General features: G+C 67.3%; 49 protein-coding genes and 2 tRNA genes (1 of these 51 running past the window's edge). 20 read left to right on the top strand and 31 right to left on the bottom strand.

The features are described 5' to 3' along the window. Positions 1-1020, top strand: the 3' portion of a protein-coding gene (locus Q7C18_RS12100; protein ID WP_311025600.1) for a glycosyltransferase 87 family protein. It extends 411 nt beyond the left edge of the window; the window shows 1020 of its 1431 coding nt (coding positions 412-1431); its start codon lies beyond the left edge, outside the window; its stop codon occupies positions 1018-1020. A gap of 92 nt (positions 1021-1112) precedes the next feature. On the opposite strand, the gene Q7C18_RS12095 is transcribed toward Q7C18_RS12100, so the two are convergent. Next, positions 1113-1991, bottom strand: a complete 879-nt coding sequence (locus Q7C18_RS12095) for an HAD family acid phosphatase (protein ID WP_311025599.1) — start codon at positions 1989-1991, stop codon at positions 1113-1115. 153 nt (positions 1992-2144) lie between these two features. Between Q7C18_RS12095 and Q7C18_RS12090 the strand changes: the two genes are divergently transcribed. Further along, positions 2145-3083 carry a LysR family transcriptional regulator gene (locus Q7C18_RS12090; RefSeq protein ID WP_311025598.1) on the top strand — a complete coding sequence of 313 codons (939 nt, stop codon included), beginning with the start codon at positions 2145-2147 and terminating at the stop codon, positions 3081-3083. Between the two features lie 18 nt (positions 3084-3101). Here the strand turns inward: Q7C18_RS12090 and Q7C18_RS12085 are convergent, their stop codons facing one another. From Q7C18_RS12085 to Q7C18_RS11980, 22 genes are all read right to left on the bottom strand, one after another. Continuing rightward, entirely contained in the window at positions 3102-4661 is a 1560-nt protein-coding gene (locus Q7C18_RS12085; RefSeq protein ID WP_311025597.1) for a GMC oxidoreductase, read from the bottom strand. Continuing rightward, a complete protein-coding gene (locus tag Q7C18_RS12080) occupies positions 4658-6187 on the bottom strand; it encodes an MFS transporter (RefSeq protein WP_311025596.1) in 1530 nt (509 codons plus the stop codon). The genes Q7C18_RS12085 and Q7C18_RS12080 overlap by 4 nt, the downstream gene beginning before the upstream one ends. Next, positions 6177-7685, bottom strand: a complete 1509-nt coding sequence (locus tag Q7C18_RS12075) for a DUF6379 domain-containing protein (RefSeq protein WP_311025595.1) — start codon at positions 7683-7685, stop codon at positions 6177-6179. The genes Q7C18_RS12080 and Q7C18_RS12075 overlap by 11 nt, the downstream gene beginning before the upstream one ends. A 38-nt stretch (positions 7686-7723) precedes the next feature. After that, on the bottom strand, positions 7724-8683 hold the full coding sequence (locus Q7C18_RS12070; RefSeq protein ID WP_311025594.1) for a fumarylacetoacetate hydrolase family protein: 960 nt from the start codon (positions 8681-8683) through the stop codon (positions 7724-7726). Next, positions 8680-9720, bottom strand: a complete 1041-nt coding sequence (locus tag Q7C18_RS12065; protein WP_311025593.1) for an amidohydrolase family protein — start codon at positions 9718-9720, stop codon at positions 8680-8682. Before Q7C18_RS12065 ends, Q7C18_RS12070 begins: the two co-directional genes overlap by 4 nt. Continuing rightward, a complete protein-coding gene (locus Q7C18_RS12060) occupies positions 9717-10850 on the bottom strand; it encodes an FAD-dependent monooxygenase (RefSeq protein ID WP_311025592.1) in 1134 nt (377 codons plus the stop codon). Before Q7C18_RS12060 ends, Q7C18_RS12065 begins: the two co-directional genes overlap by 4 nt. Positions 10851-10875: 25 nt before the next feature. Beyond that, positions 10876-11883 (bottom strand): cyclase family protein, encoded by a 1008-nt coding sequence (locus Q7C18_RS12055; RefSeq protein WP_311025591.1) that lies wholly within the window; start codon positions 11881-11883, stop codon positions 10876-10878. Beyond that, on the bottom strand, positions 11880-12863 hold the full coding sequence (locus Q7C18_RS12050; RefSeq protein ID WP_311025590.1) for a fumarylacetoacetate hydrolase family protein: 984 nt from the start codon (positions 12861-12863) through the stop codon (positions 11880-11882). Before Q7C18_RS12050 ends, Q7C18_RS12055 begins: the two co-directional genes overlap by 4 nt. A gap of 24 nt (positions 12864-12887) precedes the next feature. Continuing rightward, a complete protein-coding gene (locus Q7C18_RS12045) occupies positions 12888-13904 on the bottom strand; it encodes a VOC family protein (protein WP_311025589.1) in 1017 nt (338 codons plus the stop codon). A gap of 92 nt (positions 13905-13996) precedes the next feature. Further along, positions 13997-15019, bottom strand: a complete 1023-nt coding sequence (locus Q7C18_RS12040) for a sugar phosphate isomerase/epimerase family protein (RefSeq protein WP_311025588.1) — start codon at positions 15017-15019, stop codon at positions 13997-13999. 35 nt (positions 15020-15054) lie between these two features. Further along, the gene (locus Q7C18_RS12035) at positions 15055-16215 is read right to left on the bottom strand and encodes a Gfo/Idh/MocA family oxidoreductase (protein ID WP_311025587.1); all 1161 of its coding nucleotides are present in this window, start codon (positions 16213-16215) and stop codon (positions 15055-15057) included. After that, a complete protein-coding gene (locus tag Q7C18_RS12030) occupies positions 16212-16628 on the bottom strand; it encodes a DUF6379 domain-containing protein (RefSeq protein ID WP_311025586.1) in 417 nt (138 codons plus the stop codon). The genes Q7C18_RS12035 and Q7C18_RS12030 overlap by 4 nt, the downstream gene beginning before the upstream one ends. Positions 16629-16642: 14 nt before the next feature. Further along, positions 16643-17677: a sugar phosphate isomerase gene (locus Q7C18_RS12025; protein WP_311025585.1), complete on the bottom strand. Its 1035-nt coding sequence runs from the start codon at positions 17675-17677 to the stop codon at positions 16643-16645. Then, entirely contained in the window at positions 17674-18789 is a 1116-nt protein-coding gene (locus Q7C18_RS12020; protein ID WP_311025584.1) for a sugar phosphate isomerase/epimerase, read from the bottom strand. The genes Q7C18_RS12025 and Q7C18_RS12020 overlap by 4 nt, the downstream gene beginning before the upstream one ends. Continuing rightward, positions 18786-19181: a DUF6379 domain-containing protein gene (locus Q7C18_RS12015; protein WP_311025583.1), complete on the bottom strand. Its 396-nt coding sequence runs from the start codon at positions 19179-19181 to the stop codon at positions 18786-18788. The genes Q7C18_RS12020 and Q7C18_RS12015 overlap by 4 nt, the downstream gene beginning before the upstream one ends. Further along, positions 19171-20775: a GMC oxidoreductase gene (locus Q7C18_RS12010; RefSeq protein ID WP_311025582.1), complete on the bottom strand. Its 1605-nt coding sequence runs from the start codon at positions 20773-20775 to the stop codon at positions 19171-19173. Before Q7C18_RS12010 ends, Q7C18_RS12015 begins: the two co-directional genes overlap by 11 nt. Further along, on the bottom strand, positions 20772-21566 hold the full coding sequence (locus tag Q7C18_RS12005; RefSeq protein WP_311025581.1) for a TIM barrel protein: 795 nt from the start codon (positions 21564-21566) through the stop codon (positions 20772-20774). The genes Q7C18_RS12010 and Q7C18_RS12005 overlap by 4 nt, the downstream gene beginning before the upstream one ends. A gap of 59 nt (positions 21567-21625) precedes the next feature. Next, positions 21626-22465 carry a carbohydrate ABC transporter permease gene (locus Q7C18_RS12000; RefSeq protein ID WP_311025580.1) on the bottom strand — a complete coding sequence of 280 codons (840 nt, stop codon included), beginning with the start codon at positions 22463-22465 and terminating at the stop codon, positions 21626-21628. 3 nt (positions 22466-22468) lie between these two features. Then, complete coding sequence (locus Q7C18_RS11995) at positions 22469-23341, bottom strand: sugar ABC transporter permease (RefSeq protein ID WP_311025579.1); 873 nt, start codon at positions 23339-23341, stop codon at positions 22469-22471. A 156-nt stretch (positions 23342-23497) separates the two neighbouring features. Then, positions 23498-24784 (bottom strand): extracellular solute-binding protein, encoded by a 1287-nt coding sequence (locus tag Q7C18_RS11990; RefSeq protein WP_311025578.1) that lies wholly within the window; start codon positions 24782-24784, stop codon positions 23498-23500. 82 nt (positions 24785-24866) lie between these two features. Then, entirely contained in the window at positions 24867-25826 is a 960-nt protein-coding gene (locus Q7C18_RS11985) for a LysR substrate-binding domain-containing protein (protein ID WP_311025577.1), read from the bottom strand. An 83-nt stretch (positions 25827-25909) separates the two neighbouring features. Continuing rightward, entirely contained in the window at positions 25910-27334 is a 1425-nt protein-coding gene (locus tag Q7C18_RS11980) for a CCA tRNA nucleotidyltransferase (RefSeq protein ID WP_311025576.1), read from the bottom strand. 163 nt (positions 27335-27497) lie between these two features. On the opposite strand from Q7C18_RS11980, the gene Q7C18_RS11975 reads away from it, so the two are divergent. From Q7C18_RS11975 to trxA, 5 genes are all read left to right on the top strand, one after another. Next, a complete protein-coding gene (locus Q7C18_RS11975; protein ID WP_070161660.1) occupies positions 27498-27992 on the top strand; it encodes an NUDIX hydrolase in 495 nt (164 codons plus the stop codon). A gap of 9 nt (positions 27993-28001) precedes the next feature. Next, positions 28002-29741 (top strand): murein biosynthesis integral membrane protein MurJ, encoded by a 1740-nt coding sequence (murJ, locus tag Q7C18_RS11970; protein ID WP_311025575.1) that lies wholly within the window; start codon positions 28002-28004, stop codon positions 29739-29741. Between the two features lie 121 nt (positions 29742-29862). Beyond that, positions 29863-31839, top strand: coding sequence for a hypothetical protein (locus tag Q7C18_RS11965; protein WP_311025574.1), 1977 nt, complete (start codon positions 29863-29865; stop codon positions 31837-31839). Positions 31840-31991: 152 nt separating this feature from the next. Beyond that, the gene (trxB, locus tag Q7C18_RS11960) at positions 31992-32996 is read left to right on the top strand and encodes a thioredoxin-disulfide reductase (RefSeq protein WP_311025573.1); all 1005 of its coding nucleotides are present in this window, start codon (positions 31992-31994) and stop codon (positions 32994-32996) included. A 40-nt stretch (positions 32997-33036) separates the two neighbouring features. Then, entirely contained in the window at positions 33037-33363 is a 327-nt protein-coding gene (gene trxA / locus Q7C18_RS11955; protein WP_085437859.1) for a thioredoxin, read from the top strand. Between the two features lie 127 nt (positions 33364-33490). Here trxA and Q7C18_RS11950 read toward each other — a convergent pair whose 3' ends face one another. The 8 genes from Q7C18_RS11950 to rpmH all read right to left on the bottom strand — a co-directional run bounded on the left by Q7C18_RS11950 (position 33491) and on the right by rpmH (position 41096). Further along, entirely contained in the window at positions 33491-35032 is a 1542-nt protein-coding gene (locus tag Q7C18_RS11950; RefSeq protein ID WP_396954365.1) for a ParB/RepB/Spo0J family partition protein, read from the bottom strand. 1126 nt (positions 35033-36158) lie between these two features. Next, on the bottom strand, positions 36159-37052 hold the full coding sequence (locus Q7C18_RS11945; protein ID WP_396954367.1) for a ParA family protein: 894 nt from the start codon (positions 37050-37052) through the stop codon (positions 36159-36161). Positions 37053-37330: 278 nt separating this feature from the next. Next, positions 37331-38101, bottom strand: coding sequence for a 16S rRNA (guanine(527)-N(7))-methyltransferase RsmG (rsmG, locus tag Q7C18_RS11940; RefSeq protein WP_311025570.1), 771 nt, complete (start codon positions 38099-38101; stop codon positions 37331-37333). Between the two features lie 95 nt (positions 38102-38196). Continuing rightward, positions 38197-38838, bottom strand: a complete 642-nt coding sequence (locus Q7C18_RS11935; RefSeq protein WP_083277697.1) for a R3H domain-containing nucleic acid-binding protein — start codon at positions 38836-38838, stop codon at positions 38197-38199. Continuing rightward, positions 38838-39803, bottom strand: a complete 966-nt coding sequence (yidC, locus tag Q7C18_RS11930; protein WP_311025569.1) for a membrane protein insertase YidC — start codon at positions 39801-39803, stop codon at positions 38838-38840. The genes Q7C18_RS11935 and yidC overlap by 1 nt, the downstream gene beginning before the upstream one ends. Positions 39804-39833: 30 nt before the next feature. Next, complete coding sequence (yidD, locus tag Q7C18_RS11925; RefSeq protein ID WP_070161644.1) at positions 39834-40364, bottom strand: membrane protein insertion efficiency factor YidD; 531 nt, start codon at positions 40362-40364, stop codon at positions 39834-39836. After that, the gene (locus Q7C18_RS11920; protein ID WP_070161642.1) at positions 40354-40791 is read right to left on the bottom strand and encodes a ribonuclease P protein component; all 438 of its coding nucleotides are present in this window, start codon (positions 40789-40791) and stop codon (positions 40354-40356) included. Before Q7C18_RS11920 ends, yidD begins: the two co-directional genes overlap by 11 nt. Before the next feature lie 167 nt (positions 40792-40958). Next, a complete protein-coding gene (gene rpmH, locus Q7C18_RS11915; RefSeq protein WP_083277696.1) occupies positions 40959-41096 on the bottom strand; it encodes a 50S ribosomal protein L34 in 138 nt (45 codons plus the stop codon). 510 nt (positions 41097-41606) lie between these two features. Here rpmH and Q7C18_RS11910 point away from each other — a divergent pair. The 13 genes from Q7C18_RS11910 (at position 41607) to Q7C18_RS11850 (ending at position 57086) form a co-directional block, all read left to right on the top strand. Beyond that, positions 41607-42425, top strand: a complete 819-nt coding sequence (locus tag Q7C18_RS11910) for a TetR family transcriptional regulator (RefSeq protein WP_311025568.1) — start codon at positions 41607-41609, stop codon at positions 42423-42425. Between the two features lie 95 nt (positions 42426-42520). Next, positions 42521-43453, top strand: coding sequence for an ABC transporter ATP-binding protein (locus Q7C18_RS11905; protein WP_070162338.1), 933 nt, complete (start codon positions 42521-42523; stop codon positions 43451-43453). A gap of 6 nt (positions 43454-43459) precedes the next feature. Then, positions 43460-45121, top strand: coding sequence for a hypothetical protein (locus tag Q7C18_RS11900; RefSeq protein WP_311025567.1), 1662 nt, complete (start codon positions 43460-43462; stop codon positions 45119-45121). A 390-nt stretch (positions 45122-45511) separates the two neighbouring features. Next, positions 45512-47119, top strand: coding sequence for a chromosomal replication initiator protein DnaA (gene dnaA / locus Q7C18_RS11895; RefSeq protein ID WP_070162334.1), 1608 nt, complete (start codon positions 45512-45514; stop codon positions 47117-47119). A 737-nt stretch (positions 47120-47856) separates the two neighbouring features. Then, positions 47857-48984: a DNA polymerase III subunit beta gene (gene dnaN / locus Q7C18_RS11890; RefSeq protein ID WP_070162332.1), complete on the top strand. Its 1128-nt coding sequence runs from the start codon at positions 47857-47859 to the stop codon at positions 48982-48984. Positions 48985-48997: 13 nt separating this feature from the next. Then, on the top strand, positions 48998-50245 hold the full coding sequence (gene recF, locus Q7C18_RS11885) for a DNA replication/repair protein RecF (RefSeq protein ID WP_311025566.1): 1248 nt from the start codon (positions 48998-49000) through the stop codon (positions 50243-50245). Then, entirely contained in the window at positions 50242-50841 is a 600-nt protein-coding gene (locus tag Q7C18_RS11880) for a DUF721 domain-containing protein (protein ID WP_070162328.1), read from the top strand. The genes recF and Q7C18_RS11880 overlap by 4 nt, the downstream gene beginning before the upstream one ends. A 221-nt stretch (positions 50842-51062) precedes the next feature. After that, positions 51063-53267 (top strand): DNA topoisomerase (ATP-hydrolyzing) subunit B, encoded by a 2205-nt coding sequence (gene gyrB / locus Q7C18_RS11875; RefSeq protein WP_311025565.1) that lies wholly within the window; start codon positions 51063-51065, stop codon positions 53265-53267. 38 nt (positions 53268-53305) lie between these two features. Next, positions 53306-55966: a DNA gyrase subunit A gene (gyrA, locus tag Q7C18_RS11870; protein WP_070162324.1), complete on the top strand. Its 2661-nt coding sequence runs from the start codon at positions 53306-53308 to the stop codon at positions 55964-55966. After that, the gene (locus Q7C18_RS11865) at positions 55963-56613 is read left to right on the top strand and encodes a DUF3566 domain-containing protein (RefSeq protein WP_311025564.1); all 651 of its coding nucleotides are present in this window, start codon (positions 55963-55965) and stop codon (positions 56611-56613) included. Before gyrA ends, Q7C18_RS11865 begins: the two co-directional genes overlap by 4 nt. A 102-nt stretch (positions 56614-56715) precedes the next feature. Next, positions 56716-56789: transfer RNA gene (locus Q7C18_RS11860), tRNA-Ile, on the top strand. Positions 56790-56851: 62 nt separating this feature from the next. Next, entirely contained in the window at positions 56852-56965 is a 114-nt protein-coding gene (locus Q7C18_RS11855) for a DLW-39 family protein (protein ID WP_311025563.1), read from the top strand. A gap of 48 nt (positions 56966-57013) precedes the next feature. Then, positions 57014-57086: transfer RNA gene (locus Q7C18_RS11850), tRNA-Ala, on the top strand. Positions 57087-57671: the final 585 nt, after the last annotated feature.

Below are 57671 nucleotides of genomic sequence, written 5' to 3'. Positions count from 1 at the left end.
CACGGGGTGGACGCCGTGACGAGCACGCTGGCGCCGTCGCTGGTGTATTGGGAGGGCCGCCTGTCCCTGCTGTACTGGGACGTGACCTTCCTGGGTGCCGCCCTGGCCTGGTTCGTGCTGGTGCTGGCCGTGATGCGCGCGGCCGGGCGACGCCCCTGGGACGCGGCGATCGTGGCCACCTCCCCGGCGATCATCTACGGAGCGGGCATCAACTGGGACCTCTGGGCCACGGCCGCGCTGGTGCTGGCGCTGCTGGCGCACCAGCGCGGACAGCACCTGACCGCCGGCGCCCTGATCGGAGTGGGAGTCTCCTTCAAGCTGTTCCCCCTGTTCCTGCTGGGGGCGGTGTTCGTGCTCGCCGTGCGCCGCGACGGCCTGCCGTGGAGCGCGTTCGGGCGCACACTGGGCGCCGCCGTCCTCGCCTGGGTGACCCTGAACCTCCCGGCCATGCTCGTCAGCCCGGAGAACTGGTCCCAGTTCTGGGCGTTCTCCGCCGAGCGCGGCGCTGGGTACTCCTCCATCTGGCACATCTGGCAGGTGCTCGCCGAGGGTCAGGGCGGCAGCGGGCCGGCACCGGAGCTGATCTCCACTCTGAGCCTGGCGCTGTTCGTGGCTTGCTGCCTCGGCGTGCTGATCCTCGGCGCGAAGGCTCCCGTCCCGCCGCGGACCGTCCAGCTGCTCCTGCTGATCGTCGCGGCCTTCGCGCTGGTCAACAAGGTCTACTCGCCGCAGTTCATGATCTGGCTGATCCCGCTGATCGCCCTGGCCGCGCCTCGGTGGCGGGACGTGCTGATCTGGCAGGCCGCGGAGTTCCTGCACTTCTGGGCGGTGTGGATGTACCTGGCCGGCGTCGTCGGGGACCACCAGCCGCAGCACAGCATGGCCGACGGCGTCTATGTGCTGGCCGTGCTGGGCCACATGGCCGCGACCCTGTGGATCATGGCCGTGGTGGTGCGGGACATGTACCGGCCGGAGCGCGACGTCGTGCGGAACCCGCCGGTGCTGGATCAGCGGCGCTGACGGACGTCACGTCGCGGCCCGGCCACAACCCACGGGGCGATCCGGTCTCCGGCCGAGAGATGCCCCGGCCGGAGACCAGCGACGTCAGCCCCTCAGTGGTTGCCCTCTTCGTCGTAGGTGCCGAACTCCATCTCGGCGTCCCATTCGTCGAGCTCGGCCTCCTGCCAGGAGCCGTAGGTAGGGTTGGGCAGGACGAACCAGTCGTCGCCCCACCGGTCGGCATGCTCCTCGATGAGGTCGTGCTGCTCCTCCAGGTCGGCGCCGGCGTAGCCCTCATGGAAGTCATGCAGAGTGTCGCCGAGCTGCATGATCAGCTCGTACTCGGCCTCCACGGACTCCCGGCGCTCCTGCTTGGGCGGACCCAGCAGCAGGACCTGGTCCTCCTCCACCTGCGGGAACTCCAGCTCCTCCAGCATGGCGAGGGTGTCATCGAGGTTCTCCTCCGTGCGGTCGGAGAGGTAGACGATCGTCACGCCCAGCTCATCGGCACGCTCGAAGAACTCCAGGGCGCCGGGGATGACGCGGGCCGTGCCTTCGCGCTCCCAGTGGTCCCAGGTCTCCCAGTCGGTGTAGTCGTGGCACTGGGCCATGTCCCGAGCGAGCAGCTCGGAGTTGTCCACTGCCGTCTCGTCCAGGTCGGTGATGAGCGCCAGATCCTCGCCGTCGGCCTCGTCGACGAGCTCCTCCAGGCGCTGCTCCGCCAGGCGGTAGGTCTGCGCCTGCAGGGCCTTGGCCTCCGCGCTCTGCTGCTGCCAGCGCAGACCCATGGCATGTTCGAGGACCGCGCAGTCCTCATCCGTCTCCGCATCCTCGGCAGCCGCGTCGTCCGACGTCGCGCCGTCGTCGTCGGTGTCAGCGGCCTCAGCGGCGTCGTTGACGTCCTCGTCGACGTCCGCACCGTCCTCCCCGTCAGCACAGGCCGTGGTCGCCAGCAGTGCGAAGGCCCCCAGGCCAGCCAGTGTCTTCTTCATGAGTCGACTCCCCTCGTGCGGTATACCAAGTCCGTTCTCAGGTTCTCACAGGCATCCTCCGCGAGGAAGGCCCGAGACGCCTCCGACCAGCTCATCCGTGACACGTACCACTGTTACCATCGAACAGCACACAGCGGGGAGAGGTGACCGACCATGAGCGACTACCAGCAGGTCGCCCGCCTGGACCTGAACCTGCTGATCGCTCTCGACGCCCTCTTGACGGAGAAGAGCGTCACCCATGCGGCGCGGAGGCTTCATCTCAGTCAGCCAGCTCTGAGCGCCTCACTCGCCCGCCTCCGGCGACACTTCGGAGACGACATCCTGGCGCGCCAGGGAAACACCTACCGACTAACTCCTCTGGGAGAGCGTCTCACCGAACACACCACCACGGCACTCGAATCCGCACATCGCGTCTTCGACCTCACACCGCATTGGCGGCCAGAGCAGTCAACGCGCGAGTTCACCATCTTCGGGTCCGACTACGGCCTGGCCATGATGGGCGCCCTGCTGTCGAAACGCATGGCGGAGACGGCTCCCCGAGCGACAGTGCGCATGCGGCTTCACAATCCGACCGTGGTCGAAGATGCGGCACACCATCTGCGCACGGCGGACGGGATGATCCTGCCCCACGGCTTTCTCACAGAGCTCTCCCACGCTGACCTGTGGCAGGACGAGTGGGTGATCCTCGCCGCAGAGGACAACCCTCACCTGTCCGAGCCACTGACGATGGACATGCTGGCGGCCTGCCCGTGGGTCGTCACGTACCTGACCCGCTCCGCATTCACGGCCGCGGATCGCCAGATGCGTCATCTGGGTCTGGAGCCCAGGATCGAGGCCGTGGTGGAGAGCTTCCTGGCCCTGCCCAACTTCGTCCGCAGGACCCGACGGCTTGCCGTCCTGCACCGTGGCATCGCGCAACGCCTGCCTCTTCAGGGGCTCCGCCTGCACTCCGTGCCGTTCGACGTGCCAACGGTGCGCACCGCCCTGTGGTGGCATCCGGTCCATGACAATGACCGCGAGCACCGCTGGTTCCGGGAGCTGCTCTGCGAGGTTGCAGCGGAGATCCGCATCCCCGCCGGCTCCGCGCGGTGACGGGGGCCCTCTCGTCCGTCATCCTCTGAGCGAGTCCGCCAGACGGCGCGCCCCCCGGACTGCCAAGGCCACGCTCATCAGCGTGGGGTTCATGGTCGTCGCCGTCGGGATGACTCCGTTGCCTCCGACCACCAGGTTGTCGTAGCCCCAGACAACCGACCACGGGTCGGCGACGCTGGTCCCGTCATCCGTGGTCCCGAGCCGCGTCGTGCCCTGATAGTGGAGGCTCGACCCCGCAGGCATGAGCCGCGGAGCGGCGACCAGGTGTCCGAGAGCCGTCCCGGCTCTGCGGAGGCGCTCTGTCGCAGCGCTGATCTCCGCCTCCTCCGTCGCAGTGAGCTCGTATCGGATCGTCATGCGCGGGAAGCCGAGATAATCCTCGCGCTCATCGTCGAAGCTCACTCCGTCCTCAGGACGCGGGTGCTTGCGAAGTCCGAATCCCATGTTGACGAAACCCCAGGGACTGTCACGGTGAGGGGAGTCCTCTGGCAACGGGAACGGCGGCTGCTCCGAATACATGACCTGGGCGGAGTACGGATGGTCAGGCTCGGAGAACGGGATGCGCAGTGCCGCAGCCACCGGATCTGCATGGCGGGCCCGGCGGGCCAGCTCCGCGTCTCGGTCCTCCTCAGGGACGTACCGGCGCATGGTCTCGCCGTCCAGCGCCACGGTGCACACCACCACGGGGTGCTCGGTGAGGTAGCGTCCGAGCGCCTGGGGTCGGACGCCGGAGCGCCACAGGAGCTGCGGAGTGCGGAAGGCATCGGCCGCGACGACGACGGCGTCGGCCGGGATCTCCTCGACCTCGCCGGTGCGCAGGTCCTGGGCTACCACGCCGCGAGCGCGACCGTCACCGTGAAGGATCTCCCGCACGAGCGTGAGGTCCCGGAGCTGGAACCTCTCCGCGAGCGGGTCCGACGCATCGGTGAGGGGACCCAGGACGACGTCGGCACCGGCCCATCGCATGGTGCCGTCCTCCTGGGGGTCTCCCGCGACCGGGAGCTTGCCGACGCCGCGCCCCTCGGGAAGCTCATCGGCGAACTCACCCTCCAGGATGGTCTGGAGGGCCGCGGCGATGGGGGAGTCGTCGAACGGGTCCTCGTGCACATGCAGCAGCTCCTCAGCCGCTGCCAGGAGGTCCTCCCATTCGGCGTCGTCGATGAAGGTCACCTTCTCGCTGTCCGCCGGGCGCGGTGTGGCACAGGTCCAGTGAGCACCCTGGCCTCCGACGTTGGAGGAGGCCGCCGCGGCAGGGAACTGTGCCGCCTCCGCGCTTCCCTCTCCGCCGTAGTCCAGCAGGAAGGTGCCCTGCCGGGCGGTGAAGCTTCCCTCCACCACAGTGTCCTCGGGGATGCCGAGGGCCGCACGGTGGTCCCCGGCGAGCGGACCCTGTGACTTCGTCCGGGCCTCCGCCTTGGTCTCCGGATCGAGGAGGTTCCGCACACTCTCTCCCGGCACTTCGGTGAGCTGAGGTCCGGCTTCGAGCATGATCACCCGGACATCCGGGCCACTCTCGAGCAGGGTCCGCGCGTAGGCGGACCCGATGGGGCCGCTGCCGACGATACAGATGGTCTTCATGATGATGACTCCGCCTCCTGTGATGACGAGTTGTCGATGGTGTCGCCGGAGGCACTCAGGGCGTCCCGGGGAAGCGCCGCGGCGATGACGATGCCGAGGAGGTAGACCCCGGCCAGGGAGAGAAACACCGACGAGAGCACCTCGTCATAGGCCTGGGCGACCAAGGCCTGGTCAGCCCCGGTTGCGGAGGCGACGCGTTCCGGCGAGAGGCCCTGTTGCGTGATCCGGTCCGGCAGACGCGACACCACCCCGGAACCGATCATGCTGCCGACGAAGCCTCCCCCTGCCGCTGCGCAAAGCTGGCGGACCAGGTTGACCATGGCCGTCGAGGCTCCCACATCCTGCGCAGGCACGACGGACTGTGCGACGGCCACGAGGAGGTTCATGATGCAGCCAGTGCCCACCCCGACCGCTGCCATGGCGATCATGGGGGCCGCCAACGGCGCGGACGTCGGGATGAACGCCATGGCCAGTAGGCCGGACGCGGCGAGCGCCGAGCCCACGAGAGGGTATCGGCGATAGCGGCCCGACCGGGCCACAAGCCAGCCTGTCCCCAAAGAGGCCACCAGCATGCCGAAGACGGTCGCCATGGGCACCAGGCCCGATGTCGTCGGCGAGACCAGGTAGGCCATCTGGATGTACGTCGGCACATAGGCGACCACCGCGAAGAGGCCCACGCCGATGACGGCCGCGAGGCCGCCGGTGAGCAGGACACCACGATCGGTGAGGATCGAGAGCGGGACCAGCGGGTGTTCCAGGCGCCGCTCCCGGAGCACCCACGCCGCGCCGCCGAGCACCATGATCGTCGCGGCCACAGCCATCTGGGGCTGCCAGACGTCCTCGCCCCACCAGGTGATCAGCAGGATCAGGGAGACCGAGGACATCACGAAGAGAAGCACGCTCCACGGATCGATCCGCACTGTGCGGTCACCGCTGATCCGTGGGATGAAGGCCCAGGCACCGGCGACGGCGAGCGCCCCCAGCGGCACGTTGATCCAGAAGATCCACGGCCAACCCCAGGTCTCAGTGATCAGTCCGCCGAGCACGGGACCCACCACGATGGCCACGGGAAAGGCCAGACCCACGATGCTCAGGTGTTTGGCGCGCTGCCTCGGGGGAGCGACGGAGGCGATGATCGTCTGGGACATCAGCTGCATCGCTGCGGCGCCACACCCCTGCACGAGACGGGCCGCCACGATCTGCGGAAGGCTCTGAGCGTAGCCGCAGAGCAGGGAGGCCAGGATGAACACGACGAGCCCTGCGATGAAGACCCGGCGCACGCCGAGCCGATCTCCGACCCTGCCCAGGAAGGGCAGCAGCACCGCGGCTGCCATCGTGTACGAGACCACGATCCAGCTGAGATGCTGAACGGCCCCCAGTTCGCCGGCGATCGTGGACAGTGCCGTCGAGACGATCGTGTGATCGATCGCCCCCAGGAACGCGGCTCCCAGAAGCGTCGCGAGCACAGCGCGGAGCCTCCAGGACGTCAGATGCCCGACGCGCGCTTCGGCGGCGTCACCGCGCATGGACGCTCCTGCGAATCAGGTCATGCTGCCGACGGACGAGCTCCAGGGAGTCGACCTGCCCGAGATCTGCAAAGGCATGACCCTCCCACTCGGAGGAGAACCACCCGCGGAAGCCGCCGTCGGCGAAGATCCGCACCAGCCGCGGATAGTCGATCGCGGGCTCCTGTCCGTCCTCGTCGATGTCATAGAACTTGGCGTGGACATGCATGATCTGCGGCATGATCTCCTGCCAGGCCTCGACGTCGACGTGCCCCTGCATGTTGAAGGCGAGTCGGGCGAAGGGGCCCAGAGTGGCGGGGTCGATGCCCCGGGAACGCAGGTAGCCGAGAAACTCCTCCTGCCTGACCTGAATCGGCTCGTCGGTGGCCCAGATCTCCTGCAGGCGATCGAGCGCCGCGGAGTCCAGCCCCATCCTGCCCATCGTGCCCAGCAGCGTCGGCGCCATCCGGCGCATCGTGGACGAGAAGTCCGCGACGAAGCCCAGCAGCGGCGAGTCGAGCTCCTCGTACACCTCACGCACCCGCAGGATCGGCTCAGAATCAGGTCCATGCGGGGCATGGATCTCGTAGGCCATCTTCAGCTCGAGCTCCTCCGCGAGGGGCAGCAGCCGCCTGAGCAGCTCCGGCTTGGCGGACTGGATGCGCACCAGCGGGAATCCCAGCCGGTGCGCGCCGTCGAACAGCCGTCGGGTGAAGTCATACTCCTCGTCGAGAGTCATGTCTCGATCGTTTCGGCGTCCCATGTCCAGGTTCGCGCCGAACGAGGTCGCCGTGAACCCGTAGCGATCGAAGCTTCTGCGCCAGCGCTCGACGAAGCTCTCCGTGACATCGGGGTAGCTGCGCAGGGTCTGGGAGGCGACGATCTCGATGCCCGGCCCGATCCCCAGGTCCGCCACCCGCTGCAGAGTGGAGTCCAGGTCCAGCTGGCCGGCGACGAGCTCCGCGGTTGCGGAGTACAGGGTCAGTCCCAGTCCGAACGGGAGCTCGCCCGTCGCGGCAGGCTCCGCAGGACCTGACTGCTCGGCGCCCGCACGATCCGTGACAGAGAACGTCCCGTCACTCGGCGTGCCGGTCGAGGCCGAGTCACGCACGATCAGCTCCTGATCGACCGTCACGTGATTCGGCACGTAGGTACCAGGGCCCTCGGGCGTTCCCGGCGCGATCTGCATGTAGGGCAGGCGCAGGACCACGGAGAGCTCGATCCTGTGACTGGCCCCCACAGGGGAGGCCTCCTCCTGCTCGATCACCAGCAGCGGGTGATCACCCACGAACCACAGGACGTCCCACCGGTCGGGCAGCTCAGCGACCGGATGCCGCCCTCCCGCCAGCTCGAGGCTGAGCCTCTCCGGGGCGACGCGGTCTCCGTCCACGCTGACGTCGACGGACTGCACGGCGGAGAGCCACAGGCTGCGGTACCAGGGCAGCTGCAGGGCGATCGCCACCCCCTCCGGGTGGCTCCGGAGCGCAGAGTCGTTGATCAGGACGTCATGAGTGGCCATGGCCGTGTCTCCTCCGTGTCAGGTCGTTCCTTGGTGTCTCAGACCGATGCCGCAGATCGTGCGGATCGGATGGGTGGTGCCGGTCGGGCGGCCCCGACCACATTGGTGATCTCACCGACGCCTTCGATCCACATGGTCACGGTGTCCCCCTGGACCAGGGGCGGCGGGTCGGTCACGCCGCGGCGGCCCCACAGCTCGGCCAGACATCCGCCGTTGCCGACGGTTCCGGAGCCCAGGACGTCGCCGGGGCGCACCACCGAGTTCCGGGAGGCATAGGCGACCAGCTCCGGGAATGTCCATCCCATATGGGACGTCAGATCCTGGCCGACCAGCTCACCGTTGACATAGACCTCCGCCCGCAGCCCCATCCGCCCGTCCGGGCCGCAGCGCCGGTTCAGCTCATCCGCCGTGACGATCCACGGGCCGAGCGTGGTGCCGAAGTCTTTGCCCTTGCAGGGCCCCAGGCGCACGCGCATCTCTCTGCTCTGGAGGTCTCGGGCGGACCAGTCGTTCATGACCGTGTAGCCGAAGATGTGGTCTTCGGCCTCATCCGGCGTCAACGACGTCCCCTCAGAGCCCTCAACTCCGCCGACGACGGCCGCGAGCTCCAACTCGAAGTCCAGCCGCTCCGTGACCGGCGGACTCATGAGCTCGCCCGTACCCAGGACCGTGTGGGGATTCGTGAAGTAGAACGTCGGTGCCTCGTACCACTCCGGCACGACCTGGCTGCGGCCGTCAACCGCCGCACTGACCCCTTCGACGTGCTCTTCGAAGGCGACGAAGTCACGGATCGAAGCAGGCTCGAGCGGCGCGACGAGAGTGACCAGGTGCCACGGGATCAGCTGCGGGTCAGTCCGCTCGCAGGCCTCCCGCGCGGCGGCGACGCCGCCGGCGATGACCTGGCTCATGGTCAGGTCCTCAGGGAACGCCACGACGCCTTCGGTGCGGATGAATCCCTCCTGGACGCGTCCGTCGTACCGCCACCGTCCGACCTTCATGCGCCCACCTCCCGGGTCGGTCTGACCGCGCCGGTGCGATCCCCGCCGTCGCGCATCAGGGCAGCCGCGTTGCCGGCCAGGATCCCCTCCCGCACGTCGTCGTCGAGACCGGCCTCGGTCACGAGGGAGACCGGATCGTCCGTGCCCATGTCGAACGGATAGTCGCTGCCCATCAGCACCCTGTCGGCTCCGACCGCCCCGACGAGCCCACGAAGCGCAGCCGCGTCGTGGACGACGGTGTCGAACCAGATCCGACGCAGGTACGTCGACGGAGGATGCGCACAGACCTGCGCTTCCGGACGCACCCGCCACGCCCGGTCCGAGCGGCCGACAGCGGCGGGCAGATAGCCGCCCCCGTGGGCGACGATCAGCTTCAGACGCGGATGCCGGTCCAGCACTCCGGCGAAGATCATGTGGGACAGGGCCACCGCGTTCTCCACGGGCTGGCCCACGGTGTTGGACAGGTAGTAGCGATCCAGACGTTCATCGAGGCTGCAGCCGAAGGGGTGGAGGAACACGACGGCGCCGAGCTCCTCGGCCCGGCTCCAGAAGGGCTCCAGCCGCTCATCGGAGAGCTCCACATCGCCGGCGAAGGAGGACACCTCCACCCCCGCCAGGCTCCGTGTGCTGACAGCATCCTCGAGGCAGTGGACCAGGGCCTGCGGCTGCTGCAGCGGCACGAGACCGAGACCGGTCAACCGGTCCGGCGCGTCCGCGACGTGCTCCGCGATGTGCCGGTTCGCCTCGCAGGCTGCCCACACGGCGAGCTCCTCATCGGCCCAAGGGTAGTAGTGATTCGGCGACGGGCTGACCCATTGCCGGTCGACGCCCTGGCTGTCCATCCTGCTCAGCCGCGTCTCCAGGTCGGTCAGGGCGGCGAATCGGGAACCGATCATGGCCGCAGAGGCTCGCAGGCTCTCCTCGCCCTGGCGGACCATCTCCAGTTCGGCGGCCGCCGCAACCCCGGCGGGGTCCCGCCGTTCGACCTCGGCCTGGAGATCCGGCATCAGGAGATGGGCATGGACGTCGGTGATCATGCCGGCACCGCCATCTGTTTGGCCGTCGCGACGATCAGCCCCGGAGCATCGGCCTCCCGGTCGCCGTCGAGCTGCCACTGTCCGAGCTGCACTGATGCGTCGACGACGGCAGAGGCGCGAGGCACGCGCCGAGCGTGGAATGCGGACCACAGGTCATCGTCCAGACGGTCGGAGGAGAGGAGGAGCTCCGTGAGCACCGCGGCATCCTCGAGCCCTTGGGCCGCGCCCTGCGCGATGGTCGGAGGGCAGCTGTGCGCCGCGTCTCCGATGATGACGGCTCTGCCCCTGTTCCACGGGGCAGGCACCAGGTGCGAAGTGAACCAGGTGTAGTTGACGGCGGCGCCCTGGCGGAGGTCCCGGCGGATGGACTCCCACGGGCCGCCGTAGCTGGCCGAGAGGTCATCCATGATGCGCACTGCCTCAGCGTCGTCGACTCCGGTCCGGTCCTGGGCCGCCTCGACCAGGAAGGCGTACATGGAGTCGTCTCCGGTGGGGGTGTATCCGGCGATGTAGGCCGGCCCGCCGTAGAACAGCTGGGTCTCGGTGACCTCGTCCGGACGAGAGACGAAGGTGCGCCAGATGCCCATCCCGGTCGGTTCTGGCCGTTCACCGATGCCCAGTCCGTCGCGGATGGTCGAGTTGAGACCGTCGGCCCCGATGATCAGGTCGTAGGGGCCCCTGTCCTGCCCGTCCACGAAGAGGCCGATCTCGGTGCCGCGATCGTCGATGTGCGTGACCCGTGCCCCCATCTCCACCTGGGCGCCCGCGTTGAGGGCACCCTGGTACATGATGCGGGCCAGCTCACGACGCGGCATGCCCATTGCCGCGGGGAGGTCATCGCCCCCGGTCTTCACATCGGGGAGCTCCGCGACGACAGCCGCGTCGGGTCCCGGCGCCCGCAGGCGCAGACCTTCGAAGGGGTACCCACTGTCCCGCACCTCCTCCCACAGGCCGAGCCCGCGCAGAGCACGCAGTGCGTTGCCCTGCAAGGTGATCCCAGAACCTTTCGCGCTGATCTCTGACGCTGATTCGAAGACCTCGACCCTCACGCCGGCCTGGGCGAGTCCTCTGGCGGCGGCGAGGCCGGTCACTCCTGCGCCGACGATGGCCACGATGGCGACTGCTGACATGGGATTCTCCTCAGAAACAGGCCGGTCAGAGCACGGCGATGGGATTGATGGGTGAGCCGACGGCCCCTGTGATGGGCAGCGGCGGGGCCGCCAGGAAGAACTCATAACGACCGGTGTCCGCACAGATCCGGGCCAGCTCCTCCAGATTCCACATCTCACCGATGGTCAGGCCCATGTTGGGGATGCAGACCTGATGGAGCGGCTGGAACGCCTGGTCGAATTCGTTGGGGCGCACTTCGAAACCCCAGGTGTCTGTGGCCACCGCGGCGACCTCGGAACGGTGGAGCCAACTCGCCGTGGTGAAGGAGAGCCCTGGGGCCGGCCCTCCGGCATAGTCGCCCCAGGCGCCCGGACCCACTCGGGACAGCTGCCCGGTCCGGACCAGCAGGATGTCGCCGCGTCCGACCTGGCTGGAGACCCCCTGGGCCTCGATGCAGCCCTCGATCTCCCCCTCTGTGATGGCGTGACCATCCGGAAGCTCCCCGGTCTCCGGGTGCAGATGGCGTCCCAGATCCAGGAGCACTCCGCGGGAGACGAGGGTGTCGGCAGCATGTTCGATGCCGGTGACGAGGTCCCCGTCGCTCGTGACCACCTCGCCGGCCCTCCTCCCGTTCCACGCCCAGCCGTGGTCGAAGATGTGCCCCAGGCCGTCCCATTGGGTGGAGCACTGCAGGGGCATGGCGACGACATCGTCCGCGCCGCCGATGCCGTGGGGGAAGCCCTGCATGCCTCGCTCAGCGTCCGTCCCGGTGTCCAGCATGGTGTGCACGGGGTTCGTGCGGCGTCGCCAGCCCTTCTGCGGCCCGTCCATGTCGAAGCGCAGCGCGAGAGAGACCGTACGTCCCTCGCGGATCAGGCCGGCAGCTTGGATCCGTTTCTCGGTGTTGATGAAGTTCAGGGTGCCCAGGACGTCGTCCGCGCCCCACCGCCCCCAGTTGCTGCAGGCCCGTGCGGCCTCCGCGATATGCCTCTCGGCGGCGCTGCGGTCGAGATCGCCGCTGTGGAGGGGCCTGCTCCGTGTCGTCTCTCTCATGTGTCCTCCTCGGTGGTGCACCGGACGGTCTGACTGCCGAGCCGTTCGATCGACCCGACCATCACGTCGTCATCCTGCAGCATCCGTCCCCAATGCATACCGTTCCCGGCGGGGCTGCCGGTGAGCAGGAGGTCCCCCGGCCGCAGCGGCATCGTCTGGGAGGCCTGGGCCACCAACGTGGGGATGTCGAAGAGGAGGTCAGACGTGCGGGAGTCCTGCATGACGGTGCCGTTGAGGCTCAGCCGGATGCCCAGATCCCCAGGGTCCACGAAGGGCGCCGGGACAAGGTACGGACCGGTCGGCAGGAAGCCTGGGGCGTTCTTCGACCGATACCAGTCTGTTCCGATCTCCTTCATGTCCTTCCGGAACACCAGGTCACGGGTCGTGATGTCGTTGACGATCGTGTATCCGGCGATGTGGGCCTCGGCTTCGGCGGCCGAGATCCGATACGTCTCCCGACCGATGACCACGGCCAGCTCAAGCTCCCAGTCATGCTGCTCGCTATAGCTCGGCAGGGTCAGGGCCTCATCGACGCCGACCACGCAGGCCGGCAGCCCGATGAAGAAGTAGGGCTCACCTTCAGCCTTCCTCCTGTCCATGAGGTCAGCGGCGAAGGCTCGCGCCTCCTCGGGGCTGCGGTCGCCGTCCTGAGTCAGACCTGCGGCCACCAGTTCGATGACATGCTCGCGGTAGTTGGCCCCGGTCTGGAGCACCTGGCGAGGTTCCACCGGAGCGGCCAGCCGCACGGAATCGACCGGGCGCCATGCATCTGCGCTCTCCGCCACCGCTTCGAGTCGGCCCCAATCAGGTGCCGCGAGGAATGCGTTGAGACTTTTCGCCCCGAGCTCGTCGTCGCTGAGCAGTCGGATCTCGTCATTCCGGACGACGCCGGTGCGACCGTCGTCCACACGTGCGAGCGCGAAAGGGACGTCCAACGTCCACGCTTCAGGGGTCATCGCCGCCTCCAGTCTTTCAGCCATGGCATCACAGCGTCGGCCGGCGGCTCAGCCGCGACCCTGCACCGCGTAGGGGTTGATCAGGGAGTCCCTGATCTCCTCAGGGACTCCCTCTTCCGTCGCGCTGGGCCCATCCGCGGGCGGAAATGACTCCGTCATCGACATCGGCATCGCGCCGTTGCGGTAGAAGTTGTTCGACCCCTGGGACGGCGTCCAGGTGTTGGGCTCCCAGTCGGGCACGTAGTTCCGGTAGCCGCCGGTGTTGAGCTCGATGCGCAGCGACGAGGGCTCCCGGTAGTACAGGAAGTTCTGCTCGCCGATGCCGTGGATGGAGGGGCCGTACTCGATGTCGGTGCCGTTCTCCATGAGGACGTCGGCGGCGATCAGCAGCTCTTCGCGGGTATCCACCCAGAACGCGTAGTGGTTGACCCGGCCGGCTCGGGTGGAGCCGTCCAGCACGACACCCAGGTCGTGCGACTTCTCGTTCGTCGTCAGCACAGAGAACACCGAGACGGGGGCTTCGTCGAGCACGGTGCGGGCCATGTGCCGGAACCCGAGGACGCGGGTGTACCACTCGCAGAAGGCGTCGACGTCCCGGGCCGCGATCGTCACATGGTCCAGTTGGCGAGGGGCGCCTGCATGCGAGGAGCGACGCTGCGGACGGTCGGGATAGAGGGAGGCGAGGTCGCCCCCGCTCGTGTGGTGCTCCACGTCCCAGTGCAGAGTCATGGGGTGCCCCTGGGGCCCCGTGAAGTGGTAGGCCCGGCCGATGGTGTGACCCTCGAACCACTCACCCTCGACACCTTCGGCCTCCAGGCGGCGCACCGCCTCCTCGAGCGCCTCGAGGCTCGTGGTGCGCCAGGCCGCCGTGTGGAGGCCCGGCTCCTCACCGGGGACCACCACCACGCTGTAGCGGTAGTAGTCCCCCCAGCAGCGCAGGTAGACGGCGCCGTCGATCCGGTCGACCACCTGGAGCCCGACCTGATTCTCATAGAAGGAGACAGAGGCTTCCACGTCGGGAGAGGTGATGGCCACGTACGAGAGGTGGGAGAGAAGACTGATCATGGTCGTTCCTTTCGGTTCGCTTCTTCTTCCACTATCGGTGACCCAGGTCACGTCGAGGAGGGGTGATCCCGTATACGCGGGATCACGGAGATTTATGGAGACGGGCTTGCCGAGGCCGTCCGGGAGAACGCCGCATCGAAGGCCGCATCGGGCGGCCTCACCGCGTTGAGCCGGCGGACGAACTCCAGCGCCTCCGGGGCACCCTGACGGCGTTCCATCCCCGCGTCCTCCCACTCCACACTCGTCGGGCCCCGATACCCGATCGCGTTCAACGCGCGGAACATCCGCTCCCACGGCACCTGTCCATGTCCGGTGGAGACGAAGGTCCACCCACGGCGGGGGCTGTCCCACGGCAGGTGCGATCCGAGCACGCCGTTGCGACCGTCCAGCGCAGTCACGGACTCCTTCACATGGACGTGGAAGATGTGGTCGGCGAAGTCGAGGACGAACGCCACGGGATCCAGCTGCTGCCACATGAAGTGTGAGGGGTCGAAGTTGATTCCGAAGCCCGGCCGGTGCCCGATCGCCTCCAGTGTGCGACGCGCCGTCCAATAGTCATAGGCGATCTCGGACGGGTGCACTTCGAGCGCGAAGCGGACGCCGACCTCCTCGAAGACGTCGATGATCGGGTTCCACCGATCGGCGAAGTCCTGATACCCCGCGGCGATCATGTCCTCCGTGACGGGTGGGAACATGGCGACGTACTTCCAGATGGCCGAGCCGGTGAATCCGGTCACGGTACCGGCTCCCAGCCGGGCGGCCAGACGCGCGGTGTCCTGGATCTCCGCCGCGGCACGTTCCCGCACCCCCTCCGGTTCACCATCGCCCCAGACCCTGTCCGGAAGGATGTCCCGGTGCCGCTGATCGATCGGATCATCGCAGACCGCCTGACCGGTCAGGTGCCCAGCGATGGCCCAGACCTTCAGGCCCTGCTCCTCGAGCAGCTCCAGGCGTCCGGTGACGTAGGCGTCGTCGTCCCACCGTGAGGGGTCGAGGTGGTCACCCCAGCAGGCGATCTCCAGCCCGTCGTATCCCCATTCTCCGGCGAGTCGACAGACCTCCTCGAACGGCAGATCGGCCCATTGGCCGGTGAACAGCGTGATCGGTCGTCCCATGACGTGGTCCCCTTCTCATGAATTCCTGCCGGTACTCAGCTGCGGACCGGAGTCCACACGGACCCGTGCTGCGCGCTGTCCTCGACGGCGGCCAGCACTCGCTGCACGTCGAGGCCCTCAGCGAACGTCGAGTGCAGAGGCTCGTCCCCGGCGATCGCAGCCACGAAGTCCCTGGCCTGGTGCACGAAGCCGTGCTCATATCCGAGACCGTGCCCCGGAGGCCACCACGCCGCCGCGTAGGGGTGCTCCGGCTCCGTGACCAAGATGGTCGTAAACCCCTGAGCGGTGGAGGTCGCCGTCCGGTCATAGAACTGGACCTCGTTGAGCCGCTCCAGATCCCAGACGAGTGCCCCGGAGCTTCCCGAGACCTCGATCGTCAGGGAGTTCTTGCGGCCAGTGGCGAAACGTGTCGCCTCGAACGAGGCGAGGGCCCCGTCCGAGAGGCGCCCGGAGAAGATCGCCAGATCATCCACGGTGACCTCGCCCCATCCGTCGCCGGCGGTGCCGGAGAGACCCCGGCCCTCGTGCAGCACCGGTCGACGCTCGACGACCGTCTCGAGCGTGCCGGACACCGACTCAACTCGCTGACCGGTGACGAAATGGACCATGTCGATGATGTGCGCCCCGATGTCGCCCAGGGCACCCGAGCCGGCGTGCTCCTTCTGCAGCCGCCATACCAACGGCGCCTGGGCATCGACCAGCCAGTCCTGACGGTAGGCCGCGCGCACCTGCCGCACACGACCTATCCGACCCTCTCCGATCATGCGTCTGATGAGGGCAGTGGCGGGGAGACGCCGGTAGGTGAAACCGGCGAGCGCACAAGCGCCGGAGGTCTCCGCAGCGGCCGCCATCGCCTCCGCCTCTGGGAGGGTGTTGGCCAACGGCTTCTCACACAGCACGTGCTTGCCGGAGGCGAGCGCCGCCTGGGCGATCTCGGCGTGGGTGCCTCCTGGAGTGACGATGTCCACGATGTCGATGTCGTCGCGCGCGACGACGTCTCGCCAGTCGGTCGCGGAGCTCACCCAACCCCAGTGACGGGCAGAGGACTCCACGGCGGCGGCGTCCCGGCCCACCAGGACTGCCATCTCCACCTCTGCAGGCAGGTCGAACATGGCCGGGGCCTGCCTCCACCCGACGGAGTGCGCCGCGCCCATGAATCCGTGGCCGATCATCGCCACGCGCAGTCGCCTGCTCATGCGAGCACCACGTCCTGCGCCACGGGTACGCGGTTCGTGACATAGCGACCTGGTCCGCCGTCGGATCCCGGTGAGATCTGCATGTAGAGGAGCCTCATCGTCAGCACCACCTCAACGTTCACGGAGTCGCCCAATGCCGGCACGTCATCGAGGGTGATCACGACGTCGGGTCGGTCGGCGACGAACCAGAGCGTGTCCCACTGCTCGGGCAGCTCCTCGATGCGATAGGAGCGGCCCTGCAGCAGGAAGCGCACGCGGTCGCGGGGGACCTCGAAGCCGTCGACGCGCACCTCCACGTCGTCGACGGCGGAGAGCCACAGGCTCCGGTACCACGGCAGCTGCACAGAGACGGCAAGACCGTCCTCGGTGCGCCGGACGTCCTCAGCAGAGAACAGAGAGTCATGTGTAGCCACGGGATGTCCTTTCGTCAGACCTGCGCCGGGACGGTCTCTTCGATGGCGCTGCGCATGAGCGCATGCTGCTTCTTGACCAGATCGATCGGGTCCGCCTCGCCAAGGTCGGCGAAGGCGTGCCCCTCCCATTCGCTCGAGAGGTACCCTTGGAATCCCCCGACCACGAACTGCCGGACGATGCGAGGGATGTCCATGGCAGGCTCCTGACCGTCGGCTCCGATGTCGTAGAACTTCGCGTGGACGTGGAAGATCTGCGGCATGATGTCCAACCAGTCCTCGGCCGGCACGAGCCCGTGCATGTTGAACGCCAGGCGGGTGAACGGCCCGAAGCGCAGCGGGTCGATCCCGTCGGCTCGCAGGTGCTCTTCGAACTGCTCATTGCGCTCGTGCATGGATGCCGGGCGCCTCCAGATCTCTTCCATCACCGCGAAGTGACCGTCGTCGAGCCCCATCCTGCGCAGCTGGTCCAGCAGCATGGGCGAGAGACTGTGCATAGTCGACGAGAAATCTGCGGTGAAGCCGAGCCGCTCCGAGTCGAGCTCCTCATACATCTCCCGGATCTCCAGGATCGCCGGGGAGTTCGGCCCCTGGGGCGCATGGATCTCGTAGCCCAGGAGCTGGTCGTACTTCTCCGCCAGCGGCAGGAGACTGCTCAGCAGCCGCTTCCCGGCGGAACGGATCACCACACGTCGGAACCCGAGGGTGTGGGCCGTCTTGAGCTGGCGGGCGAAGAACTCGTACTCCTCGTCGGGCGTCATGTCACGGTGCTTGCGTCGCCCCATATCCAGGTTCGTCCCGATTGCGCTCGCCTCGAGACCGCATTCCTCGAGGAGCCGGAACCACAGATCGACGAAGTCGCGGTCGACGTCCGGGTAGGTGCGCAGCAGTTGGGCGATGTTGAACTCGACGCCGGGCCCGATCCCCTGTTCGGCCACAGACCGGATCAGGGTCTCCGGGGTGTACTGCCCCGCGGCGAATTCGCTCGTGAGGGAGTACAGGGTCGTGCCCAAGCTGATGCCGGTGCCAGCGATGCCGTCGCGAACTGTCATCGTGATGCCTCCGTCTGTCGTGCGTGTGAGTGGTGCCCGGCCAGCACGGTGCGGGCCTCTTCGGCGTTGGTGATCATCCGAGAGCCGCAGGACTCCGCAGCCGTCCGCTGCAGGGCCTGTTCATCACGGATGATGTCGAACGGGCTCTGCCAATCGTTCCAATGCCAGCCCTCGTACTCGCTGGAGACTGCTCCGGAGTATCCGTTCTCCACCAGCTGCGAGATGAGGTCTCGCACCGGCACGGAGGGCTCCTCGCCGTGGTCGTCGATGCCGAAGAACTTGCCGTGCACATGCCGGATCCAGGGCATGATCTCGAGCCAGTCGGCGACGGGTGCGGGACCGAACAGGCCGGTGGCCGCGATGGCGCTGTCGATGCCGAACTCCGGATGCCCATGCTCTGCGGCGAGACCGATGAACCGGCCGAAGCGCTCGTTGTGCTCCTGCTGGTCGGCGGGCGGGCCCTGCCGGTGATACTGGTCCCAAAGGTCCACCAAGGCCTGCAGGTACTCCTCGCGAGCGCCTCGGCGCCGGTAGGCCTCCACCCGTGAGGGGGCGAAGCCTGTCACAGTGGCGCCCCAGTCCATCGTGAATCCCAGCAGCGGCGATCCGACCTTCTCGTAGCGATCCCGCAGCGCCAGGATGCGAGGGTGGGACGCGTACTGATCGGCATGGACCTCGAGAGCCAGCGTCACCTCGTTCTCTTCGGCGATCGGTACGAGTCGCTCCATGGAGTCCGGCGTGATGGAGATCTGCACCCGGGCCACCGGGAAGCCGAGTGCGGCCGCGGCTTCGATCTGCGGCCGCATGTAGTCGACCAGCTCGTCCTGATCGAGAAGACGGTCCCGATGGATGCCGATGTCGGCGTTGATCGCCAAGGACGTCGGTATGAGGTCGACCTCCTGGAGCAGCTCGCGGAACCACCCGGCGAACCGGTCGTCGACGGCGGGGAAGCCCTTGATGCTCGAAAAGCCGATGAGCTCCAGACCGGGTCCGTAGCCCTCAGCCGCGACCTTCCTGATCAGCGCCTCGAGATCATACTCGCGCCCGTGGAACGGACGGGTGAAGCTGTAGAGAGTGACGCCCTGGACGGGCGTGCCGAGCTGGCCGCTCATGCGGACACCACCTTCATCGTCTTCTCGTCATGCTCATGGATGCGGAGGACCTCGCCGTCGCCGATGATGATGTACGGGATGTAGAGCGAGAGGTCGACGGCAACCGAGTGCTCTGTTCCGTCCGCGATGTCCGCAGCACCAGAGAGCACCGCGGAGTCGACGGGGAACCACCACTCGTCGGTCACCTCGGCCATCTCGTCGAAGGTGAAGGTCCGTCCGTTCATCTCCCATCGCAGCGAGTCTTCGGGCACGGCATGTCCGTCGATGCTCAGGTCCGCTCCGGCGATGCAGGAGGCCGGGAGCGACCGGTACCACGGAATCCGCACCTCCACAGATACCCGTGGGCCGCTGCTCTGCAGCGTCCCCTGTTCGATGATCCGATCAGGAATCATGTGATCCTCCTTCTGTCAGCGAGGCGAGCGGCGCTCGCGCCCATGTCTGTGATCGACCGCGTTCGGCGTCTCCCGAGAGCCGCCGGGCGATCTCGCGCGCGCCGCGGACGGCCAGCGCAACGGATGTGAGCGTGGGGTTGCACGCTGTCGGGGTGGGAATCACGCCGTTCCCCGCCACGAAGACCCCCGGCACGTCCCAGAGCTCGCTGTCCGGTCGACAGACGCTGGATCCGTCGTCCTCCAGACCCATGCGAGTAGTCCCCTGATAGTGCAGCGACGATCCCAGCGGGAGCGTGAAGGGGGAGTCATCGAGCGGCTCGCCGATGGCCCGACCCCATCGGACGATCCTCTCCCGTGCCCGACGCAGCTCCCGGTGATCCTTCTCGGACAGGCGGTACCGGATGGTGGGGGCAGGCAGTCCGAAGGCGTCCGTGCGCTCGTCCGAGAAGTCGATGCGGTCCTCGGGAGACAGGTCCTTCGCGCAGAACAGCCCCAGCCCGACCACGGAGCCGGGCAGCACCGGGTCGTCCTCGGCGACAGGTACTGGTGAGGCGTCCAGCTGCATGATCTGGCCATGGAATGGCTCATCGTCGGTGTACGGCACCCAGGTCACCCCGCTGGTGGAGCTGAGCCCCATGCCGGGCTCAGCCTGGGCCGACTGCTCCCCAGCGCGGTCCACGACGTCACGGAGCCGGACCGCGAACACGACTTGGGTCTGGTCGTTCAGATATCGGCCGAGGGCTGTCGGCCGGATGCCGGAGGCCCAGAGCAGCTGCGGGGTGCGCAGGGCGTCCGCGGCGACGACGACGTGGGCGGCCCGGATGATATGAGTCGTGCCGCTCGTACGATCGGTCACCTCCACCCCTGCGGCCTGTCCGTCCTCTACGAGGACCCTGGTGACGAGGGATTCGTCGACCAGCCGGAACCCTGGGTCGGCGCGCGTGACATCGCCCAGCACGACATCGGATCCTGCCCACACGAGGGCCCCATCCTCGCGCCGGTGGACGGCAAGGGGCATCGGGCCAACCCGGGCCTCTGGCGCACGACCGCCGTCGAGCTCGGCAGCGAGCCGCGAGACGATGAGATCCCCGAAGGGAGAGTCTTCGAACGCCTGTGACGTCACACCCAGGAGTCGCTCGGCCTCGTGGAGCAGCGCGTCCAGGTCAGGGAGGAACCCGACCCTCTCCCCCTCGCGAGGGCGCGGGCAGGCACCGGTCCAGTGGGCGGCCATGCCTCCGACGTTGCAGGACTGGGCGGCCACGGGAAGTCCGTCGTCGCCGTCGCCGGCTGCGCCGTCGCCGACGAGGAAGGTGCCCGGTCGGGCCCGCAGCTGCCCGGCCTTGACCTCGCCCGGGTGGGCGACGGTCTCCGCGTCCGCATCGGGCCCCGCAGACCGGCGCTGCGCCTGGCTCCTCTCGTCGGGGTCAGCGATGTTCTTCACGTGTGCCCCGGGCGGCGCGGACACGGTCGGCCCGGCCTCCAGCATCACCACCGAGGTGCCCGGCCGGGTCTCAGCGATGATGCGTGCGTAGGTCGCACCAGTTGGGCCGCTGCCGACGATGACGACGTCCGTCTCCTCCGGATAGCGACTCATGCCTCCACCGCCAGCTCCGCGATCAGACGTGTGGACTCCACGCTCTCCGTCGTGGGGTAGTACTCGAGCCCGATGGGCCCTTCGTACCCGGAGGCACGCAGGATTCGCAGTCGGTCCGCGACGTCAAGGGAGCCGGTGCCAGGTTCGCCGCGGCCAGGGGCGTCAGCGAGCTGCACATACTGGACCAGGTCGCCGGCGGCGGCGAGCTCGACGGCCATGTCTTCGCCCTCCACGGCCGAGTGATAGATGTCGTAGAGGACGCCGAACTCCGGTGAGTCCACCCCGCGTGCGACGTATGCCGCCTCCGAGGTCCGGTCCAGCAGCGATCCGGGATGATCGACTCGGATGTTCACTGCTTCCAGGACCAGAGAGATCCCAGAACCTGCGATCTGTGCGGTGGCATTCCGGTAGATCTCGATGAGCGCGTCCAGCTGCGCCTGGCGACTCATCCCGCCGAAACCGGTGCCGCTGCCCACCACCATCCTCGGACAGCCCAATGTCTGCGCGATCTCCACCCCTTCATCGAGCTTCCGGAAGAACTCCGAGTGATCTCGGGGAGGGATCATGAACTGAGTTCGGGGCTCCGCGAGCTGGGAGACCAAGCTCACCCCGGTCTCCTGGAGGGCGTCCTTCAACGCGGGCACATCCTTCGGCCTCGCTGGTGCGTCGACCCCGGTCGGACCCCACATCTCGACGGCATCGAACCCCGCGGCAGCGGCGGCTCGAACGCGATCCGGATAGTCTCCGGCTTCTGTGAAGAGCAGCTCGATGTTCGGAGCGAGCTGGTACATGGGACATACTCCTGTCACTGAGGTTCCAACTGGTGGCTTGTCGTCGTTGGCTGCGGCGCTCATCCCTTGAGCCCGCCGGCGAAGCCCTGGATGAACTTCTTCTGCGCGAACATGTAGAGCGCCAGGATGGGGACCATCGAGATGATGACGATGGCGAAGATCTGGTTCCATTGCGAGACCAGCGACCCGACGTAGTAGTACATGGCGACCGGCAGCGTCTGGACCTCAGAGCCCCCGAGGAAGACCAGCGCCGTGAAGAAGTCGTTCCAGATGATCAGTCCGCCCAAGATCGCCACCGTTCCGGTGGCCGGGGACATCAGGGGCAGCACCACTCGGAAGAAGATCTGGCTTCGGCTGGCACCGTCGATCAGTGCCGCTTCCTCATACTCAGTGCCGAGACCTCGGAAGAAGCCGGCATAGAGGAAGGTCGCCAGGGGAAGCATCATTCCGGTGTAGAGCACGATCATGCCCCAGGCCGACCCCGTCAGCCCCAGTGTGGTGGCGCCGATGTACAGCGGGACCGTCGCGAGCTGCGGCGGAAGGATGATGCCCACCAGGAACAGGTAGTACGTCGAGCGGCTCCACCGAGGCGAGGCGCTGCGGGAGATGACGTATCCGGCGAGCGAACCGAGCAGGATCAGGCACAGCACGGATCCGCCGGTCATGATGATGCTGTTCGTCAGGCCTGCCAGGACGTCGGAGTTTCCCGTGGCGGTCAGCACGTTCTGAAAGCTGCTGAGGCTGGGAGTCTCGGGCAGAGCGAATGGTGAGGTGCCGAACACCTCGGCGTCGTCCTTCAGCGCCATCGAGATCACGAAGAAGAACGGCAGGATGTACAGGATCGCGATCAGCCAGAGGCTGACTTCACGGACAGCAGTGGATGCGGTGTACCGAAACATGGGTCAGTCCTTCGGTCCCTGGGTGATGCGCTGCTGGATCACCGCGAAGAAGATGATGATGACGGTCAGGATCAGGGCCAGAGCCGCGCCGTACCCGAAGTTCCCGAGAGCGAACGACTCTTTGTAGACCACCGTGGCCAAGTTCTCCGTGACTCCGGCGGGACCCCCGCCCGTGATCGCCATGATCGGGTCGAATATCCGCAGCCCATTGACGATCCCCAGAATGGTGGAGATGGCGATCGCTGGCCGGAGGGTCGGCAGGATGACGAACCAGAGCCGCTGGAGCGTCGAGGCTCCGTCGATCGCGGCGGCCTCCTCCATCTCCTGGGGGACGCCCGCCAGTCCGGCCATATAGATGACCATCGGGATGCCGGTGGTCTGCCAGGCGATGACCAACAGCACCACCCAGATCGCGAACGTCGGATCCGCGACCCAGGCACGAGCGAAGTCACCCAACCCGACAGCAGCCAGTGCGGTGTTGATGGGGCCGTTGAACTCGAAGATGTATCTCCAGACGTAGGCCGTGGCCAACGGTGACAGCACGACCGGCATGAAGAACAGCACCCGGAGCCAGTAGCGAGTCTTCAGCCCGCGGTTGAGCCCGAGAGCCAATGCGAGACCGAGGACGTTGGCCACCAGTACTGACCCGAAGGCCAGAAACAGCGTGTTCCACAGCGCCCGGAGCATCGAGGAGTCGGAGAAGATCTCACCGAAGTTCTGAAGCCCGATCCAGTCGAAGCCGCCGATTCCGCTCCAGTCGGTGAAGGCGTAGACCCCGCCGAACGCGGTCGCGAGATAGTGGACGCTGAAGACCAGCAGGACGCCAGGAAGCGCCCACCACCACCGCCCGAAGCGCGTCCGACTGCCGTGGGGCACCCGGGTTCGACCGACGCTCCTCGCGGCAGGCTCTGGACCCGATGGCGAGGGGCCCTCCTGATCGCGGAGGACAGTGCTGAGGGCATGAGGATCATGGGCGGCCTGGCCTGATCGGGAAGCGGGCTCACCATCGCGGACCTGGGCCATGGTCATCTCTCACTCCCCCCAGGCGTCGTCCATGTCGGTGAGCACCTGCTCCGGAGTCTTCTGGCCGGTGAGCAGGCCCTGGACGCCGCTGCCCAGCGCCTCGTAGATGGCCGGATTGGGCCACTCGTCGTTGGCGAAGGGCGCGTAGTAGTCGCCCTCCAGGAGCAGGTCCTCCACCGGTGCGTACGAACTGCCCGCGAAGTCGTAGTCATCCAGATCCGCCGGCAAAGCGTCCGAGACGTCTGCGTAGATCTCCAACGCATCGTCATCACGCAGCCAGTCGATGAAGTCCTTCGCCGCCTCGTTCTCCGCTGCGTCGGCGTTGAGCGACACAAGGTAATTGGCCGAGACCTGAAGCGACGGTCGCTGCCCCTCATGGGGAGGGAAGGCGTTGAGCACGAACTCGAGTCCGTCATGAGCCTGCTCAAGCTCGGGAGCCGCACCTCCGGGACCGAACATCGCCATGGCCTGCCCTCGGACCAACGAATCAGTGAGCACGTCGAATCCGGCGCCCTCGGCACCAGGCTGGAAGCATTCCGCATCGATCATGGCCATCACGTCGTCGAGAGCCTGGTGCCATTCCTCGCTGTCCGCGAAGGTGACTTCGCCTGCGGCGCGCTTCTCGTTCCATTCCGGATCCACCGCATAGACGGCTGTGGACGCCGCCATCAGCGCCGTGACTCCGGAGTTCTGCGGCGTCCCGCCCGCCAGAACCAGGAGATTGTCGCCGTCGGAAGCCACGTCCTCGCAGGTCGCGACAAGGTCCTCGAACGTCTCGGGGAAGGTCTCCAACCCCAGCTCCTCGGCCACGGTCTGATTGGTGACGAGTCCGTTCAGCGCCAGGCCAGGGGCTGCGCCGTAGTACTGACCCTCGTAGACGTACTGGTCGTGGCTTCCTTCCGGGAGAAAGTCTCCGACGGCGTCGTCCAGCGGGGCGAGGAATCCTGCTTCGGCCAGGGCTACAACGCCGCGGGTCTGCCCCGTGCCGGGAACCGTCTGCATCACATCGGCGGCGTTGCCACCCTGGAGCTGCGTCCGGAGGGACTCCCCGTAGCTGTCGTTGGGCTGAGAGTTCAGCGTAATGCTGACGTCGGGATTCTCCTCCATATACGCCTCGGCGAGCGCCTCCCAGGGGCTGTCGAGAGTGTTGGACGCTGCATAGGTGAAGGAGAACGAACCGCTGCCGTCACCACCGGATTCGCCGCCTGCTCCGCCGCCGCACGCGGACAGCCCCAGCGCCGCCACGGTGGAGACTCCGATCACGCGGCCCCAACGTCGATACCTGTGAGTGGTCATGGTCCAGCCCTCCATCGTCGGAACATGAAGCGGCGGTGCTCCGCCTCAGTTCCAGTATCCTGTGGGCTGGATCACACTCTCATCAGGATCGGCGATACCTGGCATCACCGAGCCGTGCACCGAGGGCCTGAGCGGCCTTGCGGAGCTGGATCCGGAGCCACTGATGTTCAGGGTCGGCCTCGTGCACCTGGTGCCACCAGACGGCGTTGACGAGCTCCGCGTCCAACTGCGGAGCAGCCAGGACGGACACGGTCCCCTGGGCCTGGGCCTCCATGGCTACGCCCCGCTGCATGACGGCGATCCGATCGGTCCCGGACACGATGTAGGGCAGAGCGGAGAAGCTCTCGACGACCATCGCGACACGGGGGGTCACCCCGAAGGTGCGAAGCTGCCCGCCGGGGACCGTCCAGTCGGCGAGTCCGTCCAGCGTGGCCACCCACGCCGCCTCGCTGAGCGCGTCGGCCGTCACCTCATCCTCCTTCACCAGGGGATGCTGGGGATCGGCGATGATCACCCACCGGTCGCGCCAGAGCTCTCGATGCGGGAATCCGTCGATGTATCCATAGGGGAGGAACATCGCATCGACGGCACGCAGCGAGTGCATGGCGTCCCGGACCGTCTCGTGGTCGTGCAGCATGAAGCGCAGCCGGACGCGCGGCGCCTGCGCGGAGACTATCCGGGACAGTTCGGCACCGATCTGCGTGAAGGCGTGGTCCGATCCATACAACGTGAACTCCCGCTGCGAGTTGCGCGGGTCCCAGTCGACGTTGGCTTCGAAGACCCGGCGGGCGGCACGGACCGCCGTCGAGACGTGGTCCATCAGTTCAGCCGCGAGCGGGGTGAGGTGGCTGGTGCTTCCCCGACGGATGAGAAGCTCATCGTCGAAATGCTCCCGGAGACGAGCCAAGGACGCCGAGAGCGCCGGCTGGCTGAGCCGGAGCTGCGCGGCGGCGCGCGTGACGCTGCGCTCAGTCAGCAGGGCATCCAGCGCCACCAGCAGGTTGAGATCCACGCGGGCCAGCGGGCTCGATGCGTCGGTCATGGCGGACCCCCGTCTCCATCGCTGAACGTCACTGTGTCTCACTCTAGTTCAGTGACGTTCAGTGACTCTTCCAGGGGAAGTTCTCACTCCTGCTCCGCCCACCACTCCTTGAGCACCCGCACAGCCTCGTCCTCTGCGACCGGACCGTTCTCCATCCGGTGCTCCAACAGGAAGGAGTACGCCTTCCCCACCTGCGGTCCGGGCGGGATCCCCAGGACCTCCATGATCTGCTCGCCGTTGAGGTGTGGCCGGATCTTGGCCAGCTCCTCCTGCTCGGCGAGCACCGCAATGCGCTCTTCGAGGTCGTCATAGGCGTGGGCGAGCCGCTCGGCCTTTCGCCGATTGCGGGTGGTGACGTCGGAGCGGGTCAGCCGGTGCAGCCGTTCCAGCTGATCGCCGGCGTCGGTGACGTAGCGCCGCACCGCCGAGTCGCTCCAGCCGGCGTCGCCGTAGCCGTAGAACCGCATGTGCAGCTCCACCAGCCGGGTGACGGCCTTGATGGTGTCCTTGTCGAACCGCAGCGCCTGCATCCGCTTCCGCGTCAGCTTGGCCCCGACCACGTCGTGGTGCCGGAAGCTGACCCCGCCGCCGGGTTCGAAGCGCCGGGTCTTCGGCTTGCCGACGTCGTGCATCAGGGCCGCGAAGCGCAGGATGAAGTCCGGGCCGGGGACGGGACCGTCGTCGTCGGTCTCCAGGCCGGCGGCCTGCTCCATGACCTGCAGAGAGTGCTGGTAGACGTCCTTGTGCCGACGGTGCTCGTCGTCGGTGCGCTTCAGAGCCGGAACCTCGGGGATCACGGCCTCGGCCAGCCCGGTCTCCACCAGCAGGTCCACTCCGATCCGTGGATGCGCCCCGCAGATCAGCTTGACCAGCTCCTCACGCACCCGCTCCGCGGAGACGATCTCCAGCCTTCCGGCCATCGCGGTCATGGCCGCGCGGACGTCGTCGGCGACGTCGAGCCCCAGCTGGGAGGCGAAGCGGGCGGCACGCATCATGCGCAGCGGATCGTCGGAGAAGGACTCCTCCGGCGTGGACGGAGTGCGCAGCCGCTGGGCCACCAGGTCCTTCACCCCGCCGTGCGGATCGACCAGCTCCCAGGACGGCAGCCGCAGCGCCATCGCATTGACCGTGAAGTCGCGACGGACCAGGTCATCGGCCAGGTTCGTGCCGAACTGCACCTGCGGCTTCCGGGAGGCCGGATCATAGGCCTCCGCCCGGTAGGTGGTCACCTCGATGGTGTCGTCGCCCTTGCGGATCCCGATCGTGCCGAAGTCCCGGCCGATGTCCCAGTGCGCATCCGCCCAGCCGGCGACGGTGGCGATGATCTGATCCGGCGTGGCGTCCGTGGTGAAGTCCAGATCGGGGGAGGTGCGCCCCAGGAAGAGGTCACGCACGGGCCCGCCCACCAGGGAGAGCTCATGGCCGTGGGAGGCGAACTGTTCACCGAGTGCGACGACGACGTCGGGCAGCCAGGCGCCGTCGGGAAATCCAGCTGGGAGATAAGGCATGACAGAGACAGTTTCCCACAGGCGCGACCGCTCCTCGGCTCCGGTGCAGAGCACGCCGCGGAGAACCTCAGGAGGCGCTGAGCTCGAGCCTCTTCCCGTTAGAGTAGTCACCATGAACGGAACGGAGACCGGCGACGAACCCCAGACGCCGCTGACGGTGTCGATGGGCTCCCGTCGTGTGCCGGTCCCGAAGCCGCCGCGCGGCGGCGGGCACCTCCCCACCGTGGAAGAGGTCAGCGCCGGCGGCGTCGTGATCCGCCCGGCCGCACAGGGCTTCGAGGCGGCCATCATCGCCCGGTACAACCGGGGAGGCCGGCTCGAATGGTGCCTGCCCAAGGGGCACCCGGAGAACGACGAGGACTTCGAGCAGGCCGCCGTGCGCGAGGTGGAGGAGGAGACCGGCATCGCCGGCTCCATCCTGACCTCGCTGGGCAGCATCGAGTACTGGTTCACCGTCCCCACCCACCGAGTGCACAAGACGGTGCACCATTTCCTGCTGGAGGCGGTCGGCGGCGAGCTCACCACGGAGAACGACCCGGACCACGAGGCCGTAGACGTCGCCTGGGTGAACCTGGACGACCTGGAGCGCACACTCTCATTCCCCAATGAACGGCGCATCGTCAACGCTGCCCAGCAGGTCATCGCGGACACGTTATAGTCGTCGCCGATGCCGCACACCTCCGAGGACCAGGACCGCCGCCAGCACGACGGCGACAAGCCCGCCGACACCCACATCCCCCAGGGCGGCATGGCGCGCGCCAGCGCTCTGATGGCCTCCGGCACGCTGATCTCCCGCGTCCTGGGCTTCATCCGCACCGCCCTGCTGGCCGTGGCGATCGGTTCCACCGCCCTGGTGGCCGACGTCTTCGAGAAGGCCAACACGATCCCCAACGTGATCTACATGCTCCTGGCCGGCGGCATGTTCAACGTGGTGCTGGTCCCACAGCTGATCAAGGCCGCCAAACGCCCCGACCGGGGAGCGGACTATACGTCCCGCCTGCTGACCCTCTCGGTGATCGTCCTGGGGGCGTTCACGATCCTACTCACCCTGGCCGCCTACCCGCTGATGGTCGCGCTCACCAAGGACTGGACGGAGCCGATGCTCGCCCTGGGCACCGCCTTCGCCGTCTGGACCCTGCCCCAGGTGTTCTTCTACGGCCTCTATGCGGTGATCGGGCAGATCCTCAACGCGAATGCCAAGTTCGGCTGGTACATGTGGGCCCCGGTGCTGAACAACCTGATCGCCATCGGCGTCATCGGCAGCTACATCGTGATGTTCGGCCGCTTCACCGCCGGCACCGATCAGGCAGCCGAGTGGACCACTCAGCAGACGGTCTGGCTGGCCGCCGGGCACACCATCGGCATCGCCGCCCAGGCCGTCATCCTCATCTGGCCGTTGATGAAGATCGGCTTCCCCATCCGCCCGAAGTTCGGGTGGAAGGGCATGGGCCTGCGCTCCACGGGGCAGATCGCCGCCTGGACGTTGGCCACCATGCTGATCAGCAACATCGCCAACCTGCTCTACATGCGGCTGATCTCCGGCGCCACGGCCAGCCGTGAGCAGATGCTCGACGGCGGCGCCTCCGTCCCCGGCGAGTACGCCGCCAACACCGCCCAGCTGATCACCGTGCTGCCGCATTCGGTGTTCGTGCTGTCCCTGGCCACCGTGCTGTTCAACCAGCTGGCCCGCTCCATGGATCTGGGTCGGTATGGCCGCGCCCGGGAGATCATCAACGAGGGGCTGCGGCTGTTCGCGATCCCGGTCATGTTCTCCATGGTGGCGGTGATCGTCCTCGCGGGCCCGCTGGGACGGCTCTTCGGAGGCTCCGCCGAGACCGCCCACCTCTCCGGTGCGGCCATCGGTCAGCTGCTGATCCTGCTGGCGCTGGGCATGCCGTTCCGCTCGGCGAACTTCTACCTGATGCGCGTCTTCTACTCGGCTGAGGACGCCCGCACCCCGATGCTGGTGCACACGATCATCGCCGTTCTGTGCTTGGGCTGCGCCTACGGCGGCGCCCTGGTCCTGCCCAATGAGGTGCTCCCGTTCCTGGTGATCGGCCTGTTCTCCTTGTTCCACGTGGTCCAGTACGTGCTGTGCCACATGTGGGTGGTCCGCCGGTGGGGCGACTATGACGTGCGCACCGTGGTGGCGGCCTACGCCCGCTCCGGGTGGGCCGCCGTCATCGCGGGGCTGGCGGGCGCCGCAGTGCTGTGGGCGATGGGCGGATACTCCTGGGGCTTCGCCTGGCAGTCCATCCCGGCCGCCCTGGTGACCTGCGCCGTGGTGGGTGCGGTGATGAGCGTGGTCTTCGTGCTCATGCTGCGCACCATGCGGGTCAAGGAGTTCGCCGACGTCATCGAGCCGCTGTCCCGCAGAATCCCGGCTCTGCGCCGTCTGAGCCGGTAGGCTGGCCCCAGAAGGGCGCACCTGGAGGGGCGCCGGCGTGCCACGGCCGCCAGGCGCCTCCAGACGGCGGCGCCCGCCCCGTGGAGCGCTCGCATCGAGCATCACTGACGCAGGAGGATTCGTGGCCCAGCCGTTCGGCATCGGCGATGTGGTGGGAGGTCGCTACCGCATCACGCACCATGTGGTGACCTCTGCGGACCAGGACATCGTCTTCGAGGGCATCGACCAGGTGCTGAACCGCGGAGTCAGCATCCTGCTGGCCTCCACCCAGAACGCCAAGCAGGTGGCCACCTCCGCTCGAGAGCTCGCCACCGGGGAACGCAGCTCGGAGGTGCAGGTCCTGGACCTCGGCCTCACCGAGGACCGCACCTACCTGATCTCCACTCAGACCCACCCCAATGACCTGCTGGATCTCGTGGTTCCGGATGCCGCACCGTATGTGGAGCCCTTCTTCACCGATTCGCTCGGATCGGAGATCTTCGGTCAGTCCCGCGTCATGGAGCCGGAGACCTTCGAGGACGACGCCGAGTACTACGCCGGCCTGCAGGACGTGGCGCCCGAGGCGGACGAGGCCCCGGAGGAGTCCGGGGCCCGCTCGCGCCGTCGTCCTGCGTTCCTCAACAAGGTCTCCGAGTCGCTGAACCGTCGGCTGGGCACTGACCGCGACGCCGACAGGCGGCAGGCGGCCCAGGAACCCTCACCCTCCGACGCCGCCCAGTCGTCTCCAGACGCCCCGGCACCACCAGGGCCGGTCTACTCCGGCGCCGCCGCCCTCCGCGGCCCGACCTCGCCTCAGGGGTCGGCTCCCAGCGGGCACTCCCCCAGCGAGTCCTCCCTCAGCGAGCCGACTGCCTCTGCCGCGGACGATCCGGCCCGGCCCTCAGAGCCCACAGAGGTTCCGCAGCCGCCCGCGCTGGACCTCCATGCGGACATGGAGGTCGTGGAACCCAGCCCTGAGGCCGACGCTCACGACCAGTTCGGCGTCGCCGCTGACGCCACCGGCGCCCTGCGTCCCTTCGGTTTCGAGGAGGACGCGGCCCAGGCGTCGGCGGCCCCTGCCCCAGCACCTGTCTCCCTTGCTCCGGCGGAGGACGACGGCGAGGAGGTCGTCGACGACCCGCCGGAGGAGCCGGTGCCGGGTTATGGCCCTGCTGACCCGCAGGCCTCGGATCAGCCGGCGGGCACCGCCGCCGCACCGGCACAGACCGAGGGCAGCCCCAGCTTCACCGGTCTCATCTCAGCAGTCTCCGAGGACCGCCGTACCTCGTTCCCCGCAGCTGGCGCGCCCGCGGGCGCGCCTGCGCCGGACGCCAGCTCTGCGGAGCTCCCCCCGGAGGACGCCGCCGCTCCCGCAGCTCCCGGGGCCGCCGGGGCCGATGACACGGAGTCGAAGGACAGCGCCGGGGCAGGGCGCTGGATCGGGCTGGGTCTGCTGGTCGCCGTGGTCCTGGTCGCCGCCGTCGTCGCCTTCCTCGCTCTGCGCGGGGGAGACGACCCGCAGACCACCGCCGACGACGACGCCGCCCAGGAGCCGGAGGACAGCGGCGAGGACGACGCCCCCGCGGAGGAGGATGACGAGACCGCCGAGCGCGGAGACGGCGCGGACGAGGGTCAGGACGCGGAAGACGAGAGCACCGATGGCCCGATCGCGGTGAGCGAGGCGACCCGCCTAGTCACCAGCGATCCCGGGCTGAACGATGAGACCGACGCGCTGCTGCCGAACCTCATCGACGACGACACCTCCACCTCCTGGAACACGCTGAACTTCGGGTCAGCCGGCTTCGGCGGCATCACCTCCCAGATGGCGCTCGTCCTGGAGCTCGAGGAGCCTGCCGAGGTCTCCGCGGTGACCATCACCCAGCAGGGCGACGCCGAGGGCGGCTCCTTCGAGGTGCTCGTCAACGACTCCGCCAGCCTCGACGGCGCCCAGCAGGTGGGATCGGGCACCTGGAACTGGAACGAGACCACAGTGGAGCTCGACGACGGCGCCGAGGGCCAGTACGTCATCATCAACACCACCGAGCTGCCGCAGCGTGCCGAGCCGGACAACCCGGAACTGCCGTACAACCTCCAGGTGGCGCAGATCGTCGTGGAGTGACCTTCCGAGGGCCCTGACATCGCGCTCCTGCTCAGGGCTGGGCGGGACACCGCCTGGAATTTTCATGCCCACCGGGTGGTTTCACCACTCGGAACAGATCCCGGACCGGTGCCCTGCCCCGGCGCACTTTCGACGCGAAGGACTCAGCAGACGTGACTGAACAGATTCCCGACCAGGTCCACGATGTGGTCATCGTGGGCTCCGGCCCCGCCGGCTTCACCGCCGCGGTCTACACCGCCCGAGCCAACCTGAACCCGGTGATGCTGGCCGGCTCCGTCACGACCGGCGGCGAGCTGATGAACACCACTGATGTGGAGAACTACCCCGGCTTCCCCGAGGGCGTCATGGGCCCGGATCTGATGATGAAGATGGAGGAGCAGGCCGCTCGCTTCGGTGCCGACGTCCGCCGTGAGGACGCCACTGAGCTGAAGCTGGACCAGCCGATCAAGGAGATCACGATCGGCTCGGGCGAGGTCATCCACGCCCGTGCGGTCATCCTGGCCACCGGCTCCGCCTACCGCGAGCTGGGTGTCCCCGGCGAGAAGGCGCTCTCAGGCCACGGTGTCTCGTGGTGCGCGACCTGCGACGGCTTCTTCTTCCGCGAGCAGAACATCGCCGTCGTCGGAGGAGGCGACTCCGCCATGGAGGAGGCACTGTTCCTCACGAAGTTCGCCTCCAAGGTGACGGTCATCCATCGCCGGGATGAGCTGCGGGCCTCCAAGATCATGGCTGACCGCGCCAAGGCCAACGAGAAGATCGAGTTCCTCTGGAACCACGAGGTCACCGAGGTGCAGGGTGACGGCAAGCTGACGGGCCTTCAGCTGCGCAACACGGTCGACGGCACCGAGTCCTCCCTCGAGGTGACAGGACTGTTTGTAGCTATCGGACATGACCCCCGAGTTGAGCTGTTCACGGACCAGCTCGAGCTCACGTCCGAGGGCACCGTGAAGGTCCAGGGACGCTCCTCGAAGACCTCACTGCCTGGCGTCTTCGCCGCCGGCGACGTCCTGGACCCCACCTATCGTCAGGCCATCACCGCGGCGGGCTCCGGCTGCGTCGCCGCTCTCGACGTCGAGCACTGGCTCGCCGACGCGGCGGACTCCGACGCCGCTGATGCCGCAGGGCTGGTCGGCGCTGGTGCCGAGTCCGCCTCCTGACCCCCAAGACAATCCACCGATCAACGGAAGGACAGACACCATGGCAGAGTTGAAGAGTGTCACCGATGCAAGTTTCGACCAGGACGTGCTGCAGGCCGACAAGCCTGTGATCGTCGACTTCTGGGCCGAGTGGTGCGGTCCGTGCCGCATGGTCGGCCCGGTGCTCGAGGAGCTCGCAACTGAGCACGCGGACAGCGTGGAGGTCGTGAAGGTCAACGTTGATGAGAACCCGGCCATCGCAGCCAAGTTCGGCATCACATCGATCCCGGCGATCTACGGCTTCAAGGATGGCGCGCACGTGATCTCCTCGATCGGTGCCAAGCCGAAGCAGGCGCTCGAGACGGAGTTCGCCGACTTCCTCGGCTGACCCCGCCTCCGCCAGGGTTCCCTGGCATCACACAGAGGGACCCCAACAACCTTTGAAGGTTGTTGGGGGCCCTTTGTCATGGGCTTGCTCTTCGAAGCTCATCCCTCGTGGGACGCACCTCGCGGGATCAGCTCACCTGCTCTCGCTGGCCGATCATCTCCATCAAGCGATGCAGGTCTTCGATCGAGCCGAAGTCGATGGCGATCCGTCCCTTCTTCGCTCCCAGGGTGATCTTCACCTGGGTGTCCAGACGATCCGTGAGGGCGTCGGCGTACTCATCGAGCTGCTGGTAGCGCGCGGTGGACGGCAGCCGTGTGGTTCCACGTGAAACACCGTTCCCCTGGTTCTGCTGCGCCATGGTCACAGCTTCCTCCGTCGCCCGGACCGACAGGCCCTCAGCCACGATCCGCTTAGCGAGCTCTTCCATCTCCTCAGCACTTGAGAGTCCCAGGAGCGCCCGCGCGTGACCGGAGCTCAGGACCCCTGCGGCTACCCGGCGCTGGACCGCCGGAGGCAGCTTCATGAGCCTCAAGGTGTTGCTGATCTGCGGACGTGAGCGACCGATCTTCTCCGCCAGTTCATCCTGAGTGCAGTTGAAGTCGTCCAGAAGCTGACGATAGGCGGCAGCCTCTTCGAGGGGATTGAGCTGGGATCTGTGGATGTTCTCCAACAAGGCATCACGGAGGAGGTCGTCGTCCCGAGTGGACCGCACGATAGCGGGGATGGTCGTGCGCTCGGCGGCCATGCTCGCGCGCCAGCGACGCTCTCCCATGACCAGCTCGTACTGCTCAGGGCCCACCTCGCGGACCACGATCGGTTGCAGCACACCGATCTCGCGGACGGAATGCACCAGCTCCGCCATGTCCTCTTCATCGAACTCCGTGCGGGGCTGTCGCGGATTGGGCTGGATGGCCCCCACGGCGACGGAACGGAACTCGGCACCATCTACGCTGCCCCCGTGGCCATTCTGGCTGACGGCCTCCGTCCAGGCATGCTGGGGCTCCACCGCCGACTCGACCCGTTCCTCGGCCTCTGGCGCCCCAGATCGGCGTCCGCCGTTGTGGTCGATCGTGCTGGCATCAGAGCCAGCAGCTGTAGGTTCCGGACGGACCGTCGCTGAGGGCGGCAGGGAGGCGCTACTCACGGGAGAGTCAGCGGATCCGGCCGTGCGTCCGGACTGGCGTTCACTCATCACGTCCGGCATCTGGGCACGACGCGCTCCAGATCGTCGGCTGGTGGTCGTGGGCTTCGTTCCGGGACGTGTTCCACGTGAAACCCGCTGGGTGCCCAAGTGCGACTTCGCAGAGAAGAAGACGTCAATGGGTCGTTCCGGCGTCTCAGCGACACTCGCCCCCTGAGATGCGTCATCATCCACGCGGTCGGGGGTCTCCGGAGCGGATGGACCGTCACTCTGCCGCGCAGCGCCGATGTCATGATCGCCGCCCGACTCCTCGTCGACTCGCCCATCCAGAGGGGCCGTCGCCTCATGCCCTCGCTCAACGGAGGATCCGGCAGGCTCAGCACCTGATGGCGCCTGACCGGGGGAGGTTTCATGTGAAACGTCGTCCGCACCGGGGTTCTCACCGGCCAGTGCCTCCTGTTCCTGGGAGTCGCTGTTGATCAGGGCGCCCAGACCCCGACCCAGCCCCCGCCTCTTCCGCTCTGCCATTGCAGGCCACCTTCCTCGTCTCGCCGGCTCACCACGTTCCGGACCGTGGACTATTCTACGGCCTGAAGCAGAGATCATTCCTGCAGCCTTCAACCCAGCGTTTCACGTGGAACGATCTCATAGCCGGCGGGGCTGACATGATGGGAGGGCCGCACCAGCAGAGATGGATGCCTCTTCCGAGGCCCGCGTCCTTCTCGAAGTTCCTCCTGTGTGGGTTGCGCGACCCGGAAGAGCGCTTCATGTCGCCAGCGGAGACGACTCCCAGGTGCGCATGCAGATCCGCGACAGGCGTCATCCCCGAGGGATCGCGCACCTCTCCGCTCTGCCATGGATCGCAAGGTTTCACGTGGAACCGTCGGCCTCGGATCAGCCCGCCGTTGCGCCGCGTTCGCCACCGCCTGTCCCGCGGTACCCCTCCGGCAGTGTCTCCGCACGAGCCGGCCATCATCTCAGGACTTCTCATGAGAAGCGCCGAATCGCATCGTTCCACGTGAAACAGCCTCGACTGAACACCCGACGTCCTGGGCGCCCTGCGCCCGGCACGGCACCCCCTCACTGTTCACGGCGAGCGGACGCTGGTGTGATGGCCCCTGATCTTCGACGGGCAGCGTTCGGGAAGAGGCAGCGCAGTCGATCCGGCCGCACGGCCGGGGATGCGATGGCGTTCCACGTGAAACGGGCCTCCAACTAAGCGTCACGTCTCACCGTCCAGCTGCCGGGGTGCAGGGGTGCAGGGGTGCAGGGGACCGCAGCATCCGATTCTGATCCGCTCCCTCTTTCCCCCGGCCAGATCGGTAGGCACCCAAGTGCACAGGCTCCCAGCGCACAGAACACGACACCGCCGCGGTGACCAGCTCCGGGGACGTCCTGGGAATCGGGGTATCGCATGGGACGATCTGATACCCCGCCAGTCCTGTTCCACGTGGATCGCGTGCGCCTTCGCGGGGACTGGCCCGGGCACACGAGACGCGGTCAGAGCTCTTGGGTCACCCCTCGCCCAGGCCGCTCGTGGGGACAGGATCCAAAAGAAGATGACTCATGACAATGTGAGCCGACGCCAGCGACCGTCGTTTCACGTGGAACTCTCGGCGCCACGCCCATGAAGGGACCCATGACGGGGCCGTCATCAGCGCTGGGAGGCTGCTCCCCGCGTCACGATCTCCGCAGCGGCCTCCAGATACGCCAGGGCGCCCGTCGAGGAGGGATCGTAGGAGATCACGCTCTGCTGGTAGGAGGGGGCTTCCGAGATCCGCACATTGCGAGGGATGAGGGTGTCCAGCACGGCCTCCGGGAAATGCTCGCGGACTTCCTCGGCCACCTGTGAGGCCAGACGTGTGCGACCGTCGTACATCGTCAACACGATCGTCGAGACGGTGAGTGGGGGATTCAGGTGCTTCTGAATCATCTGAATGTTGTTCAGCAGCTGGCTCAAACCCTCCAGCGCGTAGTACTCACACTGGATGGGAATGAGCACCTCCCGCGCCGCCACAAAGGCGTTGACGGTCAGCAGGCCCAAGCTGGGAGGGCAGTCGATGAACACATAGTCCAGACGCTCCAGCCCCTGCTCCTCGCGGTACCGGTGGTACTGGTCCAGTGCGCGCTGGAGACGCTGCTCCCTCGCCACCAGCGAGACCAGCTCGATCTCTGCGCCGGCCAGGTGGATCGTCGCCGGGACCACCTGCAGCCGGTCCAGGTCAGGACAGTCGGCCACGACGTCGGCCAGGGAGAGGTCGTCGATCAGGACGTCATAGATCGAGTCCGTGTCTGCCGAATGGGGGACTCCCAGTGCCGTAGAGGCATTGCCCTGGGGGTCGATGTCGATCACCAAGACCTGGAATCCCTGGTCAGCCAGAGCCGCGGCGAGGTTCACCGTGGTCGTGGTCTTCCCCACCCCACCCTTCTGATTGGAGACCGTGATGGTGCGGGTGGTCTCGGGGCGCTGGAGCTCGGTCGCAGAGAGGACCTGCCGCCGTCGCCGTTCGTCAGCCAGCTCCGCCGCCAGCGGCGATGACGCGTCCATGCCGTCGAGGATCGATGATCCACGGGCGGTCTCGGCGGCCTGCTGCGCCGCTTCGCCCGTCGACGCGCCGGTGCCGCGTGTTCTGTCCTGGCTCGCCACAGGTCATCCCTCCCAAGGATCCGACGATCATCGGCGCCGACCCAGCGGTCAGCACCTCCAGCAGTCTAGGACACGCCCCTGACCGGAGGCATCCGCAACTTCCAGGTGAGGTCGAGGTCGGCCGCCCGCGCGTCCTCGCATTCCGGTGACGGTGCGCTCCGGTGACGGACACGCCGATGTCAACGTCGCGGGCAACGCAGCACCGTCGTCGTCTCCTCCAGAAGTCCCTCTCCCAGCTGCTCCACCACGGGACGGCCCAGACGATGCTTGGAGAACAGCTTGCGTGCCGCCGTGATCTCCTGGTCCACGCTGCGGCCCTTCAGGAGCAGAAGCTCACCGTCGTCCGCCAACAACGGAACTGTCAGGGGAATGAGCTTCTTCAGGGCTGACACGGCGCGGGCGGTGACGACGTCGGCCATCACCTCGTCGGTGACCTCCTCGGCACGCGCCCGGATCAGCTCCACATTGTCGAGCCCGAGGTCCTTCACCACCGTGTCCATCCACTGGACACGGCGTTCCATCGGCTCGATCAGCTGGAAGTCCACATCGGGCCGGGCCAGGGCCAGGGCGATTCCGGGCAGGCCGGCTCCGGAGCCGACGTCGGCCACGGTGCCGCCGGCCGGCAGCTCCGGACCCAGCACCGCACAGTTGAGGACATGCCGGGACCACATGCGTGGCACTTCCCGGGGACCCAGCAGGCCGTGCTCGATCCCCGTGCCGCACAGGTGCTCCACGTACCGTTCCGCCAGCGGCAGACGTTCCCCGAACAGCACCTCCGCGGCACGACGCTCCGCCGCGGTCAGCTCCGGGGGCTCCTGGGCGGGCCCGTGGGCCTCCTGGGCACCGGACAGCGCAGGCTCGTCCCCGTGTGCGTGTGCGGCGGCATCAGCGTCAGCGGCACGTCGCCGAGCCTCGACGTCGCCGAGGTCCTCATGCTGCGGTCGAGTCATCCTGCGTCCCCCTGGTGTCCGCCGGGTCATGCCGGCTGCCGGTCTGCTGATCGATCGATGCGCGCGATGCCTTCCGTCGGTGGAGGCCCGCTCCCTCAGGAGGCGGAGACCACCACGTGACGACGCTTGCCCTCACCTTCGGATTCGCTGACGAGTCCCGCCTCGGCCACGAAGTCGTGGACGATCTTGCGCTCGTAGGCGCTCATCGGCTCCAGATGGACGTCCTCACCGTGCTCGCGCACCTCGGCGATGGCGTCGTCGGCCTGCTTCTTGAGCTCCACCTGGCGTCGCTCGCGATGGCCTGCGATGTCGAGCACCAGCCGCGTGCGTTCGCCGGTGGCGGTCAGCACGGCCAGCCGGGACAGCTCCTGCAGCGCGTCGAGCACCTCGCCCTGGGGGCCGACGAGGTCGTTGAGCTCATCTCCGCCCTCCTCGGCGACGATGGAGATGAACGTCCGGTCCCCACGGATCTCGATGTCGATGTCACCGTCGAGGTCCGCAATGTCCAGCAGCTCCTCGAGGTAGTCCGCGGCGATGTCACCTTCGTCCATGTCTCCGCCGTCTGCCTCGTCTCCGCCGTCCTCACCCTGGGCGTCGTCGGCGTCGTCGGCGTCCACCTGTGGCTCCGAAGGGGCCCCTGCGGAGGAGTCGGCCACCTCCACGGTCTGCTCGGCGGCCTCGTCTGCCGGCGGCACGTCCTCGGACTCCACGGGGTGCTCAGTCTGCATCTGGCTCATCACTTCTTCTTCCTCTTCTTCTTCGAAGGCTGCGCCTGCTGACCGCGGTGCTTGCCGGTCGGCTTGGGCTTGTCCTCCTGCGTGGACTCGGGCTTCTCATTGATGGGCGGCAGACCCTTGGCCGCGCGGCGCAGGTTGAGCTCCTTCTCGGCCAGCGACCCCGGGGTCGGGTTGTTCCGGATGACCCACCACTGCTGTCCCATCGTCCAGAAGTTCGTGGCGGTCCAGTAGATCAGCACACCGACGGGGAAGTTCACACCGCCGATGACGAAGACGAGCGGCAGCATGTAGAGCATCATCTTCTGCGTCTGGGCGAACTGGCCCTGGAGGGCGGCCTCAGACATGTTCTTGCTCATCAGCTGCTTCTGGGTGAAGAACTGGGTGAGCACCATGGCCACGATCATGATCGAGGTCATGATCACCACATGCCATTCGGTGGGGTCCGACTGGAAGGAGGGCAGGAAGATGTCGGACATGCCGACGCCGAGCAGCTCCGAGCCGTCGAAGCTCTGCACCTCACCAGCGCTCAGCGCCCCATAGCCGTCCTGCTGGTACTGCTCCTGACGCATGCGGTTGAGCATCCAGAACAAGGCGAAGAACACCGGCATCTGAGCCAGCAGCGGCAGGCAGGTCATGAAGGGGTTGACCTTGTGCTTCTTGAACAGCGCCTGCTGCTCCTGGGCCATCGCCTGCCGGGAGACCGGGTCCTTCTTCCCCTTGTACTTCGCCTGGAGCTTCTGCACCTCCGGCTGGATGATCTGCATCCCGCGCTGGGACTTGATCTGCCGCACGAACAGCGGGATCAGGATCACACGGATGACGATCACCAGCAGGATGATCGAGATGGCCCAGTTCCAGCCGGACTCGGGGTCCAGCCCCAGGAAGGTGAGAGCTGTGTGGAACAAGCTCAGGATGAAGGAGACCGCCCAGGTGAACGGCGTCATCAGTGTGTCGAAAAAGCCCATATGTCTCTCAAGTCGTCGGCCCGGGCATGGTCAGCGCTGCCCGGAGTCTGCTGGATGCACGCCTTCACCCTGCGATGCGGGCGCCTCCGCATCGCTCGGTGCGCGCCCGTCGTCGGCGCAGTCGTGGTCCAGGGGGATCGGCGGATGGTTTGTCTCTATGATCGACGGTGCCGACCCCCGGGGCCAAATCCGCCGGCCCACCGGCACGTGGTCCACTCCGCCACCGGTGAAGGGATTGCAGCGCAGGATCCGCCAAGCGGTGAGCAGCGAGCCCCTGACCGCCCCATGCACCGTGACCGCCTCCAGCCCGTAGGCCGAACAGCTGGGGTAGTAGCTGCAGACCTGACCGTACAGCGGAGAGATGACGCGGCGGTAGCCCTTCAGGAGGGCTCCCAGCAGCTGCGACGGCAGGCGGCGCAGCCTGCCCCAGTGCTGGCTACGGACCTCGTGGGCGTTCGGCTGCGTCCGGGGGAGACCAGGGGTCTCCCCGACGGCCACGTAGTAGTCGCTGTGCCGAACCCACTCCGGATCCGCATCGCGGCTCAGACGCTCATCCCGCATCGGGCTCCCCCTCCCGACGACGGCGGCGAGCCTTGCGCACCGCACGCAGCAGCGTCGACCGCACTTCCGAGATCAGCTCGTCGTGGGCCGCCTCCACGGCCGCCGGCAGGGCACGGACGACGACGTCGAGCCGCGCCCCCTCGGGCACCTCCACCGAACCTTCGCGCATGATGTCCCAGATGATGTGCCGCAGGCGCCGTTGGGTACGGTGCCGGACCACGGAGTTGCCCACCGCCTTGGAGACGATGAATCCACAACGCCATGCCGCGGCGTCGGGGCCGACCCCCGGCGCTGGATCACCGGGATGGTTCGGCCGGTCCGCCAGCCGGGCGGAGATCACCACACATGATCCTCCCGCCCGTCCACCGGCCCGTGTGACGGCACGGAAGTCCGACGCCACGGTGACACGATGACGGCGGGGAAGCATGCGCGATGTCCTCCGGTCGGTCGGGCTGGGGCTGGCCTTCGGGGCCGGGCGATCCGGATCCGAGGCCCCAGATGCACGAACGGCCCGTACCCTCGAACGGGACGGGCCGTGGGTGCGGCGACGCGAAGGCGCCGCCCTGAGCCGTCGGGCGGCTCAGCTGACGTGGATCAGGCCGAGAGCGTCTTGCGGCCCCGGCTTCGGCGTGCCGAGATGATGGAACGGCCGGCACGGGTGCGCATACGAGAACGGAAGCCGTGCTTGCGGCTGCGACGGCGGTTGCTCGGCTGGAAAGTCCGCTTGCTCACTGTGTACTCCCACTGGATGGTTCGAAGTCTTCGGTGGAGACCGAACCGTCTGGTCGGCTCCAACTGCGGCGGGCCGAAAGTCTCGTCCCCGCACGCCTGAGTCGGTGTCTCCTCGGTCCGGGCACGCCAGAGGGCATGCGCCATTCAGAGCGACCTGTCAACACTAGACGCCGCATCGGCGCGTCGTCAAGTCGGGCCCTGCCGACAAGCGGACGGCCTCGCATCTGAGGAGGGCGTACCCTACACCACTTATCCACTGCTGTGCATAAACCTGTGCAGAACCTCGGCGTTCTCCACACGTCGTCCACAGTCGTGGAGAGGCCCCACCATACGGATCCAAGACCTTCGGCAGGGACGTCACAGCAATTTCTGGCGCCGGGCTCTTGTGCACTGAATGAACGTTAAGTTAGCGTCGTTCCAGCAGGGCTGAACGTACGTTCAGTCGATGATCCGCCCGGCGCACCGCGTTCGTTCTTCAGCATGCGTCGCCCCGCTCCCGAGGAGGTCCTCATGGTCACCCCGAGCACGGACTCAGAGCGCGACGGGCTCGACCCCCGGACCGCCGCCGCCAGTCACAACGTCACCGGCACCGGCAACACCTCCCCGCCCGCACAGGACACAGAAGCTGCGGAGTCTTCCGGCGCCGATCGCATCCTGGACGCGGCCATCGAGCTGTTCGGCGAGCATGGCTTCTCCGGGACCAGCCTGAAGGCGATCGCCCAGCGGGCCGACGTCTCCGCGCCCCTGGTCATCCACCACTTCGGTTCCAAGGCCGGTCTGCGCAAGGCGTGCGACGAACGGGTCGCGGAGCTCTTCTACCAGTTCAAGAGCGAATCGATCGCCCGGTCTCGGCCCGCCCTTCCGCGGAACTACGTGATGGAGGCCATCCAGGCCTCGGGCCCGATCATCCACTACCTGCTGCAGGCCTTCCTGGCCGGCGGCGACGAGATCGACGCCCTCATGGACCGTCTGGTGGAGGACTCACTGGAGTACACCGCGGAAGCCGAACGGATCGGCCTGATCCACCCCAGTGCGAATCCAAGGAACCGAGCCGTGGTGATGCTCCTGCAGTCCTTCGGCGCCCTGATGCTGCACAAGCAGATGAAGCGCCTGCTGGGCGCCAGTCCGCTGGAGGACTCTCCCGAGGATCTGGCTCCCTACATGTCCGCGGTCCTGGAGCTCTACACCCGCCCGGTGCTCAACGCCAAGGTGTACGGGGAGCTCGCCCGGCAGCTCCGCGAGACCCAACCCGAGCCGACCGCCGACGACACCCCAGTCGACGACACCCCCGTCGACCACACTCCCTCCGACATCGACCACCAGCCCTGACCCGGCCGGCTCCCCACCACAGGACGCCGTCGTCGCCAGGTCCGGGAATCACACTCCGCCCGCCACCCGCGGGCCCCACGAAAGGACCAGGCGTGATGAGTGAGAACCCTCCGGTCATCCGCACCGAGAAGCTCGTCAAGCGCTTCGGCGCCGTGCGCGCCCTCGACGAGCTCGATCTGACCATCGCCACCGGCGAGGTCCATGGCTTCCTCGGCCCCAACGGGGCCGGGAAGTCCACCACCATGCGCGTGCTGCTCGGTCTGCTGCGCGCCGACTCCGGCACCGTCGAGATGTTCGGGCGGGACCCGTGGCGCCACGCCGTCGCCCTTCACCGACGGCTGGCCTATGTGCCCGGCGACGTCGAGCTGTGGCCCAACCTGACCGGTGGTGAAGTGATCGACATGTTCCTCCGGCTGCGAGGTCCGTACTCCACCGCCCGCCGGGACGAGCTCATCGAGCGCTTCGCGTTGGACCCCCGGAAGAAGACCCGTACCTACTCGAAGGGCAACCGTCAGAAGGTCGCACTCATCTCCGCCCTGGCCTCCGATGTCGACCTGCTGCTGCTCGACGAGCCGACGGCCGGTCTCGACCCTCTGATGGAGGTCGTCTTCCAGCAGACCATCAAGGAGGCCACACAGAACGGTCGGTCCGTCCTACTCTCCAGCCATATCCTGGCTCAGGTGGAGGCCCTCTCGGACCGAATCTCGATCATCCGCGCCGGCCAGGTGGTCGAATCCGGCACGCTCTCTGAGCTCCGACACATGACCCGCACCACCATCGAGGTGGAGACGGCCCGGCCCGCCGGGGAGATCGCCGGGATGTCAGGAGTCCATGACTTCCGCACCGAAGGGGAGCGGATCATCTTCGAGGTCGACGGCGAACGCGTCGAAGACCTCATGCATCAGCTCGCACCGCTCGGGGTCCGGTCGCTGGTGGCCCATCCGCCGACGCTCGAGCAGCTGCTGATGCGTCACTACGGCGAGGACCTCGGCCACCGCAGTGTGGCCGAGGGCGCGCAGAAGGGGTGACACGCCATGCCTGAGACCACGAGCGGCACCCTGCCGCACACCTCCGTCTCCCCAGCTCCGACCGATGTCGCACCGTTGGCCCGCACCGGGTCGCTGCTGCGCTTCATGCTGCGCCGGGATCGCATTCGGCTCAGCATCTGGGTGCTGGGCATCGGCCTGATGGCCCTGTACTTCTCCAACGCCATCCAGGTCATCGCCGACGGCGTCGAGGAGCTCGCGCAGATGGCGGTGCTCTTCAGCGACCCCGTCGGCCGCATGATGACCGGTCCCGCCTTCGGCATGGACGAGCCGTCCTTCGAGCGGTTCTACGCCGCCGGGTACGTGCTCTTCCTGTACATCCTCTTCGCCCTGATGAGCGTCTTCCTGCTGGTCCGCCACACCCGGACGGAGGAGCAGACGGGTCGGGCCGAACTGGTGCGGGCCAATGTGGTGGGTCGGCATGCGACGCTGACCGCCGCCCTGCTGCTCACCGGCGGGGCCAACGCCGCCGCGGCCGTCCTCGTCTGGGTGGCCTCCGGTCCAGTCGCCGGCTATGACGCGGCGGGAACTGCCCTGGTCGCCGCAGGGGGCTTCTCCGTGGGCCTCTTCTTCATGGGAGCCGCCGCGGTGGCCGCCCAGCTGAGCCAGTCCTCACGGGGAGCCTCAGCCATGGCCGGGGGACTCCTGGGCCTGGCCTATCTGATCCGCATGGGCGGTGACATGGTGGAGCAGGGCGGCAGCGCGCTGTCCTGGTTCTCCCCGCTGGCGTGGTCCCAGCAGACAGCCCCCTACGTGGAGGACCGCTGGTGGCCGCTGCTGCTGCCGCTGGTCGCGGCGGCCGGGATGGTCGCCCTGGGCTTCTGGCTCAGCACCCGGCGTGACGTGGGCGCCAGCCTGGTGCCCCCTCGGCTCGGACGGGCCACCGCCCGGCCGTCGTTGGGCACCCCGGTCGGCATGGCCCTGCGGGTTCTGCGCGGGATGCTCCGTGGCTGGGCCATCGCCCTGGTCCTGGCCGCCCTGATGTTCGGCAGCTATGCCGAATCGATGGTCGACGCCGCAGACGGGCTCCCTGAAGAGGTCGCGATGATCATGACGGGGGACGACCTCATGTTGGGCTACCTGGCCTACATGTCGCTGTTCCTGGCCATCTTCGTGGCCGCCGCAGGAGTGAGCGGCCTGCAGGTCCTGCGCAGCGAGGAGGTCCACGGCCGCGCCGAGTTCGCCCTCTCGCTGCCCATGAGCCGCACCACGTGGCTGGGGGCGCATCTGGCGGTCCTCCTCGGCGGGCTGATGGCCCTGACCCTGCTGGTGGGTCTGGGGACTGCTGTGGGGGCGGGCGCCTCGCTCGGCGACCTGGAGCACACAGGGAGCCTGCTGCTGGCCGGGCTGCATCAGTTCCCCGCGGTGCTGGCCGTGGTGGGCATCGTCGTCGCCCTGTTCGGCTGGGTGCCGCGGATCGCGGGCACCGTGGGCTGGGTGATCATCGCCTTCTCCGGCATCGCCACGAACTTCGGTCCGATGCTGGACCTGCCGGACGCGGTGCTGAACCTGAACGTGTTCGGTCACTTGGCTCAGCACCCGGTGGAGGACATCACCCTGGCCCCGGTCCTCTGGCTCAGCACCCTCGGCGTGGCCGGCCTGGTGCTCGGCCTGCTCGGGTGGCGTCGACGCGAGGTCAACCGAGTATGAGCCGCTGACCGTTCTCCACATTTCCACAGCCCATTCCACAGGACCGGGGGCTGCTCGTCCCCTGCGCGGAGGAGCGGCCCCCGGAGGCTGTGCGGGGACATGTCTCCCCGCATCATCCGTCACCCATCACGTGGCCCCACCGCCCGCATGATCACGGGGATCTCCCCACCCTTCCGACTGACGGCTCAGCGTCCAGGGCAGTAGACTCGACGCACCGCCGGGCCGGGTCCTGCACGGTCCGTGCCAGCTGCGGTGTGCACATCGACTGCACATTCTCTGCACACCACGGAGGCAGAAATCCACAGGTGCGCGCGATACAGTCGACAAGCACAGGGACGGCGGCCACGCCGCGGCCCACAGCATTCATCGTCGTCGCAGGAGGGGAGCAGCGTGTCTGCCGACTCGGAAGTCAACGTGCCGGTCAAATGGCAGCAGGTGCTCACGGAACTCCGCGAGAACCACGGCATCACCGGACTCAAGCTGACCGACGTCGGCCGGGCCGTCCCCCAGGGTGACCAGCTGATCGGGGACACCCTGCTGCTGGCCGTTCCGCACGAGCGGGTGCGCGAGCTCATGCAGTCCACGCTCCAGCAGCAGCTCTCCGAAGCGCTGCGTGCCGTGTTCGGCAGGGACATCCTGTGCGCCTACGTCATCGACCCCGGCCTGGCCGCACGTCAGAAGGCCGAGTCCTCCGAGGCGCCCTCCGGGGAGCGGCCGGGCCCCGGCGTCCCCCTCTCGGGACGCGGCGAGTCAGCAGTCTCGGCCGCCTCGGCCTCGTCCACGGCCGTCGACGACGTCTACCCCGCGCCCGGCGAGTCCTTCGCCGATCCGCGGACCCAGCTGCGGCAGGATCCTCCCGCTCCGACGCGAGGACATGCTCCCCAGATGCCCGTGCCGCCGTCGGGCCTGGCCGGCAACGGGACCATCCCGCCGACGCCGTCGGACCCGCGACCCAGCGAGAGCTTCGAGACTTCCCGGCTGAACCCGCGCTACACCTTCGACACCTTCGTGATCGGGTCCTCCAACCGCTTCGCCCACGCCGCGGCCAACGCGGTGGCCGAGGCGCCGGCGAAGGCCTACAACCCGCTGTTCATCTATGGCGACTCCGGTCTGGGCAAGACTCACCTGCTGCACGCGATCGGTCACTACGCCCAGCGGCTCTACAGCGGGATCCGAGTCCGATACGTGAACTCGGAGGAGTTCACCAATGACTTCATCAACTCGATCCGCGACGACGAAGGCGCCAGCTTCAAGCATCTCTACCGCAATGTGGACGTGCTGCTGCTCGACGACATCCAGTTCCTGGCGGACAAGGAACGGACTGTGGAGGAGTTCTTCCACACGTTCAACACGCTCTACAACAACAACAAGCAGGTCGTGATCACCTCGGATCTGCCGCCCAAGCAGCTCTCCGGGTTCGAGGAGCGGCTGCGCTCCCGTTTCGAGTGGGGGCTGATCACCGACATCCAGCCGCCCGATCTGGAGACCCGCATCGCGATCCTGCGGAAGAAGGCCACGGCCGAGAACTTCTCCTGCCCGGACGACGTCCTGGAGTACATCGCCTCGAAGATCTCCACGAACATCCGCGAGCTGGAGGGCGCACTGATCCGCGTGACCGCCTACGCCTCGCTGAACAAGCAGCCGGTTGACCTCCCCCTGGCGGAGCAGGTGATGCGGGATCTGATCTCGGACGACCATGTCCAGGAGATCACGGCGGAGCAGATCATCAACGCCACTGCCGAGTACTACAGCTTCACCGTGGACGACCTGATGTCGAAGTCGCGGAACCGGACCCTGGTCACGGCCCGACAGATCGCCATGTACCTGCTCCGTGAGCTCACGGAGATGTCCCTGCCCAAGATCGGCCAGGCGCTGGGCGGCCGCGACCACACCACCGTCATCTATGCGGAGCGGAAGATCCGCGAGCTGATGGCCGAGCGGAGGGCCGTGTTCAACCAGGTCACCGAGCTGACGAACAAGATCAAGCAGCAGCGCTGACGCTGCCGCCCTTCCCCGGACCCTCCAGGGCGCATGTCGCGCAGGTCTCCATCGACCTGCTGTCAAGTCCATGGTCCACTGCTGTGGAGAATGTCGTCGTGCACAGCTCACATGGATGTAGTTCCGCAGGATGAGCGCGATCCGCGGCTGCGGCGAATCTCGTCATCCACAGTTTTTCTCACATATCCACAGGTATCGGTGGAGTTTGTCCACTGCCGTTCCCACACCTGTGGATAACCCAGTGGAGAGAGCACTGAAGAACTGACGCCACCCTGGGGATGAATCGCCCTGTCCTGCGGAGATCGCGAATCCGACCGCTGCGAGAATCCACCGCACGCCCACAGCACAAGCGGAGAGACTTCACTTAACTGTGCACACCGAGATCCCGGCGCATTCGCCGATCGAGGCAGTTATCCACAGAATCCACACCAGTTGTTAACACTGCTCCACTCCACCAGACAGAAAAGAGAGAACATCACAGGGCGGGTCGGCCCACGGTGACGACGACAGTGCCGCCGGCGACACGCCGTGCACAAGATATGGGGCCGAAGCGGCCTTGACTCGGCACATATCGTGGTGGATGCGGTGGCATCAAGCCCGGGCCAGCAGGTAAGCTCGACACTCGACACAGCAGCCGTGATGCTTGACAACTGCTCCACAGACGCTAAATGCGTCGATCCAGCGGTCCGAGCTCCCGACGGCTGGTCCCGACCGGCAGCACCGAAAGGCGGAGATCAGTGAAGTTCACTGCGGAGCGCGACGTCCTCACCGAGGCGGTCTCCTGGACGGCTCGTTCCCTCTCCCCCAGGCCTCCGGCCCCTGTGCTCTCGGGTCTGCTGATCACAGCTGAGGACCAGACCGTGACGATCTCGAGCTTCGATCACGAGATCTCTGCTCAGCTGCACATCGAGGCCGAGGTCGAGCAGCAGGGCACCGTTCTGGTCTCGGGACGTCTGCTCAATGACATCGTCAAGGCTCTCCCGGACGCTCCGGTCACCGTGGAGCTCCAGGACTCGAAGGCTGTGGTGACCTGTCGGTCCTCCCGATTCACCCTCGCGACCATGCCTGTCGACGAGTACCCGGAGCTCCCTGGTCTCCCGGAGCTCTCCGGAACCGTCGACGGCGCGGCATTCGCCCGTGCCGTCTCCCAGGTCAGCACTGCGGCCTCGAAAGACGACACGCTGCCGATCCTCACCGGGGTCAAGGTCGAGTTCGAAGGTGACAGGATGACGTTCCTGGCCACGGACCGGTACCGGCTGGCCATGCGGGAGATCACCTGGGCCCCCACCCAGCCGGACATCTCCACCTCCGCGCTCATCAAGGGCAAGACCCTCAACGATGTCGCGAAGTCGCTGGCAGGCTCAGGCGAACTGTCGATCTCGTTGAGCCAGGACACCGACCTGGTCGGCTTCAGCTCGGGAGGCCGACGCTCCACGAGCGTCCTGGTGGACGGTGACTACCCGAAGATCCGCCAGCTGTTCCCCGAGGAGACTCCGATCCATGCCGTGGTCCGGACTGCGGAGCTGATCGAGGCGGCCCGGCGCGTGTCCCTGGTCGCCGAGCGGAACTCCCATGTGCGGCTGCAGTTCACCGAGGAGGGTCAGGTCGTCCTGGACGCTGGCGCTGACGACGCGGCAGCCGCCTCCGAGGTCATCTCTGCGGAGCTGACCGGGGAACCGATCACCGTGGGGTTCAACCCCAGCTACCTCAACGAGGGTCTCAACGTCATCGACACCGAGTATCTGCGCTTCTCCTTCGTCTCTGCGCCGAAACCTGCCATGATCACGGGTCAGGAGACTCCGGACGGCGAAAACTCCACCGACTTCCGCTATCTGTTGATGCCGGTCCGGCTGATCAACCAGTAGCCCACGAGCGCCGATGCGGCTCTCCACCCTGAACCTGAAGGACTACCGCAGCTACGCCGACGTCGAGCTGACGCTCCACCCGGGCCCGAACGTCCTGCTGGGGTACAACGGCGTGGGCAAGACGAACATCGCCGAGGCGATCGGGTATCTCTCCACCCTGGGCTCCCATCGCGTCTCCCAGGATGTCCCGCTGGTGCGCCACGGCTGCACACAGGCGGTCATCCGGGCGCAGGCGCATCGGGGCTCCCAGGAAGCAATGCTTGAGGTCGAGATCAATCCCGGCCGCAGCAACCGAGCGCGGATCAATCGCGGTGCGCCGGTCAGGGCCACCGAGGTCCTCGGCATCCTGCGCACGGTGCTCTTCGCCCCTGAGGATCTGGAGCTGATCAAGGGAGCCCCCGCAGTGCGTCGTCGGTTCTTCGATGACCTCGCGGTGCAGCTGCGTCCTGCGCTCGGCCGGGTGCGGCTGGACTATGAGAAAGTCCTGCGGCAGCGCAACGCGCTGCTGAAGTCGATCCGCCATGAAGGGTTCACCCCCACCCACGAGTCCACTCTCGCGGTGTGGGACCATCAGCTCGCTGACGCGGGATCTCGGCTGATGCGTGCCCGGTTGGAGGTCCTGGCGGCTCTGCGACCCCATGTGGCGGAGGCCTACCGCCAGCTCTCGGGCAGTGTGCGGACGGCACGGCTGCGCTATGAGTCGTCGCTGGTCGCACCGGAGGCGGGCTCCGAGATCTCGCCGCTCGAGACGGCTGACCGGGCGCAGCTCGCGGATCTGTTGCGCGACGGTCTCGAAGGTGCCCGCAAGGAGGAGCGGGACCGAGCGCAGACGCTGGTGGGACCGCACCGGGATGACATCGCCTTCACCCTGGACGACGTCCCCGTGAAGGGATTCGCCTCGCACGGAGAGACCTGGTCGTTCGCCTTGTCTCTGCGCTTGGCGGCCTACCGGACGATGGTCGACGACGACCCTGCCGACGGGGCACGCCCGCTGCTGATCCTCGACGACGTCTTCGCAGAGCTCGACGCTCGCCGACGTCGTCGCCTCGCAGAACTGGTGGGGGAGGCGGAGCAGCTCATCGTCACCGCCGCCGTCGACGACGACGTCCCCGAGAGCCTGCTCCAGCACGGCCTGCGGGTCGAGTCGGTGGACCAGGTCAGCCAGGTCAGCGAACTGAACACCCCCGCTGATCCGAGCGGTTCGGACGCCCCGGATGCCTCGGACACCCCGGAGCATCCTGACCGGGAGCTCGACGGATGAGCGGCTCAGAGGCCGATCCCGGCGACTCCCCCGAGCTGGAGCCCAGCCCGGACGGGGTCCCGGCCCATGAGATTGAGGACGCGGCATCCCTCATCCTGGCCCGCATGCGCCGGGCGGCTGAGGCGCGCGGTGAGCATCGGATGCGGGGCATGCCGCGAGGCAGCTCGTTGGCGGGCAATCCGCGGGCCCCAGGTGCTCAGATGTCCGGACGCAGTGCCGGAACAGGCCCCGGCGCCAGCCGCCGTGACCCGAGTCTGCTGGGGTCGGTGGTGGACGGACTCATCAGCACCCGGGGATGGTCCTCCCCGGTAGCCGTGGGCTCGGTCATCGCCCGATGGGACCAGCTGGTGGGGCCGCAGGTCGCTGCGCACTGCCGGCCGGAGAGGTTCGAGGACGGGGTGGTCGACGTCGCCTGCGACTCCACCGCCTGGGCCACGAACCTGAAGCTCATGCAGCCGCAGCTGATGGACATGTTCACCCGGGAGCTGGGCCGCGGAATCGTCACGGGTCTGCGCATCCGGGGCCCGCAGGCGCCGAGCTGGAAGAAGGGTCGCTGGTCGGTCCGTGGGCCCGGTCCGCGGGACACCTACGGGTGATCGGATGCTGCGAGCTCGCAGACGCGCTCCTGCCGCGTCGAGGGCCTAAGGGTGGAATGGGGCCTCATCGACGGCCCCGCCAGAGCGTCCCAGTGGGCCTCTGCGGCCTTCTGGGCAAAGATTCTGCGGTGTCCACCGCAGGGAAATCGGGATTTCGGGCCACGAAGCGGTAGAATGAGGGCCTGGCCCGAGTGCGAGAGGTTCTCGGGTCAGTCCATGTCATGACCCGGCCGCTCCGCGCGGTCGCACCCCTGGTGATAAAGGAGACGGCAGAGCCCGTGACCTCGGAAGACAACTCCCTCCCGTCCGACGCCGAGCAGCCAGTGCAGCCGGCCCCTGCACCGCCCGGCGGATCCGCAGGATCGCCGTCCAGCCCGGCCGAGTACGGGGCCTCGGACATCACCGTCCTGGAGGGCCTCGAGGCCGTACGGAAACGTCCCGGGATGTACATCGGCTCCACCGGTGAACGTGGCCTGCACCACCTGGTCTACGAGGTGGTGGACAACTCGGTGGACGAGGCCCTGGCCGGCTACTGCACCCACATCGAGGTCACGCTCCAGGACGACGGCGGAGTGCGCGTCACCGATGACGGCCGCGGCATCCCGGTGGACATGCACCCCACCGAGGGACGTCCCACGGTCGAGGTCGTCATGACGGTTCTGCATGCCGGAGGAAAGTTCGGCGGGGGCGGCTATGCGGTCTCCGGGGGGTTGCACGGCGTGGGCATCTCGGTGGTCAACGCGTTGTCGACCCGTGTGGACACCACCGTGCGGCGGCAGGGCCACGAGTGGTCGATCTCCTTCGCCGACGGCGGCAAACCGTCCAAGGAGCTCTCCCAGGGCGCCCCCACGGAGGAGACCGGCACCACGCAGGTCTTCTACCCGGACCCGGAGATCTTCGAGAGCACTGAGTTCGACTTCGAGACGCTGCGCGCGCGCTTCCAGCAGATGGCGTTCCTGAACAAGGGACTGCGCATCACGCTTTCCGACGAGCGTCATATCGCGGCGAATCAGGTCGTCGTCGATGAGATCGTCGAGGGGGAAGGCTCATCGTCCGAGGGTGCCGAGGCCACTCCGGCGGAGCCCGGGGAGGGCGCCGAGGCGGTGGCCGAGACCCAGGCGGGCCGCGTCGTCGTCTACCAGTACGACCATGGCCTGCTGGACTATGTGAACCACCTGAACTCGGCGAAGAAGGCGGAGAACGTCCACGAGGACGTCATCGCCTTCGAGGCCGACGACGACGCCCGCGGCATCACCGCGGAGCTGGCGATGCAGTGGACCATGACGTACTCGGAGTCGGTCCACACCTATGCGAACACGATCAACACGCATGAGGGCGGCACCCACGAAGAGGGCTTCCGCGCGGCGATGACGAGCCTGATCAACCGCTATGCGCGGGAGAAGCAGATCCTGCGTGAGAAGGATGACAACCTCACCGGCGAGGACATCCGCGAGGGTCTGACGGCGGTGATCTCCGTGAAGCTCTCGGAGCCGCAGTTCGAAGGGCAGACCAAGACCAAGCTCGGCAACACGGAGGCACGCGCGTTCGTCCACAAGGTGGTCAACGAGCACTTGGGGGACTGGCTGGAGCGGAATCCCGGCCCGGCCCGGGACATCGTGCGCAAGGCGCAGTCCGCGGCACAGGCGCGCATGGCCGCTCGTAAGGCCCGGGAGAACGCCCGCCGGAAGTCTCCGTTGGAGACCCTCGGCATGCCGGGCAAGCTGTCCGACTGCTCGTCGAAGGATCCCTCGCGCTGCGAGATCTACCTGGTGGAGGGCGACTCCGCGGGTGGGTCGGCCAAGCGGGGCCGGGACCCGGAGACGCAGGCGATCCTGCCGCTGCGCGGCAAGATCCTCAACGTGGAGCGGGCCCGCCTGGACAAGGCCCTGGGCAACCAGGAGATCCAGTCGATGATCACCGCCTTCGGCACCGGCATCGGCGAGGACTTCGACATCGCGAAGCTGCGGTACCACAAGATCGTGCTGATGGCCGACGCCGACGTCGACGGCCAGCACATCACCACCCTCATGCTGACCCTGCTGTTCCGCTACATGCGGCCTCTGATCGAGCACGGCCATGTGTTCCTGGCGCAGCCGCCGCTGTACCGGCTGAAGTGGTCCAATGCTCCGCATGACTATGTGTTCACCGACGCGGAGCGTGATCACGCCCTGCAGGAGGGCTTGGCCGCGGGGCGCAAGCTGCCCAAGGAGCTGGGCATCCAGCGGTACAAGGGTCTGGGCGAGATGGACTACGGGGAGCTGTGGGACACCACGATGGACCCGCAGAACCGCACGCTGCTGCAGGTGTCCATGGAGGACGCCGCCGCCGCTGACGAGATCTTCTCGATCCTCATGGGAGAGGACGTGGAGTCCCGCCGCGGCTTCATCCAGCAGAACGCCAAGGACGTCCGCTTCCTCGACATCTGATCGTCTGATCGTCACCTTCCCAAGGGAGAGCACCACACGTGAGCGACACCACCGAGAACCCTGAGCAGCCGCAGCCCGAGGAGGGCGTCGAGGGGGCCGTGCTGACCGACCGGATCCGCCCCGTGGATCTGCAGACGGAGATGAAGCGGTCGTACCTGGACTACGCGATGGCCGTGATCGTCGGCCGTGCGCTGCCGGACGTCCGCGACGGCCTGAAGCCGGTGCACCGTCGGGTCCTCTACGCGATGTACGACGGCGGCTACCGACCGGAGCGCTCCTTCAACAAGTGCGCCCGTGTGGTCGGAGACGTGATGGGCAACTACCACCCGCACGGCGACTCGGCCATCTACGACGCCCTGGCGCGCCTGATCCAGGACTGGGTGATGCGTTACCCGCTGGCCTCCGGTCAGGGGAACTTCGGCAACCCGGGCAATGACGGCCCCGCCGCTCCGCGATACACCGAGACCAAGATGGCCCAGCTGGCCATGGAGATGGTCCGGGACATCAACGAGAACACCGTCGACTTCCAGGACAACTACGACGGCAAGCAGCAGGAACCGGTGGTCCTGCCCTCGCGCTTCCCGAACCTGCTGGTCAACGGATCGTCTGGCATTGCCGTCGGCATGGCCACCAACATCCCTCCGCACAACCTGCGGGAGGTCGCCGACGGCGTCAAGTGGTACCTGCAGAACCCCCAGGCGTCCCGAGAGGAGCTGTTGGAGGCTCTCCTGCAGCGGATCAAGGGCCCGGACTTCCCCACCGGGGCACAGATCCTGGGCACGCGAGGCATCGAGGACACGTATCGGACCGGCCGCGGCTCGATCACGATGCGTGCGGTGGTCAACGTCGAGGAGATCCAAGGCCGGACGTGCCTGGTGGTCACCGAGCTGCCCTACCATGCCAACCCGGACAACCTCGCGATCAAGATCGCCCAGCTGGTCAAGGACGGCAAGGTCAGCGGCATCGCCGACCTGCGGGACGAGTCCTCCGGCCGCACCGGTCAGCGACTGGTGATCGTGCTCAAGCGTGACGCCGTCGCGAAGGTGGTGCTGAACAACCTCTACAAGCATACCCAGCTGCAGGAGAACTTCTCGGCGAACATGCTCGCCCTGGTGGACGGCGTGCCCCGCACCCTGAGCCTGGACGCCTTCGTGCACCACTGGGTGACCCACCAGATCGACGTCATCGTGCGCCGCACCCAGTTCCGTCTGGCCAAGGCCGAACGGGAGGCGCACATCAAGGTGGGTCTGCTCAAGGCGCTGGACGACCTGGACCGCGTCATCTCGACGATCCGCGAGTCCTCCACCGTCGAGGTGGCCCGCCAGAACCTGAAGGCTCTGCTGGACATCGATGATGAGCAGGCTCAGGCGATCCTGGACATGCAGCTGCGCAAGCTGGCCGCCCTGGAACGTCAGCGGCTCCAGGAGGAGTACGACGAACTGATGCGCCAGATCGCCGAGTTCCAGGCGATCCTGGCCTCGGAGGTGCGTCAGCGCGAGATCATCGGCGAAGAGCTGGACGGCATCGTCGAGAAGCACGGCGATGATCGACGCACCCACATCGTGCGTGGCTATGACGGCGACATGTCGATGGAGGACCTGATCCCGGAGGAGGACGTGGTCGTCTCCATCACGCGCGACGGTTACGTCAAGCGCACCCGCATCGACAATTACCGCGCACAGAACCGGGGCGGCAAGGGAGTGCGCGGTGCACAGCTCCGAGCAGACGACGTCGTCGAGCATTTCTTCGTCACCACCACGCACCACTGGATCCTGTTCTTCACGAATCTGGGGCGGGTCTATCGGACCAAGTGCTACGACCTCATGGAGGCCGGGCGGGATTCGAAGGGTCAGCATGTGGCCAACATCGTCGCCTTCCAGCCGGATGAGACGATCGCCGGGGTCCTGCCGCTGAAGTCCTACGAGGACGCGCCCTATCTGGTGCTCGCCACCCGCAACGGCCTGGTGAAGAAGACCCCGCTGACGGATTACGACTCTCCGCGGCAGGCGGGTGTCATCGCGATCAACCTGCGCGACGACGACGAACTGGTCTCTGCGAAGCTCGTCTCGGCCGAGGACGATCTCATGCTCGTCTCCCGGCGTGGCCAGTCGCTGCGCTTCACCGCCGCGGATGACGCGCTGCGCCCGATGGGCCGTGCCACCTCGGGTGTGACGGGCATGAAATTCCGGGAGGACGACGAGCTCCTCACCGCGGACGTCGTCACCGAGGACTCCTATGTCTTCGTCGTCACGGAGGCCGGCTACGCGAAGCGTTCACATGTGGACGAGTACCGGGTGCAGGGTCGCGGCGGTCTGGGGATCAAGGTCGGCAAGCTCGTAGAGGACCGTGGGGATCTCGTGGGAGCCATGGTCGTGGAGGACGACGATGAGGTCCTCGTGGTCATGGAGTCCGGGAACGTGGTCCGCTCCGCTGTGGAGGGTGTCCCGTCGAAGGGTCGGGACACCATGGGTGTGATCTTCGCCAAGCCCCGGGGCAAGGACCGGATCATCAAGGTGGCTCGCAGTTCGGGTGCCGCACTGGCGGCCACGGGCGAGGACCAGGCCGCCGAGGAGGAGGGTCCCAGCTCCGCTGAGTCTGGCACGACAGAGACGTCTGAAGCTGACGTCGAGGCGGTGCAGGCTTCCGCCCAGCAGGATGGAGTAGCGTTGGACTCTGACAGCGATGGAGGTCATCAGTGAGCGCGAACACCCCTGAGGGCCGGTCCGGCTCCTCCTCGGCAGGGCAGACCGGCCGCTTCCCGGCGCCGCGTCCCCGTGCCCAGAGCACCGCCGCCGAGGACAGCGGCACCATCACCGCCACCCGTACGGGCTCCGGCTCTGGCAGCGCGCCGGCGCGGCCCAAGGCGGGGCCGGCCCGCCCGCAGGCGGCCCCTCGGCCGTCCTCTGGCGCGGCGGCTCGCCCCCAGGCTCCGCGCGGCGGATCACGGCAACCCGGTCTGGTGCGTCCGACGCCGAAGGCCAAAGTCCGCAAGGCACGCCTGCTGATCTCGAAGGTCGACCCGTGGTCGGTGCTGAAGATGAGCTTCCTGCTGTCGGTGGCGCTGGGCATCATGACGGTGGTCTGCGCGGTGATGCTGTGGTCCGTGATGGATCTGACGGGGATCTTCGACCGAGTCAACGACCTGCTGGCTCAGGTGCTGGGCACCGAGGGTGAGGGCTTCGCCATCGAGCAGATGGTGACCCTGGGCCAGATCGCCTCCTTCGCCACGATCATCGCCGTGATCAACGTGGTGCTGCTGACCGTGCTGGCGATGCTGGCAGCGATCCTCTACAACATCTCTGCCTCCCTGGTGGGTGGCATCGGTGTGACGCTGACGGATGACTGAGGCTCCGATTTGGAACCACTTCTGAAGCTGGTGTAATGTGGAGTGGTCGTCCTGAGGAGGACAGGCTCGTTGAGAGTTCATTCCCTCGGTGACGGCGTTCCAGGGCGTATAGCTCAGGCGGTTAGAGCGCATCGCTGATAACGATGAGGTCCGAGGTTCAAGTCCTCGTACGCCCACTCCTGATCCTGGATCACCGAACGACTCCGGAGCAGCAGGAATGCTCCGAGAGGAGAGTTCTATGCGACGTCTCGCTGTGACGGCCCTGCTCGTGGCCGGCATCCTCGGATATCGTCGATGGAAGCAGGCAGAAGATGGTCGTCAGGTGTGGCGAGAGGCCACGGACTTCCTCTGATCTGCGTTCCTGGTCAGGGTATGCGGTATCGACAACTTCACATCTCGCGGGGGCATGGCGCAATTGGTAGCGCATCTGCTTTGCAAGCAGAGGGTTAGGGGTTCGAGTCCCCTTGCCTCCACCGACAGAGAAGCCCCTGGGCCGGATTTCCGGTCCGGGGGCTTCTCGCATCTGTGGGTGCTGGGAGTCGGACCGTCGTGGCCAGGGCAGCCATTCCGCAGAGTAGTTTCCTGAATCACAGAATATTCACAGGAAGATCACGACCCGCCTGGAGGTCACCGGGAGATGACGGCCCGGGGACATGAATGAGAGCTTTCAGGACTGGTTTCATGGGCGCTTCGGGAGAGTCACGTGACGGGCGGATCGCCGTCTTTCCAGGTCAGAAGCGCTTTAGTTTCGAGGCGCCAACCGCGATGCATGCCTTCGCGGCACAGATGGCACCAACTATAGGCCCCGGTCGTTGGTGCCGGCAACTATCACTGCCCGGTTACGGACAGGCGGCGGTGTGTGTGGCGAGAAGCCTCCAGTGGACGGCTCGTAGAAGCCTTGAGAGAACCTTGACAGAGCCCGAGCGGTTGGATTGGCTGATACGGGGACATGGCCCGACCGCGCGTCGGTGACCAGGTCTCTCGCCAACCACCTGATTGGAGAGGAAGGCATGCAAGGGGAATCCATGCATCATGCGCAAGGGGGGAAACCGCGACCC

It is taken from the genome of Nesterenkonia sp. CL21 (assembly GCF_031705515.1).
Taxonomy (GTDB): Bacteria; Actinomycetota; Actinomycetes; order Actinomycetales; family Micrococcaceae; genus Nesterenkonia; species Nesterenkonia aethiopica.
Note: the sequence above shows the minus strand (reverse complement) of the source record. Positions and strands in the feature narration are given on the sequence as shown.

What these genes read in the sequence shown, in the direction of transcription:
- Q7C18_RS12095 (WP_311025599.1), bottom strand. Translation starts at nt 1,991, where the DNA reads ATGAAGAAGACACTGGCTGGCCTGGGGGCCTTCGCACTGCTGGCGACC.
- Q7C18_RS12090 (WP_311025598.1), top strand. Translation starts at nt 2,145, where the DNA reads ATGAGCGACTACCAGCAGGTCGCCCGCCTGGACCTGAACCTGCTGATC.
- Q7C18_RS12085 (WP_311025597.1), bottom strand. Translation starts at nt 4,661, where the DNA reads ATGAAGACCATCTGTATCGTCGGCAGCGGCCCCATCGGGTCCGCCTAC.
- Q7C18_RS12080 (WP_311025596.1), bottom strand. Translation starts at nt 6,187, where the DNA reads ATGCGCGGTGACGCCGCCGAAGCGCGCGTCGGGCATCTGACGTCCTGG.
- Q7C18_RS12075 (WP_311025595.1), bottom strand. Translation starts at nt 7,685, where the DNA reads ATGGCCACTCATGACGTCCTGATCAACGACTCTGCGCTCCGGAGCCAC.
- Q7C18_RS12070 (WP_311025594.1), bottom strand. Translation starts at nt 8,683, where the DNA reads ATGAAGGTCGGACGGTGGCGGTACGACGGACGCGTCCAGGAGGGATTC.
- Q7C18_RS12065 (WP_311025593.1), bottom strand. Translation starts at nt 9,720, where the DNA reads ATGATCACCGACGTCCATGCCCATCTCCTGATGCCGGATCTCCAGGCC.
- Q7C18_RS12060 (WP_311025592.1), bottom strand. Translation starts at nt 10,850, where the DNA reads ATGTCAGCAGTCGCCATCGTGGCCATCGTCGGCGCAGGAGTGACCGGC.
- Q7C18_RS12055 (WP_311025591.1), bottom strand. Translation starts at nt 11,883, where the DNA reads ATGAGAGAGACGACACGGAGCAGGCCCCTCCACAGCGGCGATCTCGAC.
- Q7C18_RS12050 (WP_311025590.1), bottom strand. Translation starts at nt 12,863, where the DNA reads ATGGCTGAAAGACTGGAGGCGGCGATGACCCCTGAAGCGTGGACGTTG.
- Q7C18_RS12045 (WP_311025589.1), bottom strand. Translation starts at nt 13,904, where the DNA reads ATGATCAGTCTTCTCTCCCACCTCTCGTACGTGGCCATCACCTCTCCC.
- Q7C18_RS12040 (WP_311025588.1), bottom strand. Translation starts at nt 15,019, where the DNA reads ATGGGACGACCGATCACGCTGTTCACCGGCCAATGGGCCGATCTGCCG.
- Q7C18_RS12035 (WP_311025587.1), bottom strand. Translation starts at nt 16,215, where the DNA reads ATGAGCAGGCGACTGCGCGTGGCGATGATCGGCCACGGATTCATGGGC.
- Q7C18_RS12025 (WP_311025585.1), bottom strand. Translation starts at nt 17,677, where the DNA reads ATGACAGTTCGCGACGGCATCGCTGGCACCGGCATCAGCTTGGGCACG.
- Q7C18_RS12020 (WP_311025584.1), bottom strand. Translation starts at nt 18,789, where the DNA reads ATGAGCGGCCAGCTCGGCACGCCCGTCCAGGGCGTCACTCTCTACAGC.
- Q7C18_RS12015 (WP_311025583.1), bottom strand. Translation starts at nt 19,181, where the DNA reads ATGATTCCTGATCGGATCATCGAACAGGGGACGCTGCAGAGCAGCGGC.
- Q7C18_RS12010 (WP_311025582.1), bottom strand. Translation starts at nt 20,775, where the DNA reads ATGAGTCGCTATCCGGAGGAGACGGACGTCGTCATCGTCGGCAGCGGC.
- Q7C18_RS12005 (WP_311025581.1), bottom strand. Translation starts at nt 21,566, where the DNA reads ATGTACCAGCTCGCTCCGAACATCGAGCTGCTCTTCACAGAAGCCGGA.
- Q7C18_RS12000 (WP_311025580.1), bottom strand. Translation starts at nt 22,465, where the DNA reads ATGTTTCGGTACACCGCATCCACTGCTGTCCGTGAAGTCAGCCTCTGG.
- Q7C18_RS11990 (WP_311025578.1), bottom strand. Translation starts at nt 24,784, where the DNA reads ATGACCACTCACAGGTATCGACGTTGGGGCCGCGTGATCGGAGTCTCC.
- Q7C18_RS11985 (WP_311025577.1), bottom strand. Translation starts at nt 25,826, where the DNA reads ATGACCGACGCATCGAGCCCGCTGGCCCGCGTGGATCTCAACCTGCTG.
- Q7C18_RS11980 (WP_311025576.1), bottom strand. Translation starts at nt 27,334, where the DNA reads ATGCCTTATCTCCCAGCTGGATTTCCCGACGGCGCCTGGCTGCCCGAC.
- Q7C18_RS11975 (WP_070161660.1), top strand. Translation starts at nt 27,498, where the DNA reads ATGGGCTCCCGTCGTGTGCCGGTCCCGAAGCCGCCGCGCGGCGGCGGG.
- murJ (WP_311025575.1), top strand. Translation starts at nt 28,002, where the DNA reads ATGCCGCACACCTCCGAGGACCAGGACCGCCGCCAGCACGACGGCGAC.
- trxA (WP_085437859.1), top strand. Translation starts at nt 33,037, where the DNA reads ATGGCAGAGTTGAAGAGTGTCACCGATGCAAGTTTCGACCAGGACGTG.
- Q7C18_RS11950 (WP_396954365.1), bottom strand. Translation starts at nt 35,032, where the DNA reads ATGGCAGAGCGGAAGAGGCGGGGGCTGGGTCGGGGTCTGGGCGCCCTG.
- Q7C18_RS11945 (WP_396954367.1), bottom strand. Translation starts at nt 37,052, where the DNA reads ATGGACGCGTCATCGCCGCTGGCGGCGGAGCTGGCTGACGAACGGCGA.
- rsmG (WP_311025570.1), bottom strand. Translation starts at nt 38,101, where the DNA reads ATGACTCGACCGCAGCATGAGGACCTCGGCGACGTCGAGGCTCGGCGA.
- Q7C18_RS11935 (WP_083277697.1), bottom strand. Translation starts at nt 38,838, where the DNA reads ATGAGCCAGATGCAGACTGAGCACCCCGTGGAGTCCGAGGACGTGCCG.
- yidC (WP_311025569.1), bottom strand. Translation starts at nt 39,803, where the DNA reads ATGGGCTTTTTCGACACACTGATGACGCCGTTCACCTGGGCGGTCTCC.
- yidD (WP_070161644.1), bottom strand. Translation starts at nt 40,364, where the DNA reads ATGCGGGATGAGCGTCTGAGCCGCGATGCGGATCCGGAGTGGGTTCGG.
- Q7C18_RS11920 (WP_070161642.1), bottom strand. Translation starts at nt 40,791, where the DNA reads ATGCTTCCCCGCCGTCATCGTGTCACCGTGGCGTCGGACTTCCGTGCC.
- Q7C18_RS11910 (WP_311025568.1), top strand. Translation starts at nt 41,607, where the DNA reads ATGGTCACCCCGAGCACGGACTCAGAGCGCGACGGGCTCGACCCCCGG.
- Q7C18_RS11905 (WP_070162338.1), top strand. Translation starts at nt 42,521, where the DNA reads ATGAGTGAGAACCCTCCGGTCATCCGCACCGAGAAGCTCGTCAAGCGC.
- Q7C18_RS11900 (WP_311025567.1), top strand. Translation starts at nt 43,460, where the DNA reads ATGCCTGAGACCACGAGCGGCACCCTGCCGCACACCTCCGTCTCCCCA.
- recF (WP_311025566.1), top strand. Translation starts at nt 48,998, where the DNA reads ATGCGGCTCTCCACCCTGAACCTGAAGGACTACCGCAGCTACGCCGAC.
- Q7C18_RS11880 (WP_070162328.1), top strand. Translation starts at nt 50,242, where the DNA reads ATGAGCGGCTCAGAGGCCGATCCCGGCGACTCCCCCGAGCTGGAGCCC.
- gyrB (WP_311025565.1), top strand. Translation starts at nt 51,063, where the DNA reads ATGACCCGGCCGCTCCGCGCGGTCGCACCCCTGGTGATAAAGGAGACG.
- Q7C18_RS11855 (WP_311025563.1), top strand. Translation starts at nt 56,852, where the DNA reads ATGCGACGTCTCGCTGTGACGGCCCTGCTCGTGGCCGGCATCCTCGGA.